Origin of the sequence: Deinococcus sp. Marseille-Q6407 (genome assembly GCF_946848805.1) — a bacterium.
Taxonomy (GTDB): Bacteria; Deinococcota; Deinococci; order Deinococcales; family Deinococcaceae; genus Deinococcus.
The window spans coordinates 85,001-141,036 of record NZ_CAMPFU010000001.1 but is presented as its reverse complement, the minus strand read 5'-3'; the positions used below and the strand labels follow the sequence as shown (position 1 = coordinate 141,036).

At 66.5% G+C, this 56,036-nt stretch carries 49 protein-coding genes, 2 tRNA genes and 2 pseudogenes (2 of these 53 running past the window's edge); 22 read left to right on the top strand and 31 right to left on the bottom strand.

Features of this window, described 5'->3' with window-relative positions; genetic code table 11:
* The 7 genes and pseudogenes from OCI36_RS00665 to OCI36_RS00640 all read right to left on the bottom strand — a co-directional run.
* Nucleotides 1-2,753 carry the 5' portion of a DUF11 domain-containing protein gene (locus OCI36_RS00665; protein ID WP_261663144.1) on the bottom strand. 1,420 nt of this gene lie to the left of the window's left edge, so only the first 2,753 of its 4,173 coding nucleotides appear in the window; its start codon is at nt 2,751-2,753; the stop codon falls past the left edge of the window.
* Nucleotides 2,750-4,459: a hypothetical protein gene (locus tag OCI36_RS13395; protein ID WP_409996709.1), complete on the bottom strand. Its 1,710-nt coding sequence runs from the start codon at nt 4,457-4,459 to the stop codon at nt 2,750-2,752. The genes OCI36_RS00665 and OCI36_RS13395 overlap by 4 nt, the downstream gene beginning before the upstream one ends.
* A 234-nt stretch (nt 4,460-4,693) precedes the next feature.
* A pseudogene (locus OCI36_RS13390) lies at nt 4,694-4,942 on the bottom strand (DUF11 domain-containing protein); the annotation flags it as partial.
* A gap of 835 nt (nt 4,943-5,777) precedes the next feature.
* Nucleotides 5,778-7,823 (bottom strand): hypothetical protein, encoded by a 2,046-nt coding sequence (locus tag OCI36_RS00655; RefSeq protein ID WP_261663142.1) that lies wholly within the window; start codon nt 7,821-7,823, stop codon nt 5,778-5,780.
* A 479-nt stretch (nt 7,824-8,302) separates the two neighbouring features.
* Nucleotides 8,303-9,487: a glutamine-hydrolyzing carbamoyl-phosphate synthase small subunit gene (gene carA, locus OCI36_RS00650; protein WP_261663404.1), complete on the bottom strand. Its 1,185-nt coding sequence runs from the start codon at nt 9,485-9,487 to the stop codon at nt 8,303-8,305.
* A gap of 124 nt (nt 9,488-9,611) precedes the next feature.
* A complete protein-coding gene (locus OCI36_RS00645) occupies nt 9,612-9,830 on the bottom strand; it encodes a hypothetical protein (RefSeq protein WP_261663141.1) in 219 nt (72 codons plus the stop codon).
* A 346-nt stretch (nt 9,831-10,176) separates the two neighbouring features.
* Nucleotides 10,177-10,614: a hypothetical protein gene (locus OCI36_RS00640; protein WP_261663140.1), complete on the bottom strand. Its 438-nt coding sequence runs from the start codon at nt 10,612-10,614 to the stop codon at nt 10,177-10,179.
* A 148-nt stretch (nt 10,615-10,762) separates the two neighbouring features.
* Between OCI36_RS00640 and OCI36_RS00635 the strand changes: the two genes are divergently transcribed.
* From OCI36_RS00635 to rlmB, 4 genes are all read left to right on the top strand, one after another.
* Nucleotides 10,763-11,467, top strand: a complete 705-nt coding sequence (locus OCI36_RS00635) for a S4 domain-containing protein (protein WP_261663139.1) — start codon at nt 10,763-10,765, stop codon at nt 11,465-11,467.
* On the top strand, nt 11,467-12,522 hold the full coding sequence (gene zapE, locus OCI36_RS00630; RefSeq protein ID WP_261663138.1) for a cell division protein ZapE: 1,056 nt from the start codon (nt 11,467-11,469) through the stop codon (nt 12,520-12,522). The genes OCI36_RS00635 and zapE overlap by 1 nt, the downstream gene beginning before the upstream one ends.
* A gap of 263 nt (nt 12,523-12,785) precedes the next feature.
* A complete protein-coding gene (locus tag OCI36_RS00625; RefSeq protein WP_261663137.1) occupies nt 12,786-15,539 on the top strand; it encodes an EAL domain-containing protein in 2,754 nt (917 codons plus the stop codon).
* A gap of 63 nt (nt 15,540-15,602) precedes the next feature.
* Entirely contained in the window at nt 15,603-16,322 is a 720-nt protein-coding gene (gene rlmB, locus OCI36_RS00620) for a 23S rRNA (guanosine(2251)-2'-O)-methyltransferase RlmB (protein ID WP_261663136.1), read from the top strand.
* Between the two features lie 87 nt (nt 16,323-16,409).
* Here the strand turns inward: rlmB and OCI36_RS00615 are convergent, their stop codons facing one another.
* Together OCI36_RS00615 and OCI36_RS00610 are read right to left on the bottom strand one after the other, a co-directional pair.
* Nucleotides 16,410-16,622, bottom strand: a complete 213-nt coding sequence (locus tag OCI36_RS00615; protein WP_261663135.1) for a hypothetical protein — start codon at nt 16,620-16,622, stop codon at nt 16,410-16,412.
* 94 nt (nt 16,623-16,716) lie between these two features.
* Complete coding sequence (locus tag OCI36_RS00610) at nt 16,717-17,892, bottom strand: S1C family serine protease (RefSeq protein ID WP_261663134.1); 1,176 nt, start codon at nt 17,890-17,892, stop codon at nt 16,717-16,719.
* Between the two features lie 138 nt (nt 17,893-18,030).
* Between OCI36_RS00610 and OCI36_RS00605 the strand changes: the two genes are divergently transcribed.
* Complete coding sequence (locus OCI36_RS00605) at nt 18,031-19,269, top strand: MFS transporter (protein ID WP_261663133.1); 1,239 nt, start codon at nt 18,031-18,033, stop codon at nt 19,267-19,269.
* 55 nt (nt 19,270-19,324) lie between these two features.
* Here OCI36_RS00605 and OCI36_RS00600 read toward each other — a convergent pair whose 3' ends face one another.
* The 10 genes from OCI36_RS00600 to purC form a co-directional block, all read right to left on the bottom strand.
* Nucleotides 19,325-20,749, bottom strand: coding sequence for a S41 family peptidase (locus OCI36_RS00600; RefSeq protein ID WP_261663132.1), 1,425 nt, complete (start codon nt 20,747-20,749; stop codon nt 19,325-19,327).
* 74 nt (nt 20,750-20,823) lie between these two features.
* Nucleotides 20,824-21,042: a YwbE family protein gene (locus OCI36_RS00595; protein WP_261663131.1), complete on the bottom strand. Its 219-nt coding sequence runs from the start codon at nt 21,040-21,042 to the stop codon at nt 20,824-20,826.
* Nucleotides 21,043-21,067: 25 nt separating this feature from the next.
* Nucleotides 21,068-21,361 carry a Rho termination factor N-terminal domain-containing protein gene (locus OCI36_RS00590; RefSeq protein ID WP_261663130.1) on the bottom strand — a complete coding sequence of 98 codons (294 nt, stop codon included), beginning with the start codon at nt 21,359-21,361 and terminating at the stop codon, nt 21,068-21,070.
* Between the two features lie 158 nt (nt 21,362-21,519).
* Nucleotides 21,520-21,732: a hypothetical protein gene (locus OCI36_RS00585; RefSeq protein ID WP_261663129.1), complete on the bottom strand. Its 213-nt coding sequence runs from the start codon at nt 21,730-21,732 to the stop codon at nt 21,520-21,522.
* A gap of 160 nt (nt 21,733-21,892) precedes the next feature.
* Entirely contained in the window at nt 21,893-22,591 is a 699-nt protein-coding gene (locus tag OCI36_RS00580) for a histidine phosphatase family protein (RefSeq protein WP_261663128.1), read from the bottom strand.
* Between the two features lie 10 nt (nt 22,592-22,601).
* The gene (gene purF / locus OCI36_RS00575) at nt 22,602-24,020 is read right to left on the bottom strand and encodes an amidophosphoribosyltransferase (RefSeq protein WP_261663127.1); all 1,419 of its coding nucleotides are present in this window, start codon (nt 24,018-24,020) and stop codon (nt 22,602-22,604) included.
* Between the two features lie 159 nt (nt 24,021-24,179).
* Complete coding sequence (purL, locus tag OCI36_RS00570) at nt 24,180-26,429, bottom strand: phosphoribosylformylglycinamidine synthase subunit PurL (protein ID WP_261663126.1); 2,250 nt, start codon at nt 26,427-26,429, stop codon at nt 24,180-24,182.
* Nucleotides 26,430-26,610: 181 nt separating this feature from the next.
* Nucleotides 26,611-27,270, bottom strand: a complete 660-nt coding sequence (gene purQ, locus OCI36_RS00565; RefSeq protein WP_261663125.1) for a phosphoribosylformylglycinamidine synthase subunit PurQ — start codon at nt 27,268-27,270, stop codon at nt 26,611-26,613.
* Nucleotides 27,267-27,521, bottom strand: a complete 255-nt coding sequence (purS, locus tag OCI36_RS00560) for a phosphoribosylformylglycinamidine synthase subunit PurS (protein WP_261663124.1) — start codon at nt 27,519-27,521, stop codon at nt 27,267-27,269. The genes purQ and purS overlap by 4 nt, the downstream gene beginning before the upstream one ends.
* Nucleotides 27,522-27,658: 137 nt before the next feature.
* Entirely contained in the window at nt 27,659-28,372 is a 714-nt protein-coding gene (purC, locus tag OCI36_RS00555) for a phosphoribosylaminoimidazolesuccinocarboxamide synthase (RefSeq protein WP_261663123.1), read from the bottom strand.
* Nucleotides 28,373-28,599: 227 nt separating this feature from the next.
* Between purC and OCI36_RS00550 the strand changes: the two genes are divergently transcribed.
* Both OCI36_RS00550 and OCI36_RS00545 read left to right on the top strand, forming a co-directional pair.
* A complete protein-coding gene (locus OCI36_RS00550; RefSeq protein WP_261663122.1) occupies nt 28,600-29,379 on the top strand; it encodes a TatD family hydrolase in 780 nt (259 codons plus the stop codon).
* 274 nt (nt 29,380-29,653) lie between these two features.
* Complete coding sequence (locus OCI36_RS00545) at nt 29,654-30,028, top strand: hypothetical protein (RefSeq protein WP_261663121.1); 375 nt, start codon at nt 29,654-29,656, stop codon at nt 30,026-30,028.
* On the opposite strand, the gene OCI36_RS00540 is transcribed toward OCI36_RS00545, so the two are convergent.
* The 4 genes from OCI36_RS00540 to OCI36_RS00525 form a co-directional block, all read right to left on the bottom strand.
* Nucleotides 29,976-30,989: an asparaginase gene (locus OCI36_RS00540; RefSeq protein ID WP_261663120.1), complete on the bottom strand. Its 1,014-nt coding sequence runs from the start codon at nt 30,987-30,989 to the stop codon at nt 29,976-29,978. The genes OCI36_RS00545 and OCI36_RS00540 overlap by 53 nt on opposite strands.
* A 250-nt stretch (nt 30,990-31,239) precedes the next feature.
* The gene (gene hemC, locus OCI36_RS00535) at nt 31,240-32,172 is read right to left on the bottom strand and encodes a hydroxymethylbilane synthase (RefSeq protein WP_261663119.1); all 933 of its coding nucleotides are present in this window, start codon (nt 32,170-32,172) and stop codon (nt 31,240-31,242) included.
* 5 nt (nt 32,173-32,177) lie between these two features.
* Nucleotides 32,178-32,702 carry a DinB family protein gene (locus OCI36_RS00530; protein WP_315941224.1) on the bottom strand — a complete coding sequence of 175 codons (525 nt, stop codon included), beginning with the start codon at nt 32,700-32,702 and terminating at the stop codon, nt 32,178-32,180.
* A gap of 132 nt (nt 32,703-32,834) precedes the next feature.
* The gene (locus tag OCI36_RS00525; RefSeq protein WP_261663118.1) at nt 32,835-33,341 is read right to left on the bottom strand and encodes a DinB family protein; all 507 of its coding nucleotides are present in this window, start codon (nt 33,339-33,341) and stop codon (nt 32,835-32,837) included.
* Nucleotides 33,342-33,413: 72 nt separating this feature from the next.
* On the opposite strand from OCI36_RS00525, the gene OCI36_RS00520 reads away from it, so the two are divergent.
* Both OCI36_RS00520 and OCI36_RS00515 read left to right on the top strand, forming a co-directional pair.
* Nucleotides 33,414-34,394, top strand: coding sequence for a helix-turn-helix transcriptional regulator (locus OCI36_RS00520; protein ID WP_261663117.1), 981 nt, complete (start codon nt 33,414-33,416; stop codon nt 34,392-34,394).
* Entirely contained in the window at nt 34,370-34,717 is a 348-nt protein-coding gene (locus OCI36_RS00515; protein WP_261663116.1) for a DsrE family protein, read from the top strand. Before OCI36_RS00520 ends, OCI36_RS00515 begins: the two co-directional genes overlap by 25 nt.
* Before the next feature lie 30 nt (nt 34,718-34,747).
* On the opposite strand, the gene OCI36_RS00510 is transcribed toward OCI36_RS00515, so the two are convergent.
* The gene (locus OCI36_RS00510) at nt 34,748-35,650 is read right to left on the bottom strand and encodes a tRNA dihydrouridine synthase (protein WP_409996708.1); all 903 of its coding nucleotides are present in this window, start codon (nt 35,648-35,650) and stop codon (nt 34,748-34,750) included.
* 295 nt (nt 35,651-35,945) lie between these two features.
* On the opposite strand from OCI36_RS00510, the gene OCI36_RS00505 reads away from it, so the two are divergent.
* Nucleotides 35,946-36,482, top strand: coding sequence for a GNAT family N-acetyltransferase (locus tag OCI36_RS00505; RefSeq protein ID WP_261663114.1), 537 nt, complete (start codon nt 35,946-35,948; stop codon nt 36,480-36,482).
* 154 nt (nt 36,483-36,636) lie between these two features.
* Here OCI36_RS00505 and OCI36_RS00500 read toward each other — a convergent pair whose 3' ends face one another.
* Nucleotides 36,637-38,628: an N-acetylmuramoyl-L-alanine amidase gene (locus OCI36_RS00500; protein WP_261663113.1), complete on the bottom strand. Its 1,992-nt coding sequence runs from the start codon at nt 38,626-38,628 to the stop codon at nt 36,637-36,639.
* Between the two features lie 294 nt (nt 38,629-38,922).
* Between OCI36_RS00500 and OCI36_RS00495 the strand changes: the two genes are divergently transcribed.
* The 6 genes from OCI36_RS00495 (at nt 38,923) to OCI36_RS00470 (ending at nt 44,688) form a co-directional block, all read left to right on the top strand.
* Complete coding sequence (locus OCI36_RS00495; RefSeq protein ID WP_261663112.1) at nt 38,923-39,588, top strand: glycosyltransferase family 2 protein; 666 nt, start codon at nt 38,923-38,925, stop codon at nt 39,586-39,588.
* An 84-nt stretch (nt 39,589-39,672) separates the two neighbouring features.
* Nucleotides 39,673-41,490, top strand: coding sequence for an HRDC domain-containing protein (locus tag OCI36_RS00490; protein WP_261663111.1), 1,818 nt, complete (start codon nt 39,673-39,675; stop codon nt 41,488-41,490).
* 123 nt (nt 41,491-41,613) lie between these two features.
* Nucleotides 41,614-42,108: a redoxin domain-containing protein gene (locus tag OCI36_RS00485; RefSeq protein WP_261663110.1), complete on the top strand. Its 495-nt coding sequence runs from the start codon at nt 41,614-41,616 to the stop codon at nt 42,106-42,108.
* A gap of 144 nt (nt 42,109-42,252) precedes the next feature.
* The gene (locus tag OCI36_RS00480; RefSeq protein ID WP_261663109.1) at nt 42,253-43,314 is read left to right on the top strand and encodes an Mrp/NBP35 family ATP-binding protein; all 1,062 of its coding nucleotides are present in this window, start codon (nt 42,253-42,255) and stop codon (nt 43,312-43,314) included.
* Nucleotides 43,315-43,333: 19 nt separating this feature from the next.
* Complete coding sequence (locus OCI36_RS00475) at nt 43,334-44,035, top strand: helix-turn-helix transcriptional regulator (protein ID WP_261663108.1); 702 nt, start codon at nt 43,334-43,336, stop codon at nt 44,033-44,035.
* An 11-nt stretch (nt 44,036-44,046) separates the two neighbouring features.
* Nucleotides 44,047-44,688: a 2'-5' RNA ligase family protein gene (locus OCI36_RS00470; RefSeq protein WP_261663107.1), complete on the top strand. Its 642-nt coding sequence runs from the start codon at nt 44,047-44,049 to the stop codon at nt 44,686-44,688.
* A 33-nt stretch (nt 44,689-44,721) separates the two neighbouring features.
* Here the strand turns inward: OCI36_RS00470 and OCI36_RS00465 are convergent, their stop codons facing one another.
* Together OCI36_RS00465 and glp are read right to left on the bottom strand one after the other, a co-directional pair.
* Nucleotides 44,722-45,813: a bifunctional 3-deoxy-7-phosphoheptulonate synthase/chorismate mutase gene (locus OCI36_RS00465; protein ID WP_261663106.1), complete on the bottom strand. Its 1,092-nt coding sequence runs from the start codon at nt 45,811-45,813 to the stop codon at nt 44,722-44,724.
* 110 nt (nt 45,814-45,923) lie between these two features.
* Complete coding sequence (gene glp, locus OCI36_RS00460) at nt 45,924-47,126, bottom strand: gephyrin-like molybdotransferase Glp (RefSeq protein WP_261663105.1); 1,203 nt, start codon at nt 47,124-47,126, stop codon at nt 45,924-45,926.
* Between the two features lie 180 nt (nt 47,127-47,306).
* Here glp and OCI36_RS00455 point away from each other — a divergent pair, with 180 nt between their 5' ends.
* The 5 genes from OCI36_RS00455 (at nt 47,307) to hflX (ending at nt 51,924) form a co-directional block, all read left to right on the top strand.
* Nucleotides 47,307-47,801, top strand: coding sequence for a peptidylprolyl isomerase (locus tag OCI36_RS00455; protein ID WP_261663104.1), 495 nt, complete (start codon nt 47,307-47,309; stop codon nt 47,799-47,801).
* 154 nt (nt 47,802-47,955) lie between these two features.
* On the top strand, nt 47,956-49,449 hold the full coding sequence (locus OCI36_RS00450) for a UDP-N-acetylmuramoyl-L-alanyl-D-glutamate--2,6-diaminopimelate ligase (RefSeq protein ID WP_261663103.1): 1,494 nt from the start codon (nt 47,956-47,958) through the stop codon (nt 49,447-49,449).
* 127 nt (nt 49,450-49,576) lie between these two features.
* A tRNA-Lys gene (locus tag OCI36_RS00445) sits at nt 49,577-49,652 on the top strand.
* 154 nt (nt 49,653-49,806) lie between these two features.
* Nucleotides 49,807-49,897: transfer RNA gene (locus OCI36_RS00440), tRNA-Ser, on the top strand.
* 302 nt (nt 49,898-50,199) lie between these two features.
* Nucleotides 50,200-51,924, top strand: a complete 1,725-nt coding sequence (gene hflX, locus OCI36_RS00435) for a GTPase HflX (protein WP_261663403.1) — start codon at nt 50,200-50,202, stop codon at nt 51,922-51,924.
* 101 nt (nt 51,925-52,025) lie between these two features.
* Here hflX and pdxT read toward each other — a convergent pair whose 3' ends face one another.
* The 4 genes and pseudogenes from pdxT to pdxS all read right to left on the bottom strand — a co-directional run bounded on the left by pdxT (nt 52,026) and on the right by pdxS (nt 54,629).
* Nucleotides 52,026-52,547, bottom strand: coding sequence for a pyridoxal 5'-phosphate synthase glutaminase subunit PdxT (gene pdxT / locus OCI36_RS00430; protein ID WP_409996702.1), 522 nt, complete (start codon nt 52,545-52,547; stop codon nt 52,026-52,028).
* Nucleotides 52,433-53,438, bottom strand: a protein-coding gene (locus OCI36_RS00425) for an IS630 family transposase (protein WP_261663102.1) whose coding sequence is annotated in 2 segments (ribosomal slippage) — nt 52,433-52,969 and nt 52,971-53,438 — 1,005 coding nt in all. Because the reading frame shifts where the segments join, the coding sequence is not laid out codon by codon here. The genes pdxT and OCI36_RS00425 overlap by 115 nt, the downstream gene beginning before the upstream one ends.
* A gap of 53 nt (nt 53,439-53,491) precedes the next feature.
* Nucleotides 53,492-53,671 (bottom strand): annotated as a pseudogene (locus OCI36_RS00420) (pyridoxal 5'-phosphate synthase glutaminase subunit PdxT); the annotation flags it as partial.
* 40 nt (nt 53,672-53,711) lie between these two features.
* Nucleotides 53,712-54,629 (bottom strand): pyridoxal 5'-phosphate synthase lyase subunit PdxS, encoded by a 918-nt coding sequence (gene pdxS, locus OCI36_RS00415; RefSeq protein WP_261663101.1) that lies wholly within the window; start codon nt 54,627-54,629, stop codon nt 53,712-53,714.
* A gap of 66 nt (nt 54,630-54,695) precedes the next feature.
* On the opposite strand from pdxS, the gene OCI36_RS00410 reads away from it, so the two are divergent.
* On the top strand, nt 54,696-56,036 hold the 5' portion of the coding sequence (locus OCI36_RS00410; RefSeq protein WP_261663100.1) for a PLP-dependent aminotransferase family protein. 75 nt of this gene lie beyond the right edge of the window; 1,341 of the gene's 1,416 nt are visible here — the first part of the coding sequence; it begins with the start codon at nt 54,696-54,698; the stop codon falls past the right edge of the window.

The window sequence follows — 56,036 nt, the reverse complement described above, 5'->3', positions numbered from 1 at the left end:
AGCTGCACCGCCGCCACGCCGGCTGTCCAGAACCGGCCCTGCGCCGAAGCCTCGGCGCCGTAAGCCCACTCGCGGTTTTGCAGGGGGTTGTCCAGCCGGTAGCTGGCCTCAACGCGCACGTCGTTGAAGTCCTCATCCAGCGGCTGAAGCTCGCGGTCCAGGGTGATCACGCCGGTGCTGTAGTCAATGGAATAGTCGCCATAACGCACCAGCGGTTCGCGGCGCAGTTCCAGACCGGTGCCGCGTTCCAGCACCACCAGTTCCAGCGATTCGCTGCCGCGGCTGATGGCCGTATCGGGCAGACGCAAAATCCGCAGGCCGTCGGGCACCAGGGCCTCGGCGCCGCGCAGCCGCACCTGATCGCTGGGCACGTAGGCGGCAAAAGCCTTGAAGCTGGGGTTGCTGCGGGTTTCCAGGGTGGCTGCCGTCAGGGTTTCGCCCAGCGGCAGCGCCGTAATGGGCAGCGCGGTGCGGCGGTAACCGACCCGGAAGCGCGGATGGTCGTACACGGCCGCCACGGGGTCGATGCCCTGCAGCGGCACACTGTGCACCGAGGCGTCGCCCGCCATCGGAAAGCGCTCGAAAGGATCGAGGTCGTAGGGCAGGGCGTCACGGTCGGCGGCCACAAACAGCTTGCCTTCTCCGACCGGACCTTCAAAGTAGCCACGGCCAGTCCAGAGAAGGTCTTTCTGAGGCGAGAAGGTCTGCGGATTCAGCCCCACAGTCGCCGTGACCAGCCCCACACCGAAACGTCGCTGGTCGGGCCGGACCTGAAAGCGCTGGGTCTGAACCTGCCCGCCCACATCCAGCTCCAGCTGCAGTTCGCTGGGCACCGTCTGGGGCCGCAGTTCCAGCACGCCAACCCCTTCTTTCAGCCGCAGCTGATAGCCGGTGACGGCAGCGCTGGCATCCGGCACCAGCGGTTCAAGGTTGGAGTTGAGGGTCAGGGTGGGCTGACTGGTAGGCGTGCCGAACTGGTCCAGCGCCATGATGCGCACCCGCAATGGCGTGCTGCCGTCGGCCAGCAGTTGCAGGGGCTCCACCTTGACCTGGGCGGTCTGGGAGGCCAGCACCACGGTGACCTCATCGTCGCCCTGGCGTAGAACGTTGGGGCCGGGGCGCAGCTGCACACCCACATAGGTCAGGCGCTGAATCCGGCGGATACCGTCCTGAGTGTTGGTGCCGATCTGATCGTCAGGCACCGTTTCACTGTTGATCAGAAGTGGGCGGTTGTCTCCCTGCGGCTTTTCCACCGTGACCGAGATCTTGTCACGGGTGCGGTAGACGGTGCCGGCCAGCGGCAGACGCACCGCGCCGCTGTTTTCCTGGGCTGCCTCCTGCGCCTGCAGCGGGCGGGCATCACGGAAATCCTCGGCCCCGAACTGGCCTTCCAGAATTTCGCGGCGGTCGCCAGGGTAGCGCGCTACCAAGCTGGCGGGGGCCAGCGCCGGCAGGGCTCCCTGATGGCTGACGGTGTAGCTCAGCTGCCCACGGGTGCTGGCCGGAATGTCCCAGTACAGCAGACCGCTGGCGCCGGCCAGAGGGTCAGCCAGCGGCTGGCCGTTCAAGCGGGCGCTGCCAGGCTGGTAAGTGGCGCCTTCCGGCAGGCGGTGAGACACAATCAGGCTTTGGGCCTGCGCCGGAGCGGTGAAAGGCAGCTGCACTTCACTGGTGCGGGTCAGGGGGACCTCCGGCGCCGGAGCGGGTTGCTCCTGGACAGCCTGTTCCTGGGCTGGCTGTGTCTGATCTGGCTGTTCCTGAACCGGAACCGGCTGCGCCTGAACCGTTGGTGTTGGTTCCTGAACGGTCGCCTGTGGCTGAGGCGCGGCCGGCGGCTGTGGAGCACGGACCTTCAGAGGCGTGCTGGACGTCTGGCTCACCGCACAGCTGCCGGCGGTCAGGCGGCCGGTAATCTGGCCTGTTTGGCCGCCGGTCCCAGAGGCCAGTGCCCGCACGCGGTAACTCAATTCGCGGGTTTCACCGGGTGCCAGCTGACCCTGGAAAGTGCCGCTGTCCAGCAGTTCCAGCCCGCTGGCCTCTTCCGATAGGTCATAGCTGGTCGCAGCTGGGCTGCGGTTGGTCAGCAGCACCCGCACGGTGCTTTCCTGACCGGCTTCCAGGTCCTGCGGCACCTCGCGGCGCATCTGCACGCCGGTTTCAGCGGCCAGCACCTGCACCTGCCGGGTCACCGTCTGGTTCCAGCGGGGCGAAGTCAGGGTCACGGCATAGGTGCCGGGCTGTGTAGCCAGAGCTTCCAGCGATAGCCAGGCCGGCTGCGCCGCGCTGACCTGTCCGGTCAGGCTGCCCTGGCCACTCAACTGAAGTCCGGGGGCCTGCACCTGCAGGTCCAGCGGCAGGGCCTCCTGAGAAGCGGTCAGACCCTGGGCTTGCACTTTAACCACATCGCCCACGCAGACCTGCGGTTTGTCGAGGTCCAGGCTCAGGCCGACCTGGGGCTGCGCGGCGGCCGGAGCCGTAGTTGTGCTGCTGGCAGTTGCGGGCACCACGATGGGTGAGACTTTGACTTCACTGCCTGAAGGCGCGGCCTCAACCGGCAGCTGAAGTGGTGGCCTGTAGCCACCGCCGGTCACGGTGGTCAGGCTGGCCAGGATATCTGGATGTTCGGGATGGCCCGCTGCGTCAGCCGGGCGGGGAGTCGCCGGCTGGCCCACGCCGGACGGCTGCTGCGCCTGAGCGGGCGCGGCCAGCAAGGCGGTCAGCGCCAGCAGGGCGCCGGTTCGTTTGATTGTCATGGCTGCCTCCATTGCACCTGCGGATCGGTCACTGCGGTCCGGGGCTCGCCGCTATAGCGAAAAGTGTAGTTGATCAGCCGCTCACCGGCCGGCAGGTCGCCCTCGAAACCGGGCGTGCCGCCGGTCAGTTCGGCGCCTTCGGGCAGGGGGTCGGTCAGTTGCAGACCGGTCACCGGCTGCCCGGTATTGAGCTTAAGCTGCACGTTGTAGCCGTCTGGCGTGCGGAACACCGACTTCTGCACCGTCAATGGGCCGGCCGTCAGGGCCGTGCGGCGCAGCACGTCGATTTCGCCGGCCAGCGGGGCCAGCGGGAAATCGGCCGTGGTCAGCCCACGCACATGCACCGTCTGGGTGCCGTTTAGGCCGCCTTCACGGGCGCTCACCAGCGCCGGGTACGGCGTGGTGCCGGGGTCCAGCCGCAGTGCATGGCTGCCCAGCGGCACATTCAGGAAAGAGTAGCGCCCATTGGCATCGGTCAGGGAGATCCGGCCGCCGGCCAGCACCACCCGGGCGCGGTTCACCGGCGTGTCGGTGCCCTTATCAAAGATTCCGTTGCGGTTGCGGTCCACATAGACGGTGCCCAGCACGTCGCCCAGCGGCCGGAACAGCTGCAGGTTCACCACGATTTCCTCTTCGGAGGTGTCCTCGGCGATGTCGGTGGCGCCGCTGGGGCCCGCACCGCTGACCAGCACGTAGTTTTTCAGGCTGGGCTGCTGCGCGGCGCTGGCCTGTACCCGCATGTCGTAGGTCAGGGTGGCGGTCTGGCCGGCCTTCAGGGTAGGCAGGGTCCAGCGCATCACCTCATCCACCCGGTCACCGGCGCGGTGGTTGCCCAGGTCACGGTCCAACACCTCGGCCGCAATGGCTGGATCTGCCAGCGGGGCAGCTTCACCATTGCCGGAACGCAGGGCGGCGCTGCCGGGAATGTAATCCAGCGACGACGGGTCGGCCAGCACATCCACAATCTCAACCGGCGTCAGGTCAGCCACTGGCGAGGGGTTAGTCACGGTCAGGGTAAAGGTCACCCGGTCGCCCACCGTGACCTGCTGGGTGCTGGCCCGCTTGGTCACCTGAATCTGCACCGGCACCTGCACGGTGGCCGGAGGGCTGCTGACCGGGGGCACACCGTCTACCACCGGCAACTCGCCCGACACCAGGCTAAAATCATTGACGATACTCTCCCCCATCCGGGCGCGGTCACTGACGCGGGTGGTCAGTTCCAGCACCTTGGTCTCTCCCGGCGCGAAGGTGGCGAAGTCCCAGTTCACCACCTGCTGGCCGGGCACGCCCTGCACCTGTCCGCCCGGCTGCGAGGACACGTAGTCCACCGCCGCCGGCAGGGGGTCGCTGATCCGCACGTCCTTCAACGCGGTGCCGTAAATATTGGTGACCCGCAGCTGATAGGTCACCTGCTGGCCCGGCTGCACCGTGCTGGAATCCTGGGGATCCACCACCGTCTTGACCAGCTGCGGCAGGGGCCGCAGGTAATCGGTGGTGCTGTTGGAACTGCCACGCTCACCCGTCGCCGTGATCAGCGCCGTGATCGGCTGCTGGTTGTTGGCAATGGTGTAACAGACCTGCACCAGCGTCTTCTGTTTGGGCTCCAGCGCAACCGGCAGGGCCAGCGGCTGGCGATTTTCACCGTACAGCACTGCCTGAGCGCGGCCGGCCGGATAATTCACCGTGACTGTGAAGAGGTCGGCCACGTCGCCAGTGTTGCGCAGGGTGTGGTCGAAACAGACCTCCTGGCCTGCGCGGGCAAAAGCCTTGGTCTGGCTGTCCGCCGCGCTGCCTTCTTCGGCAGTGGACTGCCCCACCGGGCCGAGAGCCACCGCCGGGTTGTAACGCACGTTGAGTGTGGCGCTGGCACTGGCTTCGCGGCCGCTGGACCGCACCGTGGCAACATTCAGGAAAGCGCGGCCATCGGCCACCTCACGGGCCCGCAGTTTGAAAGTCAGGTCAAGCTGGGTGCCGGGCGCCAGGCCACCGTCAGCCACAGCCCGCAGGCCCCGCACCTGAGCCGGGGGCTCGCTCTGCCACAGGTCACCGTCGAAATATTCGATCCGGCCGCCGGCGCTGCTGGCGCTGCCCGGCATAAATTCCAGGCCCTGCGACAGCTGATCGGTCAGCAGGTCGGTCAGCTGCACCTGCTTCGAGTCGCGGGCACCGGCATTGGTTGCCGTCAGGCGCACTTTGGTCTCCTGGCCGGGCACGATCACCTGTGGCTCGAAGGTCTTGGTGACACGCATTTCAGGTGGAACGCCCACGGTCAGGAGCGAAACATTGTCATCGTCGAACTGCCCTTCGTTGGCGCAGCTGGCAATCAAGTTGACCGCAGCGGTCCCGGAAGGGGTGGCAGAGGTCACCTCGGCGCGCAGCAGTACGGCCGCCGCCTCACCGGCCTTCAGACTCACCTCCTGCACCGCCGGCTCGCCCGCGTCAATCTGGCCATTGCGGTTCTGGTCCAGGTAAGCGCTCAGTACGGGCTGCAGCTGGCTGCCGGCTTCCAGCCGGGTCTGCAGCGCAAATGTCCCGGTCACATTGCCGGTGTTGGTCACGGTATAGGGAAACACGGCCGTTTCGCCCGGCAGCGCCTCGCGCGTCATGGCCGGAGCGCCGGCAGTACCGTTGGGCAGCACGCTGACGCCGCAGATGTCCTGTACGGTGGTCACCACAGTATTGGAATAGACCACGGGCGCCGGCTGTCCCTGCGCGTCATCGAACTGCGCGCTGGCCCGGTTGGTGATTTGCGTCCCCGAAGGCGTCAGCTGCGCCGAAGCCAGACCGGACAGGACACCGGGCAGCAGGGTGAAAAGAGCAAGTTTGCGGAACATGGTTCCTCCTCTGGAGACCAGAATAACGGCGTGACAAGCATAAAAAAGAACTGTTCTGATGTTAGGGCGTCTGTATTGGCAGGTTAAAAATGCAGAGAAAACGCGGCAGCGTGGAAAAAGTGCGCCCGCCCATCACAGGCTGGGCGCACTCCGCGCGGGGTCCGGCGCAGCTGGGGCTGCCGGGAGGGGCTCAGTTCACGCGGACCTTGAAGTCCACCCGCAGAGTGGCACCGGCAGCCAGGGTCCGGTCGGCAGGAGCCACGCACACTTCACCGCCCTGAGCGGTGGGCGTACCGGCCGCCAGCGACTTTGGTGCTGCAGCACTCCAGGAGCTGCCACCGTTGGTGCTGTAGAGGGCACCGCCGCTTACACCCACAAAGCTGGTGTTGGCCGGCACACGGTCACACACGAAGAAGTTGCTGACCGGGGCGTTGAAATTGTTCTTGGCCACAATCGCGTAGTTGAGGTCGGCGCCGGGCAGGGCCTCATTGCTGGTGGTGTAGCCTTCCGGCGCAGTGATGCCGGCGTAGCTGGTGCTGCCATTCCCGCCCTGCACGAACTTGGCCAGCGCCACACCGCTCTTCTGATCACCGAGGTTGGTCGGGTTCACGGTGATGGTGTTGTTGCCGTCGGTGGCGGTCAGGCCGCTGCTGCTGGTCACCGTCTGGGTGATGGAGCCGGTGGTGCCGGCCAGCGCGTTTTCAGGCACCTTCACAGTCGCCACGAAGCAGCCACGGGCGCCGGGTTGCAGGGTCAGGGTATTGCCGGTACCGTCGGGGGTGCCGTCACAGTTGGTGTCGGGGGCATATTCCACCGGCACGGTTATGGTGCCGCCGCCCACCACCGGGAAGGTCACGCTGGTCTGTCCGGCCGTGTAGGTGTCGGGAGCACCGCCAGTGTTCACGATTTCCATCGGGAAGGTCACCGTGGCGCCGGGCCGCACAGTGGGATTAGGGTTGGCGCCGGGGTTGGGCGGCGTGCCGGCGTCGGTGCGGTCACCGAACTGCAGGCCCGGGTCCTGGATGATGTTGGTGGTCGTGTCCCTGCGCTCGGGGTTGTTGGCGCTGACCACCGTCAGGGTGGTGCGCTGGAGGTCCGAAGCACCGGGCGTCACGTCCGTAAAGGGAATGGTATTGCGGAAAGAAGCGCTGTCACCGGGACGCAGACCAGTGATCACCATAGTGTTGCCCGAGAGCGTGTAGGTCACGTCGTAGGCCGTGCCGCCGCCGGCCGGAGTCACACTGACCGTGGTAGGCGCCGTGGTGATCTGCGCGCCGGTCGGGGTCAGGAAGACAGTACCCGGGGTGCTGGACGACACAGTAAAGTTGTCGTTCGCCTGGCCACTGTTCTGCACCGTGTTGGTAAAGGTTACCGAAGTCACGCCTGCGCGGATATTGGCCTTCTGCGTGTCGTCGGCCGCAGGGGTCACCGTGTTGCCGGCGCCATCATTGTAGGCCGGGGTCACTGGGCCGCCCTTGCCGTCGGCGTCGTCCTTAGGCCCAATCTGGGCACCCGAATCCTGCACGTTGACCCGGTTGTACTGGAAGAACAGGTTGGTGGCCGTTTCGGTGACATTGACGTTGGTGCCGGCCGCGCTGTCGTACTGCTGGCCACTGCCGATAGGCGTCGCGCCGATGGTCGTGCGGGGAGCAGCGCCCACGGTGTACACCATGAAGAAGTTGGTTTCGCCGGTATTGTTCTCAATGGCCGGGGTGGTGGTGTTGTCGCCGGACGGGTCCACCTGCACGCTGGTAATCGGGGAAGAGGCGGCGATTTCTTCGGCCGAGAGGCTGCCGTCGTTGTTGGTATCGGCCGCCTTGGGGAAGAAGCGCACGTTGCTGACCGCTCCACTCACTTCGCTGGTCAGGGCAATGGTCTGGACCGTGTTCCCGGTGTTGACCGCCACATATTCAAAGGACACAACGGTGCCGGGCAGGGCGTCGCGCTGATAGCCGGCCGGCGCACCCGTAGGAGCATTGGTGCTCGCGGTGTCACCACCACCCTTGTAGGTGATGTTGAAGCCGGCGCGGGGCAGCACGGTGGTGGTCACGGTGTTGGACTGCGTGGTGTCCGTGTTATTGGTGGCGGGGTTGGTAAAGGACGCACTAGCAGTGTTGCTGATGGTGGTGCCGGCCGTGGTGGTGGGCGCGGGCGCCAGTGGGGCAGCCTGAGCCTGAGACGCAGCGGCACCCAGGGTTAGGGCAGCCAGGATAGTCAGGAATTTCTGATTGGACATGTTTTTCTCTCCTTGGGACGGGGTCATAAGCGGGACCGTGGTCAGCTGAACTCCAGCCAGTGGGCCGGGACCGGCGACCAGACGGGTCCCCAGGACAGCTACCACGATAAGACAGGCGTTCTTACCGCCCACTTACCCTTTTTGGCCTGGAATCGCATTCCAGCTGTGTAGCAGCATGTGAACCTGCCTTGGTTCTCCCAAAGCGGTGGTGCATTTCAAACCTGTCTTCTCTAGAAGCTGTCCCCAACAAGCTTCCAGGGCCCTCTTCCATTTCCAGTCACCTGTTGAGAACCTGCCAGGTAACCCGTATTTCGTCTCTTCTCACAAACTTGTGACAGAAGTTTAATCTTCTGGGACTAAGGGTAAAGAAAACCCCATCAAGAAGATTTTCGCTGACCCAGGCAAAACAGACCCAAAAAAGAAAACCCCGGGCGGGCCGGGGGCAAAAAATGGGTGAAAGGAGGGGTAGCCGGGTGGGTTCAGAGACCTAGGCGGCCAGTGCTGCTGCGGTCTACCGGCAGGCCGCTGGCGCCTTCAAAGGCGTTGATCTCCTCAATAAAGCGGTCGAAAAGGTAGCGGCTGTCGTGGGGGCCGGGGGCCGATTCGGGGTGATACTGCACGCTGAAGACGGGGTAGCGGCTGTGCGCCATGCCTTCGAGGGTCTGGTCGTTGAGGTTGATGTGGGTAGGCACGAACTGGCCCGACGGGATGGAATCAATGTCCACCGCGTAGCCGTGGTTCTGCGAGGTGATTTCCACATTCCCGGTCAGCAGGTTCTTGACCGGCTGGTTGCCGCCACGGTGCCCGAACTTCATCTTGAAGGTCTGGCCGCCGGCGCCCAGCGCCAGAATCTGGTGGCCCAGGCAGATACCGAAGGTAGGCAGCAGGCCCATCAGTTCCCAGGCAGTGCGGTGGGCGTAGGTCAGCGCGGCGGGGTCGCCCGGGCCGTTGCTGAGAAAAAGGCCGTGCGGGCTGAGTTCCATGATCTCGGCGGCGGTGGTGCGGGCCGGCACCACGATAGGTTCAATGCCCACTTCGGCCAGCCGCTTGATAATGGTGTGCTTGATACCAAAATCTACCAGCACCACCCGCTTGCCTTCGCGCAGGGTGGGGTAGGCATAGGGCAGCTCGGTGGTCACCTCGGCAGCCATATCCAATCCGTCACGGTCGCGGTGATCACGGGCGCGGGCCACCAGCGCCGCTTCCTCCTCGGGCGAGAACTCGCCGTAAGGGTCGGCCGAGTTGGTAAAGGAGCGGTGCGCAATCACGCCCTTGACCACCCCACCCGAGCGGAGCCGGCGCACCAGCGCGCGGGTATCGATGCCCTGAATGCTGACAACGCCGTAGCGCTGCATGAACTCTTCTAGGCCCTGTTCGGCACGGTAACTGGAGTAGTCGTGCGAGAACTCACGGCCAATAAAACCGCGTACGTATGGGCGGTTGGATTCCATATCGTAAATCGCCACACCGTAATTGCCCACATGTGGGTAGGTCATGGTGACGATCTGCCCAGCGTAACTGGGGTCGGTCAGGATTTCCTGATAACCGGTCATGGACGTGTTGAATACCACTTCGCCCACGGTTTCCCCGCGGTGACCGAAAGCGTAGCCACGGTAAACTGTGCCGTCGGCCAGGGCCAGCAGGGCACGTTCTTTTTTAATCATGCTCATACGAACCTCCATTCGCGCCTCGCTGGACGCAATTCATGGTGGAACAGACCCAGAACAAGGCCTGCAACTCTTTTTTCAGCTTAGCACCCCGGCTCAGGCAGGAAAGCACCCGGGCCCATTATTTTGGCAGCATGCTTTTCCAGGCCAGCGAGTCGGCCAGCCAGCCGGTTTCCAGGGCGCTGCGGACCTGTGGCGTCTGGGGCAGCCGCTGGGCCAGTTCTTCCGGTGCCACCCGCTGGTAGCCCTGATGCAGCCAGAACGCCCCCTCATCTGCCGAGAAAAGAAAGACTTCCCGGTCGCCGCGCTCCCGCAGCACAGCGTAGGCAGCTTCCAGCATGGTCTGCTCTGCGACCAGCCACGGCCACGAAAGCTGGGCGCCACGGTAAAAGACCGCAGCAGCGAGGCGTCCTGGCCGTGCTCCAGGCCCAGGACCGCTGCGGCTTGCCCCTGTACCTCGCCCAGCAGATAGGTCACAGGGCCATTCAGGCTCACTGAACTGGTGTACAGCCCTGAACCTTCCAGCAGGGACAGCACGGTGGGCAGATCGCCGGGGTCGGCGCGGCGAATGGACAGAACAGCAGAAGTCATGAGGCGCAGTGTAACGGGCATGGCCTAAGCGGCGAGGCTGGCGCAGCAACAAAAAAAACCAGCCGGGTGGCTGGCTTTTTCAACTGAGGCTGGTCTTACTTCAGGCGGAAGTTCACGCCCACGTTACCGTGCAGGCCCAGACCGGACTGACCATTGTTATTCAGGCTGAACTGAGGGCCAACCTGTCCAAACACACGGGCATTCTGGTTCACCACGAAGTCGGTACCCACGAAAGCGCGGGGAGCCACCGACACGCCGCCGGAGAAGTCCACGCCCACACCAGCGCCGTAGTAAGGCACGAAGCCGTTGCCCACGGGGTTGCGGTCAAAGCGATTTAGGTAGTCGACACTAGCACCGATACCTTTACCGTTTTCGAAGCCCACACCCACGCGGTAAGCGCTGTTGGCATCGATGTCAGTCTGGTAGTGCACGCCTACGCCAGTACCAGCGTGAACGCCACCGTAGTTGGCGGCAGAAGCGTTGGTGGCAAAAGCGCCACCCAGAATGGTCAGAGCAATCAAGGTCTTCTTCATGAGAGCTATGCTACTCCGCCAAACTGACGGGGATATTTAGACGGACTCCAATTGCCCTTCAGAAGGGCTTTAGAGAAATTTGCCACTTGCGGCCTTCTGGCTGTCAGGACTCCGTCAGGGCGCAGGAACAGGCGCTATGCTGCCCGCCATGACCATGACGAACAAGGAGTTGCAGGGCCTGGTCGCCAAGGCCCGGGGTGGCCGGGTGGTGCGGACCGGTTTCGTGGACGGCGGTAGCTTGGACCGCCGCCTGCTGGATGACCCGGAGATCGGCTACCGTCTCTCAGGCGGCTTTCCCGACGCCCGGCAGATGGTGCTGACCCTTTATCCGGCCCATATCCCGGAAGTGGACAGCGGCGTGCAGGTCATTGGGCTGACCCAGCAGGGCGGCATTCCCTGGGACGAGCAGGACCTGCGGGTGCAGCTGGGCCGCCTGGACCTGGAAGAAGGCTCGTTGGGCGACATCCGCGAGGTGCGCGGCAGCTTTCAGGTGGCTGCCGATGCCAAAGCAGCCGCTGCCCTGCTGGCACTGACCTCGCTGGGCGGGCAGGACGTGAGCGTGGAAGAAATTGGAGAAACTTCCGGCAAGGGCAGCCGGGTGCGCGAAGTGGTGGTGCCGTCTATGCGCGCCGACGTGGTGGGCGCCAAAGGCTTCGGGGTCAGCCGGGCCTATTTTCAGCAGGGCATTGACGGCGGCAAGGTGCGGCTGAACGGCCAGCCGGTGCGGGCCGGCAGCGAGGTGCACGAGGGCGACAGCCTCAGTGCCGAGGGCCTGGGCCGCATCGATTTCCGGCGGGTACTGAACGAAACCCGGCGCGGCAACTACAAGGTGGAACTGGAAGTGCACCGCTGATGACCGGCCCGGTTGCTGCGGGCGCAGGCGGTGGCATCAACCTGCTGAGCCGCCAGCCTTCACTGGACCGCAGCCGGCTGCTGGAGACGCTGGTGCCCAGCGCCCGCTTTGCGGAAACCCGCTTTGAAAACTACCGGCCCAATCCGGCTTTCCCGTCACAGGAGGCGGCCCGGCAGAGCCTGCAGCGATTCCTGGAGCCGCAGCCGGCCAGGAAGACCGGCATCTGGCCTTTTCAGCGCGTGGTGGCGCCGGAAGGCCGCGGCCTTTATCTAGACGGCGGCTTCGGGGTGGGCAAGACCCACCTGCTGGCCAGCACCTATTACGCCGCCAAGGAACGTAACCCCGGCAGCCGGGTGGCCTTGATGAGCTTTCAGGACCTGATGTACCTGATCGGGGCGCTGAAAATGCCCCAGGCGATCGAGGCGTTCCGTGACTACGACCTGCTGCTGATCGACGAGTTCGAGCTGGACGATCCCGGCAACACCCACATGGCCAACACCCTGCTCGAAGCGCTGATGCCGGCTGGCGTGAATGTGGTCGCCACCTCCAACACGGCTCCCGGCGCGCTGGGCGAGGGCCGCTTTTCCACCCGTGACTTCCAGCGGCAGATCGAGGCAATTGCAGGGCATTTTCAGTCACAGCGGGTGGACGGCCCCGACTACCGCCAGCGCGGCACCACGCCGCAGCAACCGCTGAACGAGGCCGAGTTCCAGCGCTGGCTGGCCCAGCAAAACTCGCAGACCCTCAGTGTGGTGGCGGCAAGCGACCTGGACCGGCACCTGCTGTCGGTGCATCCCAGCCAGTTTCCAGCGCTGCTCTCAGGCGTGGAGGCGGTGGCGGTGACAGGCCTGCACCCGCTGCCCGACCAGAACCAAGCGCTGCGGCTGGTGCACTTTATTGACAAGGTGTACGACATGGGACTGCACGCCGCTTTTACCGGCGCCCCCTTAGAAACCCTGTTTGACGAGAGCTACCGCTCGGGCGCCTTTGCCAAGAAGTACAGCCGCTGCCTCTCGCGGCTTTCTGAAATGCTCAGTGAGGCGCGGCAGGGCTAAAGCGCCGAGCCTGGGAGAGCAGTTTCGCTTGCAGCCCGGGCATGGCCGATGCCGCTGTAGCTGCTGGCGCGGCGGCATCGCTGGGCCGGCACCGGCGCAGGTGTACGAACGCGGTAAGACCTGCCCGCGCATAATGAAGCTACAGTGAACATGATGGTCAGTGCAGTCCAGGCAGAGTTTGCGCGGGCTCCCAGACCATCCGGAGGCTGCTCGGGCGGCTTCCTTTTCCCCCGACCTCCATCTTCCCCTGTTCCGGTGATCACATGACATTTTCCGCTTCCAAGCTTCAGTCCGGTCCGCTGTGGCCCCAGGTCGTTCAGGACCTGCTGGGCCTGTATGCGCCCCAAGCCTCCTTTCTGGGCCTGCTGGACGGCCGCTACCTGCGAATCAGCACCCAGAGCATCGAGCCGCAGGCCCAGCAGGCGCTGGAGCCTCCCGGCGAGTGGCTGGATCAGGGCGTGCTGGACTGGGTCAGCGCGGAAGGCCACCTGCTGGGCCTGCTGTGGTCCCCTGAGGGCATCGGGCCCGAGGTCGGCGAGCTGTTCAACCGGCTGCTGGCCGCCCAGGGCAGCGGGGCAGCCGCCGCAGATTTCAGCCTGCTGCTGACCCAGCTGCCCCAGCCGACCGTCTGGCTGGATATGGAACTGAAGGTGCTGGAAGTCAGCCACAGTTTTCTGGAACTGTTCGCGCTGGAACGCGGCGCCACCGTAGGCCAGAACGTCCGGCAGCTGAACCTGCCGCTGGACCTGCGGCCGCTGGAGACGGCGACGCAGGGTCGCCAGCCCGAGTGGCCTGATCAGGAAGCCGAGGACCCACGGCAGCCGGGCCGCACCATCTGGCTGCGTCCCGGCGTGCGGCCCTTTTTTACCGGGCAGCAGTCGGGTGTGCTATGGACGGTGGAAAATGTGACCGAGGAACGCCAGAAAGGCGAGTGGCTGCGCACCCTGCTGGGGGGGCTGGGCGTGCCGGCCGCCGTGATTGACCTGAGTGGTGAAATCCGCCAGGCCAATCAGGCCCTGAGCGAACTGAGCGGCCTGGACAGCCTGGGCAGCGAGAAATTGCAGGACCTGCCTCTGTTCAGCGAGGCCGGCAAACACACCGTGCAGGGCCTGATTGCCCTGGCCGCCGAGGGGGGCGCGGCGCTTGCCCACCCCGAGCGGCGCCGGGGCCAGCCGATTACCCTGGAACTGCGGCGCTCGCCCACCCGCCCCGACCTGCTGGTGGCCCAGCTGAGCGAAGGCCGCGCTACCGGCGCCGTCAAGACCGGCACAGCCGGCGAGGACCAGGCCCTGCTCCAGGAGGTGCTGAACCAGCAGCACACCGCCACGCTGCTGGTGGACCGCAGCGGCGCCCTGCGTCTGATCAATGATCAGGCGGCGCAGCTGACCGGCACCGACGCGGCCCGGCTGCTGGGCAAGAACCTGCGCCGGCAGCTGGAACTGCTGGGCATCAACCTGCTGACCCCCGAGGGCGAGCCGTTCCGCTTCAACCCCTGGAACGAGGCCTTGCCACACAGCGCCGAACTGGTCGTGGAGTCGCCGGCCCAGGGCCGCCGGCCGGTGGCGCTGACGGTGGGACCGGCGGGCGGCGCCGGTGGAACAGAAGGCCACGGCAGCGCCGCCGACCTGCTGCTGGTCACCCTGCGCGACCTGAGCGACCTGAAGCGGGCGCAGGCGCAGGCCACCTACGGCGCTTACCATGACCAGCTGACCGGGCTGTACAACCGGGCCGGGCTGCGGCGCTTTCTGGCCGAGCCGGGCACCGCCGCCCAGAGTGGCGTGGCTGTAGTGGTGGAACTGGACGAATACGCCGCCATGACCACCGCCACCGAACCCACCGCCATCAACCACCTGCTGATGCAGCTGGCGGCCAGTTTCCGTGGGCTGGCGGCCACCCATCAGGGCGAAGCGGCGCGGCTGGGCGACGGCACCTTTGCGCTGTGGTTGCCGGAGATGTCGCTGAAACGTGCCCAGCTGGCCACCGAGCAGGTAACGCAGGGCACCTTCCGGGTTGGTCAGGCCGTCACGGCGCTGACTTTCGCCACCGGTCTGGCCGAGGCAGGCGGGGGCCAAACGCCCGACGCAGCGCTGGGCAACGCCGAGATTGCCGCGCAGTATGCTCGCCGCCGTGGCCGCGGCCAGGTGACGCCCTACCACGACGAACTGCGTACCCAGCTGGCCGAAACTTTCCGGCTGGAACAGTCGCTGCGCGACTCGGTGAGCAGCGGCCAGTTGAAGCTGCACTATCAGCCCACCCTGAATCTGCGCAGCGGCCAACTGTCGGGCGCCGAGGCGCTGCTGCGCTGGGAAAGAATCAGCGCCCGGCTCTCGCCGCACGAACTGCTGGACCTGGCCGCCCGGCTGCGGCTGCTGCAACCGCTGAGCGACTGGGTGATGCGCGAAGCCTTGCAGCAGCAGCGCTCCTGGAACGAACTGTGGCCCGACTTCCGGGTGGGCATCAACGTCAGCCTGGAAGAACTGCGGCAGCCGGCAGCGCTGGGTGCCCTCTGGCCACTGCTCGAACAGCTGGAAGAGCAGGGCAGTCCTTTGCCCAACATAGAAATCAGCGCCGCCAGCATGGTGGATTTCCATGCGCAGGACGATGTGATCCTGCAGCAACTGCACGAAGCAGGGGCCGCGCTGTGGCTGGACCATTTCGGCGAAGGCACCATGAGCCTGACCTCGCTGACCGAGTTCCCACTGACCGGCCTCAAACTGCACCCTCATATGATTACCGGGCTGGAAAGCGGCGGGCGCGGCCCCGATCTGGTGGCCGCCACGCTGGACCTAGCCCGGCGGCTGGACCTGCAGGTCACGGCCGTGGGGGTAGAAACAGCCGGGCAGCTGAAAACCCTGCGGGAGCTGGGCTGTGATCAGGCGCAGGGCTACGCCATCTCGCCGCCGCTGCGGGCTTCCGCACTGGGCGACTGGCTGCGGGACCATCCTGCCGGCACGCCCGGGGTCCCTGCGCCGGAGGTGCCCGCACTGAGCGCAGCAGAAGGCCGCAGCGGCGACTGAGGAACCGGGAGTAAGGCGCTGGGCCCTGACCGGGGGGCGGGGCATTGCTCTAGACTGCCAGCCATGCTGATTTACGGACGCAACCCGGTCACCGAAGCCCTCAGGGAAGGGCGCGTGGAGGAAGTACTGCTGGCACACGGAGTCGAAGAAGCTTTTGCCCGGCAGCTGCGCGCTCTGGCCGAGCAGGCCGGCGTGCGGGTGCGTCAGGCGCCCCGGATTGAGCTGGATCAGCTGGCCGGCACCACCGCGCACCAGGGCGTGCTGGCCGAGGCGGAAGAACTGCGCTGGTCGGACCCCCAGGCCGTCTGGGATCTGGCCGAGTCACGCGGCGACGCCCCGCTGCTGGTGCTGCTGGACGGCATCACCGATCCCCGCAATTTCGGGGCCATCGTGCGCTCGGCCGAGGTGCTGGGCGCCCACGGCGTGGTGGTGGAAGAACGCCGCAGCGCGCCGCTGAGCGCGGTGGTCGCCAAAACCGCCGCCGGCGCCACTGCCTACCTGCCGCTGGTACAGGTCAAGAACCTGCCGCGCTTTATCGAGGACATCAAGGCCCAGGGCGTCTGGGTGTACGGCGCAGCCGGCGAGGCGGCGCAGCCGGTCGAACAGCTGGACCTCAGCGGCCCGGTGGCACTGGTGATCGGCTCGGAAGGTGACGGACTGCGGCGGCTGGTACGCGAGCGCTGTGACGGCCTGGTCAGCATTCCGGTGCGCGGTCAGGTGCAGAGCCTCAACGCCAGCGTGGCAGCCGGCATCCTGATTTACGAGGCCGCCCGCCGCCGCTGAGGCAGAGCGCACCAGCGCCGCCCCGGCAGCAAAAAAGCCACCTGCTGGGGCGGCTGAACTATAGGGAAACCTGCGGAAATATCGGTGTCAGACGCAGGCCAGCAGGACGCCGGCCCAGTCACGCAGCTCCAGGTGAGGGCGGCGCACGTCCGACATCCAGCGCAGCACCTTCAGCAGATCATCGGCCTGAAAGACCACCTCGCGGTGGCCGGAACCCGGCAGCACCACCTGATAGCGGCACTGTTCGGCCGGCGGTTCCCAGGCACTGCCAGCTTCTTCTTTGACAAATGCTCGCGACATGTTTTCAGTCTAGGAGCGCCGAATGCCGGCCAGTCAAGCGGGCAGTAAACGTGGCTTTACACTTCCTGCCCGTTTCTGCCCACCGAGGGAGGAGCTACAGGTCGGACATGGACCGCTTGGGCACCATCTTGAGCTGCGCCGTGTATTCCTTGCCGCCGCGCAGGTAGCGCACCGTCACCGTCTCCCCCACCCCGTAACGCTGCAACTCGCGCACCACCTCGTTGGCGTTGCGGGTGCGGACGCCCTGCACACTGATGATGATGTCCCCGAAGCTCACCAACTGCTCGGTTTTGGGGTCGCGGGCAGCACCCCGCAACCCGGCCTTCTCGGCGGGGCTGCCATGGGCCACCCGCGAAACCACCCCGCCGGGCGTTTCGGTCAGGCCGTCGTGGTAGATGTCGAACACCAGCCCCACCACGCCGCGGTCTTTTTGCTGCCCGCCCCTCAGGGCCGTGATCAGGGCGTTGCCTTCCACGGTGGGCACCGCGTAGGACGTTTCAGTGGCGCCAGCCTCATCTACGCGGATATAACTGACCACCCCGATCACCTGCCCCAGTCCGTTGATGATGGGCCCGCCGCTGTCGCCGGGCGCCAGGCGGGCGTCCATTTCCAGGGTGCCCTGCGGAAAATCGGGCCGGCCCGACGCCGCTTCCAGCCGCAGCAGCCGGCCTTCACGCGGTTGCAGGAAATCCCCACCGCTGTTGCCGATCGCCAGCACCGGCTCGCCCACCTGTGGCGGGCGCGGCGAGAGGCCCAGGTAAGGAAAAGGGCCTTTGGCCTCGACCTGCAGCAACGCCACGTCGGCAGCCGCATCGAAGCCCACCAGCCGCGCCGGGTAGCGCTGCCCCGCCAGGGTCTGCACCTGAAACAGCCGGCCCTCGCTGACCACGTGATAGGCGGTCAGCAGCTGACCGGTAGGCGAGATGAAAAAGCCGGTGCCCAGGCCCATGGTCATGGCGCCGGGGTCCAGGCTGCCCAGGCGCACCACCGCCGGACGCGACCGCTCGAACAGCCGCAGGGTTTCGGCCGGGAGGGTGGGCAGCGGGGCCGGTGTAGTGGCCGCCTGACTGCCGCCGGCAGGTGGCCTGGCACCCGGTGACGCGCCTCCCGGCTGGCGCTGGGGCAAGCTGACGGCCGGTCCACTGCCGGTCTGGCCCTGGGCACTCAGTCCGCCCAGCCCACTCAGCCCACTGCCGGGCGCCGGCAACACATAGGCCAGCAGCGCCAGCAGCAGCAGGGCCGGAAGGCGGAACCAGGGCAGCGGACTCACAGATCTCAGTGTAGCGAGTCGGGCCTCCCGGCCAGAGCCCTTCAGAACAATCCGTAAAACCGGCCCGGGCCCCCTGCCCACTTTTCTCCGCCTCCCACTTGCTTTCTCGCATGCAGAGCAGAGTAGGCTAGAACACTGATGTCTGCTGCCCCCGACTCTGGTACCCTCGCCTCTGACGCCCCCGTTCCTTTTTCCCTGCGCCTGGTCAGCCCGGCGCAGTGGGGCCTGCTGACCGTCACTTTCCTGATGTGGGCCGGGTTCTTCCTGATTATTCCGTTGGTAACGGTGCATTTTGTGGGCAACCTGGGCTGGGCGGCCAGCGCAGTGGGCACGGTGCTGGGGGTGCGGCAACTGGCACAGCAGGGCCTGACCGTGTTCGGCGGGGCCTGGGCCGACCGGGTGGGCCCCCGGCAACTGATTCTGTGGGGCTGCGTGCTGCGTGCGGTGGGCTTTGCCGGCATGGCTTTTTCGGAGACTTTCGTGGCCCTGCTGCTTTCGGGGCTGGTAGCCGGGGCCGGTGGTGCCTTATTCGACGCGCCCAAAAGTGCCGCGCTGACCGCCCTGACCCGGCCGGAACACCGCACCCAGCTGTTCAGCCTGCTGAGCATCTCCGGCAACCTGGGCATGGTGCTGGGGCCGCTGATGGGTGCCGCCATGATCGGGCTGGGCTTTACTGCGTCCGCCCTGATCAGCGCCAGCGCATATCTGGTGTGCTGGCTGATCTTGCAGCTGACTCTGCCCGCAGTGCAGCCGGCCCAGGAGGGTGGCGGCGGGTTCAGCGGCCTGCGCCGCGCCGTGCAGGACCGGCGCTTCGTGAACCTCACGCTGGCCCTCATCGGTTACTTTCTGCTGAGCAGCCAGCTGAATGTGGCCGTGACCCTCAAGGCGGTGGACCTGGCCGGCACCGGCGCCACCGGCCCGCTTTATGCGCTGAATGCTGGGCTGGCCGTGGCGCTGCAGTACCCGCTGCTGCGCTGGGCCGAAACCCGCTTCCGCGCCCGCACCATCCTGACCGCCGCCGTGACGCTGGTGGCCGTGTCATTGGGGCTGATGGGCTTCGCTCATTCCTTCCCACTCTTGCTGGGCTGCACCGCGCTGTACTCACTGGGCACCATGCTGGTGTTCCCCACCCAGCAGACGCTGGTGTCGCGGCTGGCCCCGCCGGAACTGCTGGGCAGCTATTTCGGGTTCAGCGCCATCAGCCTGGGGGTGGGCGGCGCGCTGGGCAACGTGCTGGGCGGCAGCCTGGTGGATTTCGGCGCGGCGCTGGGCCAGCCACAGCTGCCCTGGCTGCTGCTGATGGCCACCGGCTTTCTGACCGTGTTCGCACTGCGCTGGGCACTGAAGGAAGTGCCCCGCGCCGACCCACAGCGCTGACCTGCGCTGGCCGCTGACCGGCCTGCCGGACGAGGGCAAACGGGGAGAAAAGCGTTTACTCAGCCGGGCGCAGGGTGCCATGGGCAAGGCTCTGGCGGCGCAGCGCCTGGAGGCCAGCTTCCAGAGCCAGGTCGCGGCCCTGTGCCAGCGCCCGCAGGAACGCTTCGCCGCTTTCTACCTTCAGGTCCGGCTGCACCTGCAAGGGGTAAGGCTGCCCGCCCGGCTTGGAGTAGTGCAGCACGGTCAGCTGCAACCCGGCGCCCCCGGTCAGGGGAAAGACGCGGGTGGCAGTATTACCCACCCCAGACGTCGGGGCCCCGACCACCACGCCGGCCCCAGCCCGCTGAATCTCGTAGGCGAAGAACTCGGCGCAGGAGGCGCTGCCTTCATCCACCAGCACGGTCAGGGGACCGCGCCACAGCTGCGGGCGGCTGATCCGGCCGGCCAGCACGCCGTCGTCCCAGCGACTGCCGCCCGCCACCCGGGTCTGGGTTTCGCGCCCGGCGCTGTGGGCCACACGGCGAAATTCCGGCACAAAAGCGCTGGCGGCCAGGTCGCACTCCAGCAGGCTGCCGCCCGCATTGCCGCGCAGGTCCACCACGATACCGCCCGCGCCCCTGGCCCTGGCCTGGCCCACTTCCTCGTGGACCCGGGCGGCCACCTCGCCGGCCGAGAGAAAGGTGGGAATCCGGATCACGGCGGTGCGGTGGGCAGCCTTTTCCGGCCCCACCCAGCTCAGGCGCGGTGGGTCGGCGGCAGCGGTGCGGGCAGCTGTCAGCGTGACGCTGAGGCGACGGCCCTGGCGGTCCAGGTCCAGCAGCAGTGTGGCCGGCCGGCCAGCCACGCGGGCCGCAGTCAGGTCATCGTAGCGGTAGGGTTGGCCGTTCAGCCGCTGCACCACGTCACCGCGCCGCAGGCCGGCCCGGTCGGCCGCGCTGCCGGGCACCACCTCGGTGATCAGCCGGCGCTCACCATCCAGCTCGGCCAGCTTGAAGCCGAATTGCAATCGCTCGCCGCCCACGGCGCTGCTCACGAAATCCTGGTACTCGTCGGGCCACTGCAAGAAGGTGTGGGCGTCGCCCAGCGCGGTCAGCTGCGCCTCGATCACCGGATAGGCGGTTTCGGCGGGGCAGTTCAGCGCCTGGCTCTGGCACACGGCCAGCAGCCGCCCCTGATACTCCTGAATCAGCGCGGCGCGGTCCACCGCCGAGAGCCCGGCATAGTCATCACGCAGCCGCCCGGCCACCTGATCGAACGTCTGCTGAGCCGGAGACGCGGGCGTATTCCCGGTTTCCGGCACCGCCAACGGGGGCAGGCTCAGGGGCGGCGCGGCCGGCACCGCTGTGCCCAGAGGCCGCGCTGGAATGTTGTCCACCGCCACGGGTGCCGTCTGCGCCAGGGCCGGCGCACTGCCGGCAGCCAGCAGCGCACTCAGCCCTGCCGTCAGCAGTGAGGTCCAGAGGGAGAAGCGGCCTTGCATGGGGGCAGTATGCCGCAGCCACCGCCGGGCAAATGCAAACCCGGTCTGCGGCCGGGGTGCCCGGTCAGGCGGGTTCAGGAGCCGACCTGAGGACTGTCTGCGGGCGTCACCACCGCCTGTACCCGGCCCACCTGCCCGCTCGTCAGGCGCACCTTGATGCCGTGCGGGTGCGAGGGCGAGCGGGTCAGCAACTGCGCCACCACGCCGCGGGTCAGCTTGCCGGTGGGCTGATCCTGCTTCTGCACGATGTCGACGGTCAGGCCGGGGTGAATCTGGGAACGCAGCGGGGGCATAGCGGCAGTGTACCCGGCAGGCAACCTATTTTTTGAGCGCCTGAATCAGTTCGTCTTTGGACATTCGGCTGCGGCCGGCGATGTTCTGCTCCTTGGCGCGGTTGTACAGTTCGTCGCGGGTCAGGTCGGCCAGCGGGCGGTCTGGGTTGCCGGTGCCCTGGGTGCGCTGGTTGGGCGTGCGGCCTTCCTCGCGGCGCTGCTTGTTGACGGTCCGCGCCGCGATTTCCTCGGCCCGGTCCTCGGAGCGGCCGCGTTTCTCTTCGCTGTCCTTGACGTGCTGGTACTGACGTTCGTCCTTGTTGCTCCAGGCTTTGGGCATGGTGATTTCCTCCTGCCACCAGTCTGAGCTGCCGGGCGGCTCCTGCAGATGGGAGGAGGCTCAAGCCCTGTTGGGGAGCCGCCGCCAAGACGGCCCGGTGCAGCAAAAACCCCCACCGACCGTGGCGGGGGCAGTGGGGGGCAGCAGGAAACTCCGGCTCAGCTTTCCCAGTCGAGGCTGGTGGTGCTGTGGCCGCGCACTTCGCGGTCCTCGGCGGCCTTGCCCAGGATGAAGAAGGTGGGGGCCCAGTCGCCCATAAACAGCGCGTCGCGCTCGTCGCTGCTCTTTTCGGTGCTGAAGTAACGATAGGCGCTTACAGCGATAGAGGCGTAGCCCAGGGCATACATCAGAACAGAAGCTTTCAGTTTCATAGGGTCTCCCAGAGCCGGAGTGAATTTCGGGGCAGGTTGTGTGGCTCTGCCCCGAGTATGCGCCGCGCCCCTGAGGGCAAACCCTCCCCCCACATTAACCTATCGCTTAGGCTTGTGGCCCGCGTGGTCTCCCCTCTCCCGCTGACTGGCTTTCCCCCATTTACTGGCTCACCTGCTCCGGGCGCAGGTGGTCGAAGCGGTTCACCCAGTCCACCAGCGGCCCCCAACCCTCAGGCGCGTCCGGTCCCGGCAGGGTGAGCAGGGTGGTCGCGGTGTTCACCACCCGGAAATAGGCGTTGCCGTGGGCAATGAACTGCCGCAGCAGAAACTGGGTGAAGTGTCCGTGCGTGACAAGCGCTACCGTGTCGGCTTCCCCGTGCGCGGCCCGCAGCACCTCCACCACCTGCGCCGCCCGCGCTTCCAGCACGCCCGGTTCCTCGTAAGCTTCAAAGCCGCCGGCCCAGGGCTCAGCGGCCGGCAGGTCGGCGGGCCAGAGCAGCGCGGGGTTATCGGCCAGCAATTCGGCGTGCGAGAGGCCCGGCACCGCGTAGGGCGTGCGGTCCTCCTGCCGCTCGAACAGGCCGCCCGCCTCGTAGGCTTGCGCCAGCCCCTGCGCCGGCAACCCCAGCGCCTGCGCCAGCGGGGCTGCCGTCTGCACCGCCCGGCGGGCCAGGCTGCAATACAGGTGCGTGACCCCCTGCCAGGTGGCGTCAGTGCGGGCAAAGTCGGCCAGCGCCTGTGCCTGGGCAAACCCCAGCTCGGTCAGGGACGGGTCGGCGTGGCGGCCTTCGCTGCTGCCGGTTTGCGCGTAGAGGAGGTTGTTGGCGGACTGGGCGTGACGGACGAGGAGAAGGTTCATAGTCTGCGACTCACCCCTCCAGCGCCAGCTTATCCACGTCGTTCAGGATGGGCACGCCGGCCGGGTAGTCGCCGGTAAAGCAGGCCCCGCACAGGCCCTGGCCCCTGATGGCTTCGCGCAGGCCCTGGTCGCTGATAAAGGCCAGGGTGTCGGCGCCGATCAGGTCGCGGATTTCGTCCACGCTGTGGGTGGAGGCGACCAGTTCCTTGCGGGCGGCGGTGTCGATGCCGTAAAAGCACGGGTGGGTAATCGGCGGGCTGCTCACCCGGAAATGCACCTCGGCAGCGCCGGCGTCGCGCAGCAGGTTCACGATCTGGCGGCTGGTGGTGCCGCGCACGATGGAATCGTCGATCAAGACCACCCGCTTGCCCCGGATGGCCGAGGTGGGGCTCAGCTTCATCTTGACCTTCAGCTCGCGGGCTTCCTGGGTGGGGGCGATGAAGGTGCGGCCGGCGTAGGGGTTCTTGTACAGACCGTAGTCGAAGGGAATGCCGCTCTCGCGGGCGTAGCCGATGGCGGCGCCAATGCCGGAATCCGGCACCGGGACCACCACGTCGGCGTCTACCGGCTTCTCGCGGGCCAATTGCTCGCCCATTCGCACGCGGCTTTCGTGGACATCCACGCCGTCCAGCAGGCTGTCGGAGCGGGCAAAATAAATCCACTCGAACGAGCATGGGGTGGGTTGGGCCTGCTCCACCATCAGCGAGTGCAGGCCGTTTTCATCAATGCTGACCAGTTCGCCGGGTTGCACATCGCGGATCAGCCGGGCACCCACGGCGTACAGCGCGCAGGGTTCAGACGCCAGCACGTAGGCGCCGTCCTCGCGCTGCCCCAGCACCAGCGGGCGCACGCCGTTGGGGTCACGGAACCCGATCAGCTGGGTGCGGCTCATCAGCACGCAGGCGTAGCCGCCCTTGAGCCGCTGCATGGCGTGGGCGGTGGCTTCGATCAGGTCCTTGCCGCTCTCGCGGGCGATCAGGTTCAGCATCACTTCGGAGTCGTTGGTGGTCTGAAACAGCGCGCCCTCGTCCAGCATTTCGGCGCGCACTTCCAGCGCATTCACGAAGTTGCCGTTGTGTGCAAAGCCCAGAATGCCCTTGTTGGTGCGGGTGTTCAGCGGCTGGGCGTTGAAGCGCAGATTGGAGCCGGTGGTGGAGTAGCGCACGTGCCCGATGCCCACGTGGGCGTCCGGCAGGCTGAACGACGCCAGCCGCTCGGGGGTGAACACCTGCGACACCAGGCCCAGGTCCTTGTCCACATGCAGCTTCTCGCCGTTGCTGACGCAGATGCCGGCCGCTTCCTGGCCGCGGTGCTGCAGGGCGAACAGCCCCAGGTAGGTGATCCAGGCCAGGTCCTGCGCCTGGGGAGAATAGATGCCGAATACGCCGCACTCGTCTTGGGGTTTGTCGGTGGTGGAATCAAAAATCATGCTGGGGCTCCTGCCTGGGGCCTGCCGGCAGAGGAAAAGCGGCAGGCCGGGTCGGTTGGTTCGCGGGGCGGCTGGACTGGAAAGGGGGTAGCAGCGCAGAGAAGGGTGGGAGAGGCGGGCGGAGGTAAGGGGCGCCAGTGCCCGCCAGGGCCCGGAACTTCAGGCCAGGATGTCCCGCAGCGGTTGGCTGTGGGCTTCTTTCAAGGCGGCAAGGCTGACGCTGAAGTTTAGGCCATGCTGCGGCAGCGCGAAGGTGAGGCGTTCGCCGCTTTCGCCGCTGGCGGTGCCCAGCAGCTGGCAGGGCACGCCCAGTTCAGCCAGGCGGGTTTCGGCGGACGTTTCTTGGCCCAGCGGCACTGCCACCACCACGCTGGAGTGGGTTTCCCCGAACAGCAGCGCGTCGGCGCGGACACTGGTGGGGGCGTCCAGGGTAATCTCGGCGCCCTGCCCTGCCGCGCCCAGCAGCATCTCGGCCAGAGCCACGCTCAGGCCACCTTCGGCCGCGTCGTGGGCGGCGGCGACCAGACCCTCGCGGATCAGGGCCAGGGTGCCGTCAATGACTTTCTGGTGCAGCTCCAGGTCCAGCGCGGGCACCTGACCGGCTTCCAGGCCATGCACCGTTTCGAGGTACTGGCTGGCGCCGATGCTCTGGCCCAGTTCGCCCAGCAGGTACAGGCTGTGCGCGCCGGCGGGAATGTGCATGCCCACATGCCGGGTCACGTCCGGCAGCACGCCCACCATGCCGATGGTCGGGGTGGGGTGAATCGCCACTTTCTCGTCGCCTTCCACATACTGGTTGTAGAGGCTCACGTTGCCGCCGGTCACTGGGGTGTTCAGCGCACGGCAGGCGTCCGCGATGCCCTGGACCGACTGCTGCAACTGGTAGTACACGCCCAGGTCGTGCGGGTTGCCGAAGTTGAGGTTGTCGGTGATCGCCAGCGGGGTCGCGCCCACACAGGCCAGGTTGCGGGCCGCTTCGGCCACGGCGGCAGCCGCCCCGGTATAGGGGTCCAGATACACGAAACGGGGGTTGCAGTCGCTGGTGGCTGCCACGCCGATGCCGGTGCCGCGCACCCGCATCACGGCGGCGTCGGCAGCGCCGGGCACCACCACGGTGTTGGTCATCACCTGATGGTCGTAGCGCTCGAAGATGGGCCGCTTGCTGGCAATGGTGGGGTGCGAGAGCAGCGCCGTCAGCACCGCGCCGAGGTCGGCCGGCATCTCGGTGCCGCTGAGGTCCATCTCGCGCCGGGCGGTAATCATGGGGTTCTCCACGCCCTCGCGGGTGTACTTGGGGGCCTCGTTCAGCAGGTCCACCGGCAGGTCACACACCACTTCGCCGTCCCAGAGCAGGCGGTAGTTCTGGTGGCCCTCCACCTGCCCGATGTTCACCACGTCCAGTTCCCACTTGGCCAGCAGGTCGTAGAGTTCCTGCTCCTTGCCCGGCACCGGCACCAGAATCATCCGCTCCTGCGACTCGCTCAGGCACAGCTCCATCGGCACCATGCCCGACTCGCGGGTAGGCACGGCGTTCAGGTCCATGCTGATGCCTAGGCCGGCGCGGTAAGCCATCTCGCAGGTGCTGGACACCAGCCCGGCGGCGCCCATGTCCTGCACGCCCGCCACCAGCCCGGCCTGAATGGCTGCCAGGGTCGCTTCCAGCAGCAGTTTCTCCATGAAGGGGTCGCCCACCTGCACGGCGGGGCGGTCCGCCTGCGAAGCCGCGCTAAGGTCGGCGCTGGAGAACACGGCCCCGCCCAGCCCGTCGCGGCCGGTCTTGGAGCCGACGTAAATAATCTGGTTGCCCACCTCGCCCATGGTGCCGGTCGCCAGGTCCTCGTGCCGCAGCAGGCCCAGCGCCATCACGTTCACCAGCGGGTTTTCCTGGTAGCTGGGGTGGAAGATGGTTTCGCCGCCCACGGTAGGCACGCCAATCGCGTTGCCGTAGTGCGAGATACCGTCCACCACGCCGTTCAGCAGAAAGCGGGTACGGGGGTTTTCGGGGTCGCCAAAGCGCAGGCTGTCCAGCACCGCAAAAGGCCGCGCGCCCATCGCAAAGATGTCGCGCAGGATGCCGCCCACGCCGGTCGCCGCGCCCTGCACCGGCTCCACGGCAGAGGGGTGATTGTGCGATTCCATCTTGAAGGCCACGCCGTAGCCTTCACCAATATCAATCACGCCAGCATTCTCGCCGGGGCCTTGCAGCACCTGCGGGCCTTCGGTGGGAAATGCCTTAAAGAGCGGGCGGCTGTTCTTGTAGCCACAGTGCTCGGACCACATCGCGCCCACGATGGCGGCTTCCAGGGCGTTGGGGTCACGCCCGATGCGCTCGACGAGAATGTCGTATTCGGATTCGGACAGGCCAAAGGTGGCGGCCTGGGAACGGAGGGAGGGGGTTGCTTGGGTCATGAGAACTCCTTGGGGCCTCGAAAGCCGGAGAAACGAAAGAAGCGTGCTGCAGCCGGCTCAGGGCTGCCAGCAGCGCCAAGCGGGAAGAAACGCGGCAGCGAGGGACCAGCGCCAGCGCAAAAAAAGCACTTCTAAAGTCCCTGGGCCGCTGCTCAAGCGCCGTCTTCCCCGCTCCAGCACTTCACTGCTGCTTGAGCGACTCGAACACCCCTCTGCCGTCTTCGCTGCCCAGCAGCAGCTCCACGGCGCGTTCGGGGTGGGGCATCATGCCCAGCACGTTGCCGCCTTCGTTCACGATGCCGGCAATGTCGTTGAGGCTGCCATTGGGGTTGTCCTGATAGCGGAAGACCACCCGGCCTTCGGTTTCCAGGCGGCCAATCGTCTCGGCGTCGGCGTAGTAGTTGCCCTCGCCGTGCGCGATGGGGATTTCAATAACCTGCCCCTTGCTGTAAGCGCGGCTGAAGGCGGTGTCGGCGTTCTCCACCGTTAGGTGAACCGGGGCGCAGTGAAAGTGCAGTTCGCGGTTGCGGCTCAGTGCGCCCGGCAGCAGGCCAGCTTCGGTCAGTACCTGAAAGCCGTTGCACACGCCCAGGACAAAGCCGCCTGCTTCGGCGTGGGCTTTCACTGCCTTCATAATCGGGCTGCGGGCGGCAATCGCGCCGCTGCGCAGGTGGTCGCCGTAGCTGAAGCCGCCGGGGATAAACACCAGCTCGGTGCCTTCCGGCAGAGCGCTTTCGGTGTGCCAGACGAACTGGGCACCGTCGTCCAGCAGCAGCCGGGCGGCTTCCAGGGCGTCCGTATCGCAGTTGGAACCGGGAAACTGAATAACAGCGGTTTTCATTGCGCTTCGGCCAGCTCCCAGCGGGCATCTTCCATGATGGGGTTGCTCAGGACATTTTCCACGATGTCTTTCAGCTGCGCTTCCACTTCGGAGCGCTCGCCCGACAGGTTCAGCTCAATGTATTTGCCGATACGCACGCCGCCCACATTGGCGTGGTTCAGGTGCGCGAGGGCCCGCTCCACCGTGCGGCCCTGCGGGTCAAGGATAGAAGGCTTGAGGGTCACATAGATTTTGGCTTGGTAGTTGGACATGGTTAAAGGCTCCTCGGGCCGGGGCCGCGCGTCCTCTGCGGGAGGAAGGCCCCGGCGCATGCTTGCGTTGTGAATCGTCCCGGCTTGGGAGGCTCTCTCTGCGGGCTGCGGGAAAAGCCCGCCTGCCCGCTGCGGTCTTAAACCTCTTGTGTGACCCGTTTCAGCATCTCGGCGTAGGCTTCGGCCTCGCCGCCCAGGTCGCGGCGGAAGCGGTCCTTGTCCAGCCGTTCGCCGGTCGCCATGTCCCAGAAGCGGCAGGTATCGGGGCTGATTTCGTCGGCCAGCACGATTTCGCCGTCCGGGAGTTTGCCGAATTCCAGCTTGAAATCCACCAGGGTCACGCCGCGCTGCTGAAAATACGGCACCAAGAAATCGCGCACCTGCAGCGCCAGCTCGCGGATGCGGGCCAGGTCCGCCTCGCTGGCCCAGCCCAGGGCCACGGCGGTGTCGGTGTTGATCAGGGGGTCGCCCAACGCGTCGGACTTGTAGCAGTACTCCACCACCGGCCGCTCCAGCGCGGCACCTTCATCCACGCCCAGGCGCTTGGAAAAGCTGCCGGCCGCCAGGTTCCGCACGATGACTTCCACCGGCACGATCTTGACGGCCTTGACCCGCTGCTCGGTCTCGGAAAGCCGCTCGATGAAATGGGTGGGAATCCCGGCCCCTTCCAGCAAGGGATAGAGGTGCGCGGTAATGGCGTTGTTGGTGGCGCCCTTGCCGGCCCACTGCCCACGCTTCTGCGCGTTGAAGGCGGTGGCATCGTCCTTGTACTGCACGACGTATTCGGCGGGGTTCTCGGTGGCAAAGACCTTTTTGGCCTTGCCTTCGTAAAGTGGGGCTGCTTGGTTCATAAAGCCTCCATCGCCGTCTCTCGGACGGACTTACCGCCCCGGCCTCTCATGCACATGCAGGAAAAAGCGGGCGGGGCATCTCGCAGGATGCGGACAGAACGAATTGGGGTGCTCCCGTAGGTGGTTGCAAATCAGACTAGCATTTCCTCAGGAGCAGCTGGCCAGAATTCACGGCCAGCCGGCCCGGCTTACGGCGCCGGGAGCCCGGCGGGATTAGCCTGAGCAGCATGATTGATACCCACTGCCACCTCGACTACCTCGACGATCCGGCCTCGGCCCGCGGCGAACTGGGCCTGGACGCCATGGTCTGCATTGGCGCCGGGTTGGAACATGCCCGCAGCGCCGTGGCGCTGGCCGAGCAGTTTCCGGATGTCTGGGCCACCGTGGGCATCCACCCGACCGAAACAGAAGACGACACCCCCGAGCACCGCGCCGAACTGGAGCAGCTGGCCCGGCACCCACGGGTGGTAGGCATCGGTGAAACGGGCCTAGACGACTACTGGGACGCGGAGCAGCGCCCGCAGCAGCGAGCAGCGCTGGAGTGGCAGCTGGACCTGGCCCGGCGCGCCGGCAAGCCGCTGGTGATTCACGTGCGCGACAAAAAAGGCGAGGACAGCGCGCACCGTGGCCTGCTGGAGGTGCTGCCCGGCTGGGAGGATATCCCGCTGATTCTGCACTGCTTTGCCGGCAACCGTGACCTGCTGGCCTACGGGCTGGAGCGGGGAGCCTATTTCGGGTTCGCGGGCAACGTGACTTTCAAGAACGCCCCTGAAATCCAGGCGGCGGCCCGTGAGGTGCCACTTGACCGGCTGCTGCTGGAAACCGACGCTCCTTTCCTGGCCCCGGTGCCCCGGCGTGGCAAGCCCAACCGCCCCGGCTACGTGCGGCACACCCTGGAGTTCGTGGCTGCTCTGCGCGGCCTAGAAGCCACCGCACTAGAACAGCAGACCGACCGCAATGCCGAGCGGATTTACGGCATCCGGCTGCCTGAAGTGGCGGGAAACTGAGCAGAAGCAGCCCAGGCAGCCGCCAGAAATCTGTCAGAGCAGACGGTAAAAACCAAGAGCAAGTTTGGAAATGTTTGGAACGAATCACCCGAACCTATGTTTTGTCGTTTAGATTGCATAAAGATACGGCCTATATTCTGTATTCTTAAAGCCCAGATAAAGGGAGAGGTAAGAAAACCATCTGGCACAGGTGCTTCAGCCGTAAATTTTGGAAATATTCCAGTTACGGGGTCTGATCTGACAGGTTTCTCCCGCCACATGAAGGAGGCTTCATATGACCCTAGTCGGTAACTTCCAGCACCAGAACTTCTCCGAGGCCCTGTCCAACGTCAAAGCTCAGACCGGCATCCTGGCCTTTACCAACTTGGCCAGCCGCGCCCGGCTGTGTGTGCACCTCAGCGAATCGCGCGTTCAGGCTGTGTTCGTCAATGGCCGCCCGCTGCGCTGCGGCGAAGAAGCCCACCGCCTGCTCTGCCGGCAGTTCAGCGAGCGGGCCGGCGGGTTCTGGTTCGAGCAAGCCCTCCCGGAAGACCTGCGCCGGGGCCTGAACATCTCGCTGGATCAGCTGCTTTCCGAAGCCCCCGCCGAGAACCGGCCTACAGGTTTCCTGCAGAAAATACAGCAGCTATTTGGTCGCGCGAGCGCTTAAAGCTCAGCATCACCAGCAGCTGAATCCGCGCCTTGTGCGCGTTGAGGAAACTGGCGGGAATGGCCCCGGCAGCCTGGAGGGTCGCCCCACCGCCGGCGTACCCATACGCCGGAATCACGGCGCCCGCGTCGGTGCGGGTGGCAATCACGATGGGTTTGCCGGTGGCCTGCGCCTGCTCGATCAGGGGAAGCAGCTCGGCCGGCAGGTTTCCGGCCCCCAGCGCCGCAATCACCAGACCGTCGGCGCGGGCCAGAGCTTCGGCAAAGCCCTCCCCCTCCCAGCCGGCGTAGGCGTACAGAATCTCGACCCGGGCGTCTAAGGCTTCCGGCCGGTACACCGGGCGCTCCTCGGGGCGGGCAAAGTAACGCACGTAGCTGCGGCCCTCCAGCCGGTCAATGCGGCCGATAGGGCCCGGGTAGCCGCCAAAAGCGTCTATGGCGGTGGAATGCACCTTGGTCACAGTGCGGGCGTCAAAAATGTCGCCGCCAAAAGCCACCAGCGGCCCGCGCCCCCGGGTCTGGGGGTCCAGCGCCACGCCGGCCGCGTCCAGCAGATTGCCGGGGCCGTCCCAGGACGCTTCTTCCATGTGCCGCATTGAGCCGGTCAGCACCACCGGCACCGGGGTGTCTACCAGCAGGTGCAGTGCGTAGGCAGTTTCCTCGAGGGTGTCGGTGCCGTGGGTGACCACGATGCCGTCCGATTCGGGCGCGACCCGCTCAATCAGCCGGGCCAGTTCCAGCATGTGGTGCGGCTTGATGTGCGGGCTGGGCAGGGTAAACGGCATCAGGTCCCGCACCTCGGTGCCGCGCAGCTCCGGCAAGCTGGGCGCTCCCTGCGGCGTGACCCCCGGCCGGTGATCAGCCTGCGGGCGGCTGGCAATGGTCCCGCCGGTATGAATCACGGTCAGGCGCCGGGCAGGCGGCTCGGATGCGGCGGGGCCAGAAGGTTGGGCGGAGGGCATGGCCGCAGTCTAGAGCAGCTCTCCGAATGACGCGTGCGTCGGCACAGCACTGCTACCTGCTCCATTCTCTGCTCCGCAGCTTTGCAAGCTCGTCCTGCTCCCTGTTTTACACTCGCTCTCTGCGAGCTGTAACAGTCCGCTCGCCAAAAAGCTGTGCCATCTCTTTGTCAAATGCTCTAGGCGAAGCTGGCAAGGGGCATCCGAAAAAAGAGCGCTGAATAGCGCTCCTCTCTCCCCTTCACCCACCTATTTATTCCGCAGAAGCCTGCTCGATCAGCTCGGCGGCGCCCTGACCGAGCATGTCCTCAGCCAGTTCGGCGCCCAGGTCGGCGCACTCGCTGGCGTCACCGCTGGTGGTCGCCTTGATGACCTTGGAGCCGTCCACGGCACCCACCCAGCCTTCCAGGGTCAGCAGGTCACCCTTGACGGTGGCAAAGGCCCCCACCGGCGCCAAGCAGCCGGCCCCCAGCCCCGCCAGGAACTCGCGCTCGGCAGTGATGCGGTCATCGGTCACGGCGTCGTTGATGGCGTAGGCCACCTCCGCGATCAGGTCGTCGTCGGCGCGCACTTCCAGTGCCAGGGCGCCCTGACCGGGAGCCGGCAGCAGGATTTCAGGCGAGATGAATTCATCGGCCCGGTGGCGCTGATCGGTGCGGATCAGCCCGGCGCCGGCCAGAATCACGGCGTCGTAATCGTCGGTGGCCACGGCCGCCATGCGGGTTTCGATGTTGCCACGCACCGGAATCACCTGTAGGTCAGGCCGAAACGCTTTGAGGAAAGCGCGGCGGCGCACCGAGCTGGTGCCCACCCGGGCGCCTTCGGGCAGCTCGGCCAGCACCTTGAAGCCTTCGGCGCCCACCAGAACGTCGCGGGCGTCGGCACGCTTGGGAATGGCGGCGATGTCGAGACCTTCGGTCTGCTCGGTGGGCAGGTCCTTGAGCGAGTGCACAGCGATGTCGATGCTTTTTGCCAGCAGCGCGTCCTGAATCTCCTTGATCCAAAAGCCCTTGTCGCCGGCCCTGGCCATGCTCTGCAAACTGGCACGGTTCTTGTCGCCCTTGGTGGTGATGGTCTGAATTCTGAATTCGGTCTCGGGCCACTGCTCCTTGAGCCGTTCTACTGCCCAGCGGGTCTGGGAAAGAGCCAGCGTGCTGCCACGAGTTCCGACGGTCACCGTACGCATAACCCTCAGTATAGAGGCAGCTTCTGCCCGCCCGCAGGCCTACTCGCGCCAGATGGCCCAGTGCCCGTCCAACGCATCCATTTCCTCGGCGCTGCGCCCCGGTGGTGGCTGTCGTGGACGATGATGTGCTGGAGGAAGTGAGCCGGGTTGGACTGATAACTGCCTTCGCCATGCGGGTCGGGAAAGGTCCGGCCCTCACTCAGTGCAGCCTCCACAGCTTTCAGAGCGGCGGCGTCACCCAGCCGAAAGGCTTCGGCCAGCTTCGCGGGGTCACGCTCGGAGAGGGAAAACTTCTGCCAACTTTCGCCCTCGATGACTTCGGGCAGCCCCTGCGCGTCGGCAGGCGAAAGCATGCTCAGCCAGGCGGGGCGAAAGTGAACGAGGTGGCCGAGATGCTGGCTTACCGTCCAACCACCACGCCCGTCGCTCAGGTCAAGATCGGCGGAGGTGATGGCTTGAAGCAGCATGTTATTGACACGGACATTGCGGCGGAAGGATTCCAGCAGCAGGTCAGGAAGAGGCAAAGTCATGGTTTTCTCCTTGGTATGTAAGGCTGGTGCAGGGCAGTTTGCCAGTTCTGCGGGGCAGCTCTGGTGAAGTCACTCAGGAATATTTGGGAGAAGATTGCCGGTCAGGCTACCATGCCCGGCAATCTCTCCGATTTACTCCTCAGTCACGTCGCTGCGCTCATAGAAGCTGGGAGGTTCGGTCCCCAGTTCGCGCAAGTACACGTAGCCCTGGGCGCGGTGGTGAATCTCGTTCTCAATCAGGTATTCCACGCTCTTGTAAGCCGACATCCTGCCCCAGCCGGTATCCACAGGAGTCAACCACAGCTCAGTGCTGACTGTAGGCCAGACCTGCGCCAGCTCAGCGGTCTGTTCGTCCCAGCGCCTGAGTATCTCGGCACGGCTGGGCAGCTGCTGGCCGGGTTGAGCCCCGTCCCACTGGGGCTGGCCGCTACGCAACCACTTCAGCTGATGGTCCATCATGCCCAGAATTTCCAGTGTCATCTCCTGAAAAGAGCGCATGCCAGACGCGTGATGTTGCTCGAAGCCCTCCTCTGAAAATGCCTCGATGGTGCGGCGGGTCAGGTCACGGTGGCCCTGCCAGTGAGTCAGCAGCCGAGCAGCTGTCAGCAGGGGTGTTTCCAAGCTGGTCATTTGGTTCATATTTCCTCCTTGAAGTTATGTTATGGGCATAACCCGTCAGAACCTGTCGCTCTTCCCCGCTAGCCTGGAACCATGACCTACGACCCCACCATGCGCCTGCTGACGGTGCTTAACCTGCTGCACCTGCGCGGCGAGCTGAGTGCTGCCGAACTGGGCCGCCGGCTGGAAGTCAGCCCGCGCACCGTGCAACGCTATGTGGCGCGGCTGCAGGACATGGGCTTTCCGGTGACCAGCACACGGGGGCGCGGCGCTGCTTACCGCCTGCACACGGCCGAGCTACCGCCGCTGGCACTGTGCGCCGAGGAAGCCCTGGCATTGGGTGCAGGTCTGGGCGCCCTCAACATGCTGGGGCTGGGAGCACTGGCTCCAGCCGCCGCCTCGGCGCGGGCCAAGCTGGAGCGGGTGCTACCGTCGGAAGTGGGTCAGCAGCTGGCGGCGCTGGAGCGGCATGTGGGGGTGGGCAGCGGCGACTGGACCGTGCAACTGGGCGGCAGCGTCTGGGCGGCGCTGATAGAGGCGCTGGGCACCGGGCGGGTGCTGGAGACGGTGTACTGCAAAACCGACGGCCCCGAAACCTGCCGCAAGTTGCAGCCCTACGGCACAGCCTTTTACGAGGAGCGCTGGTATCTGGTGGGCTGGTGCCTGCTGCGCGGCGAGCTGCGCTGTTTCCGGGTAGACCGTATTGCGGCGGCGGCTGTGACACCGGAAACCTTCGAACCGCCGGCCGGCTTCGACGCTCTGGCCTACCTTCAGGCTACCCTGCCGCATCTGCCGGCTCCTTTTGAGGTCAGCGTGTGGCTGAGCCTGCCCCCGGCTGAGGTCAGACAGGCCAGTGAACTGGGCTGGCGCACCGAGCTGTCACCAGAAGGGGATGGGACTCGCCTGCGCTGCCAACGTTCTGGACGCCATGACCTGTGCCTGCTGGCCGCCAGTTTGCTCACACTGGACGCCGAGATCAGGCTCGACAGCCCCCTGGAATTGCAGGAAGAAATTGCGGCAGCAGCGCAGCGGGCGGCTAAACTGGCCGCATGTCCTCCTCCGAAGCTGCCCTGAAAGTAGTGCTGCACGTCAGCGACCCGGCCAACCTGAACCACGCCCTGGCCAACGCCGAGAATCTGTGGGCGGCCCGCCCCGGCGCTGCCGCGCGCCTGGTTCTGAATGGACAGGCGGTCACAGCGCTGCAGGGCCACAACAAAGTGACGGCACGGCTGGCCGCAGCCACCCGCCAGGGCCTGGAAGTTCAGGCCTGCCACAACGCGCTAGAAGCCTATGAGATAGACCAGGCCAGTCTGCCCAGCGGCGTGACTGTGGTGCCAGCCGGGGTGGTGGCCCTGGCTGAAGCGCAGGCGGCCGGTTTCGCCTACATCCGGGTCTGAAAGCGGGAGCCAGGGCGCTCCAGGCCGCTGTTAAGCTTCTTCGGTCCCTTCCAGGAGCGGCGCCAGCACCCGGGCCACGTCGTCCACCGTCAGCACCTGCACCAGGTCGTCGCGCAGCTCGGGGTGATCGGGCAGGTACTTGGGCAGCACCTTGCGCAGCGGTTTGACCGAGCGCACCCCGAAACGGTCCTCGCCGTAGAACTCGGCCTGCAATTCGGCGTGGCGCAGCGCCGTGCGGGCGCGGGCCGCCGCGCTGGGGTACAGTCCGTCCCCGCTGGCCAGGGCCTGAAAAAGCCAGGGGTTGCCCACCGCGCCCCGGCCGATCATCACGGCGGCCACGCCGCTGCTCTGCCGCCGCTGGGCCACTTCCAGAGTGGTGACATCGCCCGAGCCAATCACCGGCACATCCACGCTCTGGGCCACCCGGGCAATCGCGTCCCAGTCGGCTTCGCCGGTGTAGCGCTGCTTGGAGGTGCGCCCGTGCACCGTGATGATGGCCGCGCCAGCTTCAGCCAGCCCCTGGGCCACTTCCACGCTGCGGTCCTCATCCCAGCCCAGACGAATCTTGGCGCTCACGTCCAGGTCGGTCGCGCTTTTCATGGCGCGAATCAGGTCATAGGCCACTTCCGGAGTTTGCAGCAGGCAGGCACCGCCCTTGCCGTGCACCTTGGGCACCGGGCAGCCCATGTTCAGGTCAATGGCGGCCGGCGCAAACCATTCCTCGGTGCGCTGCACGGCGGCCGCCAGATACTCAGGCATGGCCCCGAACAGCTGCACCACTCGCCCCGTTTCGCCGGGGTAGGGCCGGCCCAGGGTCAGGTCGGGGCCGTCGTGTTCCATCAGGCCACGGGCGCTGATCATCTCGCTGACGGTCCACAGCGCCCCCTGCTCGGCGGCCAGCTGGCGCATGGGGGCGTCGCTGTAACCGGCCATCGGGGCCAGTACCGCGCCGGGGCGACTTAGACGGGAAGCGTAAAACCCACTCACGTTCCGTACCCTAATGCATTTGCGGCACGGCAAATGAAATGGCCGCGTCTCAGCCGGTGTCTGCCTTGTCGCCAGGCTTCAGCAAAGCAGTCCCGAACGTGGGGCCCCTTTCCTTCAGGCTTTAGGAAAAGCCCAGCTTCGTCAGGGGTTTGACAGGGGCGCGGCGGGTATCCTGAAGCTGTTCCCGCCCGCTGCGGCAAACGGTTCAGCGCCGTATGGGCCGGGGTCAAGGAGGCTTATTTTGAACATCAAAACGGCCCACCTGGGTGATGCACAGGCCCTGTACACCACCTACCGGAATTCGCCCGACTATTTCCGGATGCTGGGCACCGCAATTCCCACCGCCAGCGAAGTTGAGCTGGAACTGGGGCTGGCACTGATGGACCGGCGCCGCCACGTCGAGCTGATCGAACACGAAGGCGAAATCGTGGGCGTGCTGGACTGGAAGGAAGCCTATCCCGAGCCGCAGGACGTGACCGTCAATCTGCTGCTGCTGAACCCGGCGCAGCGCGGCGCCGGCCTGGGCAGCCGCGTGATGTGGGACCTCGAAAGCCGCCTGTCGGCCGGCACCAGCCGCCTGATGGCCTCGGTGCTGGGCGAGAATCCCGCTGGCGCCCGTTTCTGGGAGCGACTGGGCTATCACTTCGCCATTGACGCCCGCCCGGTGATGACCTGGTATGCCAAGCCGCTGGAAGAAAGCGCGGCGCGGCCGGCCCTGCCGGGAGGCCGCCCAGCACGAAGAGCGCAGGCACTGCCGCAGCGCGTCGGGCAGTTCTGAACAGTCCTCTCTATCTGAACCTCTTCTGAATTTTTTCGGGGTCGCTGCATCCCGTGACAACAATCAACCGCCGCCACGCCATAACTCTCGCGTGGCGGCGGTTGGTTCTGTCTTACTGTGTAGTCTCTAGCCCAACGTGCAGCCAGCCCGGTGCTCAGTCGGCCGGGTTGCCCGGCAGCTGACCCACCGCTTCTGAGGAGTCGGCGCGGACGCCGGTCCGCAGCGATTCGTGAATGCCCTTGGCGATGCCCAGAGCAACACGGTCAAGGTAGTTCTGGTCGGTCAGGTTGATCGAATCCACTGGATGGCTCACGAAGCCGACTTCCACCAGCACCGCCGGCACCCGGTTGTTGCGCAGCACGGCCAGCGACTGATAGTTCTTGATGCCACGCGAGAACGCGCCGCTGGTGTCCACGACGTTTTTCTGCATGATGGTGGCCAGCGCCGGCGAGAGGCGGTGGTTGCCGTTGTACCAGGTTTCCACCCCGTATCCCTTCAGAGCGCTCTGGGTGGGCATGGCGTTGGCGTGAATGCTGACAAAAGCGTTGCCCGAAGCCCCCATGTTGCCGCGCATCCGCAGGTCGGTGACCTTGCTGGGGTTCAGTTCCATATCGCGGTCACGGGTCATGATCACGTCGATGCCGGCGGCCTGGAGGAACTGCCGGGTGCGCAGCGCCACGTCCAGCACCAGCTTCTTCTCCTGCACGCTGCCCATGGCGCCGGGGTCGCTGCCGCCGTGACCGGGGTCCAGCACCACGCGCGGCTTGACAGCGCTGGCATAGGCCAGGCCGCCGGCAGCAGGCAGCGACGCCATGGTGCTCAGGCGGCGCTCCTGGGCCGGCAGGGGCCGCAGGTTGGCCAGCGCCGGCGAGACGTCGATGGCCAGGCGGTAGCGGTCGGTGCCGCCATCTACCGGCGGCAGGAAAAAAGCACGCCAGCCACGCGAAGAGGTGGTGGGGCTGCCGGTTTGCAGGCTAAGGTTCACGGCGTTGCCACCGGGCCGGTAAGCCCAGGCTGCCAGCTCGGGGCTGACGCCCGAAGCGCCGCCGCCCTGCGACCGCACGCCGCTGATGGCCACGCTCAGGCCGTCACCCTGCGGGGTGATCTTGTAGGAAGACCCCGGCGGCAGGTCCACGACCACCCGGGTGATGCCGGGATTCTTGCCGATACGCGGTTCGGTCAGGGTGCCACTGCCGGCCGAGCCGGGCACTCGCCCACTCAGGTCTCCGTTGGCGGTGTAGCCGGGAGCGTCGGCCAGTTCGGGCGGCAGCGGCTGCGGCTTGGACACCACGACCTGGTCTCCCGGCGCGGTGCCGCCCGGAGCCGCCGGGATGGCAGCTGGAGCCGCCGCCGGCCGGGGTGCGGGGACAGGGGGCGTGTAGGTCGGCGTGACCACCAGGGGAGCGGGAGCGGGCTGCACCGGTACCTGCGCCAGCTGGTAGGGGTTATCACTGCGGTCCAGCGAGGAACGGGCCAGCGGCATGGCGCTCAGCGAAAGCGTGGTACTGGACAGCGCCGAGTTGCCGTAGCTGGCCGCTGAAGCATTCGCTGCAGCGCGGGCGGGCGCAGCAGCCGGCGCCGCGCTGCCACCCACCATGGCCCGCAGGCCGCCGCCGCTCACGCCGCCCTGCACCGATTCACCGATTTCCAGAATCAGCACCCGGTTGCCCGAGGCGATGGTGGCCTCGCTGGCCCGCCAGCCGCTGGCCGGACCCAGGGGAAAAGGCGTGCTCAGGACGGCCTGACGGCCACCTGCCTGATAGCCGGTCACGGCCGGGCCCACCGCTCCGCGCGTTTCCGGCTGCACCGGAGCACCCTCCACACGCACAGTCAGACCGATCTCGGCCGGGCTGAGGACATAGTGTGCGCCGGCCGGCAGGTCGAACACCACTTTGGTGATGCCGTCCGGCGAGCTGAAGCGGGGCGACCCGAAAACGTTGCTGGCAGGCCGTGCCTGGGCCACCGTCTGCGCGGCGGCCGGCTGCGCTTGCGCTTGTGACTGGCCGCCAGCTCCGAAGGCAGCGGCATTGCCGGCGAACGCCGGATAATCCGTGGAGGGGCCAGTGCGCTGGAAAGGATCGGTCTGCGCCGAAGCCCATCCGGCGCTGCCGACCAGCATGGAAAGAAACAGGGCACGCGACTTCATGATTGTTATACTGTCGCCAGTTTCCATGAGAAACGCAAACACATTTGAGCAAAAGCAGGGTTTCTTGCCTGCTGGCAGCTCACCATGTAGCAGCAGGAGCCGGGAAATTCCGTCCTGCACGTCCGCCTGTTTCAGGGCCAGGTCAGCTCTTATTTATGAGAAAATGAAAAGTAGGCTTCATGAGATGAGAGAAGACAGCTGGTCTGGCCGCTGCCGGTTGAAAGTCCTCCAGTTTATAAGCCTGCCTGCGCCCGGCACGGGAGCCCGGGCAGCGCAGTTGCTAGACTGACGGCGATGAGCCAGCCCACGCAGCCACGGTCCTTCGCCCCAGCCCAGGTGGCCGTGATTATCCCTGCCTTCAACGAGGAAGCCACGGTGGCCGAGGTGGCCCGGGTGGCCCTGAACTTCACGCCCGAGGTGGTGGTGGTGTCTGACGGCAGCCGTGACCTGACCGTCCCTGCAGCGCAGGCCACCGGCGCCCGGGTGCTGGACCTGCAGCCCAATGCCGGCAAAGGCGCCGCGCTCTACGCTGGGCTGCAAGCGGCGCAGGCCGAGTGGGTCATCATGCTGGACGCCGACCTGATCGGTCTTACCCCGCAGCATCTGGAGACGCTGGTCCAGCCGGTACTCAGCGGCGAGCTGGACATGACCATCGGGGTCTTTGAGGGCGGCAAATTCATGTCGGAGTGGGGCAACCGCCTGACCCCACAGCTGAGCGGCCAGCGGGCCTGCAGCCGCGAATGGCTGCTGAGTGTGCCGCGGCTGCAGCAGGAGCGCTGGCCCGAGCCGGCCATCACCGAACATCTGGAACACACCGGCCTGCGCTGGGATTACGTGGAGCTGCCCGAAATGGGACAGGTCCTCAAGGAGAAAAAACGCGGCCTGGTCAAAGGCGTGATGTACCGCACCCGCATGTATGCCGACCTGCTGACCTACCGGGTGCGGCGCCGGCGCGAGTAAGCCCTGCCCTTTCGCGCCTGATTTAGAGATTCAGAGCGTCCGCCCCTCTCCGCAGGGGCCGCGCCATGCGGCACAATAGGACGCATGACCCATCAACCTTCCGGTTCTTCTTTTCCTGCACCTGCGGCGGCAGGGCCGGGCACTGCCGGTGAGCCGCAGCGCCCCGACACCCGCCTGACTTCTCTGCACACCGAGCGCGGTGACGCCCACGGCCGCCTGGAAAGCGCGTTGGCCGCCCTTGAGGGTGCCCGCTGGGGCCTGACCCTGGCCGGCGAGGCCGCGCTGGCTCAGCAGCTGCGTGCCCTGCTGGGCGCCGGTGTGCTGCGGCTGGACCCCCACCTGCCACTGCGGCGCGACCTGCTGGCCGAGGCTGGCCTGGCTGCGGCCAGCCTGGAAGGCGACTGGCGCGGCGCGGTGGCCGTCTGGCTGCTGGAACCCAGCGACGAGGAACTGCAGCGGGCCGCCCGGGCCGGCGTGCCGGTGATCGTGGACGCCACACTGGCGCCCGGCTCCCACTGGCTGGCGGCTGGCGCCCGCTACGTGACCTACCACCACGGCGCGGCCCTGACCGGCTTTGCGGACGGCAGCAGTGGCGGTGCGCTGGCCTTGCTGTTTGGCAGCAGCGAGCGCCCGGAGCCGGCTGCCCCGGCGGCCGCCGACCTGGCCGTCGCACTGGCCCTGCGTGACGTGGCGACCCTGCCGCTGCGCCTGGCCCGCGCCGCACAGACCGCCGCTGCCCTGGCCAATCAGCTGACCGGGCGGGCACTGCCGCTGGGCCCCACTGCCCTGTTGCTGCCCCCCGAAGCGGCGGCCGCCACCCCTGCGCCGCTGGGCGGCGTGTTGCCGGCAGTCCAGCCGGTGCAGGGCGGCATGCTTCTGACGCCGGGTCTGGCCGACGCCCGTCAGGTTCGCTCGCTGCTGCACGGAGTGGATCGCCCGGCCGAACCGGCCGAAACAGTCGCCAGTACTGAGCAACCCGGCCAAGGCAGCGCGGCAACCGTGACTCAGCCGGCAGACACTCGCCCTGAGCGCCGCTACGAAGCGCAGGAAGACAACACCCGTTCGGCCCAGCCGGCACGTGAGGAGCAGTTGGAAGGGCAGGCCGCCGAAGTGAACCCCAACCCGGCCCCCGAACGTGAGCGGGAGCCGCGTTTCTCCAAGCATCGCCCGCACGAACGCCGTGAGCAAAAACGTGAAGACCGCCGCGATTCGCGGGAGCGCGGGAATGGTCAGCAGGGAAACCGCCGCTTCGAGCGTAGCGAGCGTTTTGCTGGCGGCAGCCGTCCCGAGCGCCAGCAGGGCGAACTGGACCGTTTCGTGTTTGAAGCACCTCAGCCTGAGGCAAACACCGCGCCCCAGGCACCGGAAACTCCGGCGCCACAGCAGGGAGACATGCCGCAGCCAGAGCAGGAGCAGACCACCGGCACTGCGCCGGCTGATCAGCCGGAACAGACGCCTGCTCCAGCCGCCGAGCCGCGCCAGGAACGTCAGGACCAGCGCCGCTCGCAGGACCGCCGCAGCGGCCGCCAGCAGCAAGACCGTCAGCCGGGCCGGCACCGCCCGGCGCCTGCGGGAGAGCGCCAGGGACCGGCAGAAGATGCCGTTCTGCTGCCGCCCGACCTGCCGGTGGCGCAGGCCGGCAGCGGCAAGCCCGATCCCACCGCCGACCTGACCGAGGAGCAGAGCGCCGTGTTCGCCCGGCTGCGCGACTGGCGCAACGCCGAGGCGAGCCGGCAGGAAATCAGCCGCTTTATCGTGGCCAGCAACGCCACCCTGGCCGAAATCGCCCGGCAGGTGCCCTACACCATCGAGGACCTGCGCAGCGTCAAAGGCATGGGCCCAGCCCGAGTCAGCAAGTACGGTGAAGCTATCGTGCATGTGGTGCGCGGCACCCGCAGCTGAGCACGCATCTTTTTGACAGTCCCCCGCAGGCGTTCCGGCCCCCGCGGGGGTTTTTCTGTATTGGAAGGCTAAACAGCACATCTGCCCCGGCCCAGCCAAGAAGCGTGTGCTTGAATGGCGGGCGTGAGTGTTTCTGCCCAGGCCCTGCTGAATCAGCCCGCCCCCGACTTCACCCTGAATGCGGTGCAGCCGGGTGGGGCGTGGCAACCGGTGACCCTCAGCAGCTACGCCGCAGCCGGGCGGGCGGCCGTGCTGGTGTTTTACCCGCTGGATTTCAGCCCGGCCTGCACCGCACAGGTCCCCGACTACAGCCGCCGGGCCGCGGAGTTCGATGCTGCCGGCGCCGACGTGCTGTGCATCAGCCGTGATTCGGTCTATACCCACCGGGCCTGGTCACGCGAACTGCGGCTGCAGGTGCCGCTGCTGGCCGATCTGACCCTGGCGGTGGCCGCACAGTATGGCGTGGCCGCGCCGGAACAGGGCTGCGCCCGGCGCGCGGTCTTCGTGGTGGGGCGGGACGGCCGGGTCCACTGGCTCCATCTGGAAGAGGACCCGGCCGCCGTGACCCTCAGCGCCGCCGAAGTCCTGCAGCACGTGCCCGGTCCGGCCGGTCGGTAAGTTCAGACGGCAGGAGCAGCCGTGCGGAAAGCTCTGAGGCCCGTCCTGGCGGGACTTTTTCAGGAAAGAGGCCCATATCCGGCAAAACTTTACTGTAACGCTGCCCCTTGCCAGCTCCGTTAACTCTGCGCTAAAGAAGAGGTTATGCAAGAAGCAGTCATGGCCGCTCTATCGGCCGTTAACGATCCCGAGCTGCACCAGGACCTGGTCAGCCTCGGCATGATCGAACGCGTCGTCGTAGAAGGCGGCGTGGCGGCCATCAAGGTGCAGCTGACCACGCCGGCCTGCCCACTGAAAGCCACCATCGAAAACGATGTCCGCCGCGCCGTGTTGCAGGTGCCGGGCATCGAGGAAGTGCAGGTGACTTTCGGCGCGCAGGTGCGGGCGCCGCAGCAGCCCCCGCTGCCGGGGGTCAAGCACGTGCTGCTGGTAGGCAGCGGCAAGGGCGGCGTGGGCAAGAGCAACGTGGCGGTGAATGTCGCAGCGGCGCTGGCGCAGGACGGCGCCCGCGTGGGTCTGCTGGACGCCGACGTGTACGGCCCCAGCGTGGCGCACATGCTGGGCCAGGGCGAGGCGCGCATCACCGCCAACGAACAGCGCCAGATGATGCCCATTGAGGCACACGGGGTGCGGTTCATTTCGATGGCGAACCTGACCCGCGCCGGACAGGCGCTGGTGTGGCGCGGCCCGATGCTGCACAGCGCCATTCAGCAGTTTCTGAAAGATGCCGACTGGGGCAAGTTGGACTACCTGATTATTGACCTGCCGCCGGGCACCGGCGACGTGCAGCTGTCCATCACCCAGTCGGTGAAGGTGACCGGCGCCCTGATCGTGACCACCCCGCAGGACGTGGCCCTGTTGGACGCCAGCCGCGCGGTGGACATGTTCCGCAAAGCCAGCGTGCCGGTGCTGGGCGTGGTCGAGAACATGAGCTATTTCGTGGCCCCCGACACCGGCCACACCTACGACATCTTTGGCCGGGGCGGAGCCCACAAGCTGGGCGGCCTGACGGTGCTGGGCGAAGTGCCGCTGGACCCCGAAGTGCGCCAGGACGCCGACCGGGGCGTGCCGGCCGTGGTGGCTCACCCACGCTCGGCTGCTGCGCAGGCTCTGCGTGAGGTGGCCCGCAGTCTGGCCGGCCAGATCAGCGTGGAAACCCTGAGTGATTTCTCGGCGGACAACCTCGAGCCGCTCCCGGTGCTCTAACCCGATGTCCTCTCAGCCGATGCCTGCCGGAGCCAAACCGGCCGAGCGCACCAGTGACCGCCTGCTGGCCCTGCTCAAGCAGCAGGGCGCGCAGTGCGCCGGGCAACTCAGCGAACGCCTGGGTCTGACCGAACAGGGGGTTCGCCGGCACCTCAGCCGCCTGACGGCCGACGGCCTGATTGAAGCCCGCACCGAGCGGCCACTAGGCCGGGGCCGCCCGCAGCAGGTTTATCTGCTGACCGAACAGGGCGAAGCCCGCTTTCCCAAAAGCTACCCCTCGCTGTGCGTGGATATCCTCAGTCACCTGCAGGTGGAGTACGGCGCCGAGGCGGTCGAGCGGGTCATGAACTCGCGGGCGCGCACCGCCATCCAAAAGCTGCGGGCCGACTGGGACCCTGGACTGACGCTGGAGCAGCGGCTGGAACAGCTGACCCAGCAGTTTCAGAACGCCGGCTACGGCTCGGTCAAGGCCGACGAGGGCGACGCCTATACCCTGACGCACTGCAACTGCCCACACCTGGCGGTGGCGCGCGAATTCAACGAAGTGTGTCTGGCCGAGCAGGTCATGATCGCCGATGCCCTGGAAACCGAAGTGACCTGCGAGAGCCGCGCTTCCAGCGGAGGCTGCCAGTGCCGCTACCGCATCAGCAAAAGCGGCCCCGCTGAGGCAGCTTCCCGCCCGGATTCGGCCACCACGGCCGGCCGCCCCGAACGTTTCTGAGGTCCCTGCCTGTGTCTTTTTCTCCCCCGCCCGAATTCGCTGCCGAAGGTCTGCCGCTGGTGCCTCAGCCCGGCCCAGCTGCCGCACAGACCGCCAACTCGGGCATCACCGACGGAGCCTACAGCCTGGTGGCCTGGCCCCCGCCCAAACTGGACGCCTGGCTGCGCCGCATGCAGATCAAGCTGGATGTCAGCGGCTTTGGCGTGCCGCACATCAATATCCGCGCGCCTTTTCAGACCGAGCTGAGCCGATCTGAGCTGATCGCCCAGTTCCGCGACGTGCTAGAAGGCGCCGGGTCGTTCGAGGTGACACTCAAGGGCTTCAAGCGCTACAAGAGCGTCATCTTTCTGGAGTGCGAGGCCAGCGCCCGGCTGCTGTATCTGCATCTGATGGCGCTCAGCGTGGGTCCCTCCACCCGTGGCCCTTACGACGGCGAAGCCTACGCTCCACACCTGACGGTGGCGCTGGGGGTACTGCCCTGGGCCGAGGACGAGCTCTGGGCACAGGTGGAGGCGATGGAGCTGCCGGTCACCCGCTTCCGGGTCTCGGTCCTGAGCCTGACCATCGAGGAAAAGGGCGAGGTGATTGAGCTGCACACCTTTCCGCTGACCGACCCCGAGGAAGAAACGGCCCCGGCCCAGCCCGAAGGCTGAGTGGCGGGGCGCCAGCACCAGTGGCAGACAGGCTCAGATCTTCAGGTCGGCCACGAACTGCCGGAACTGATCGAAATCCAGCTGCTGTTCGTTGTCGCTCATGGCGGTGGCAGGCTGCGGGTGCACCTCCACGTGGATACCGTCGGCGCCCACGGCCAGCGCAGCCTTGGCCAGCGGCAGCAGCAGGTCGCGGCGGCCAGCGGCGTGGGTCACGTCCACCACCACCGGCAGGTGGCTTTCCTGCTTGACCAACGCCACGGCGCTCAGGTCCAGGGTGTTGCGGGTCCACTTCTCGAAGGTGCGGATGCCGCGTTCACACATGATCACATCCTCATTGCCGCCCGAGAGGATGTACTCGGCGGCGTAGAGCCATTCTTCGATGGTGGCGCTCAGGCCGCGCTTGAGCAGGGCCGGCCGGCGGGTGGCGCCCACCTCGCGCAGCAGGCTGAAGTTGTGCATGTTGCGGGCGCCGATTTGCAGGATGTCGGCGTACTCACTGACCACTTCCACGTCGCGGGTGTCCATCACCTCGGTCATGAACTGCAGGCCGTAGCGGTCGGCAATCTGCCGGCCCAGCTTTAGGCCTTCTACGCCCATGCCCTGAAAGCCGTAGGGGCTGGTGCGCGGCTTGTAGGCCCCGCCGCGCAGAATCTTGCCGCCCAGTTCGGCCACCAGCTGCGCCGTGCGGTCCATCTGCTGCTCGGATTCGATGGCGCAGGGCCCGGCAATCAGCACCGGGGCCTCCTGCCCGCCGATTTTCACGTCGCCGATGGTCAGCACGGTGTCTTCGGGGTGCTTCTTGCGGCTGACCAGCAACTTGCGCTGTTCGCGGTGTTCTTCCAGGGCCAGGCTGGCCTTGAAAATCTCCTTGAACATGGCGCTGACGGCGGCGTCGGTAAAGGGGCCCTTGTTGGCCTGGCGCACCAGCCGCAGCTGATCTTCCTCGCGCTTGGGGTCGTAAAACTTGGTGCCACCCTCGCTGGACTTGATCCGGCCGATCTCGGCGACCAGTTCACCGCGGTGCGAGAGCAAATCAAGCAGCTGATTGTTCAGCTGGTCCACCTGATCGCGCAGTTCTTGCAGGGTGTCTTCGGGCTGCGGGCTTTGGGGAGTCAGGTCGGTCATGCCGCAGCCTAGCGGAGCCGCTGCATCCTGTAAACCTCCCGGGTGTTTCTGCGCCGGAGACGTCAGGCCAGCGGGCCAGCGGGCCGCCCGATTGACAGCCTGGCCCAGTTCTAGTCCAGCCACAGCACCTCGACCTCATCACCGGCGGCCACCGGCTGCCCCGGACCGACCCGCACCAGCACCCGCGCGTCACTCAGCGAACGCAGCACCCCGCTGCTCTGCTTGGGGTAAGGCACCACCTCGCTGCCGCGCAGCTCGCCGCGCCAGAAGGCGGTCTTCTGCCCCGCTGTCCCGAAAGGTGCTCCGGCCCGCAGCCGGGTGACGCGCAGGCCCTGGCCGGTCAGCGCCGGGCGCACCAGCAGCTCAAAGACCACCAGGCTGCTCACCGGATTGCCCGGCAGCCCCAGCACGCTCAGGCCGTTCCAGCGCCCCAGCAGCGTGGGGCCGCCGGGCCGCAGCCGGATTTTCCAGAAGGTGACCTCGCCGCGTTCTATCAGCAAATCGCGCATAAAGTCGTAGCGGCCCATGCTGACGCCGCCGCTGGTCAGCAGCAAGTCGGCGCCGCCCACCGCGCTCAGCCGGGCGGCCAGCTCATCCACATCGTCGGGAGCGTGGCCCAGGTCCAGCACCTCGGCGCCGCATTCCAGCAGCAGGCCGTGCAGCCCGTAGCGGTTCGAGTCGTACACTTCGCCGGGCTTGAGGGCTGTGCCAGGCGCGCGCACCTCGTCACCGGTGCTGAGCAGCGCCACCCGCCAGCGCCGCAGCACCGGCAGCCGGTCATGTCCGCCTGCCACCGCCAGCGCCACCCGCGCCGGCGTCAGGCGGGCCCCGGCCGGCAGCAGCTCATCGCCGGGGGCGAAATCGTCCCCGAAGTGCCGCACGTCCTGCGGGCGGGCCGGGGTCAGCAGACGCACGCTGCCTCCATCAGACGCGAATTCCAGCTGCTCAACCGGGCAGATGGCATCGGTGCCGGGTGGCAGCGGTGCGCCGGTGTAGATACGCACACACTCGCCGGCATTTACCTCGCCTGCGTAAGGCTCACCGGCGCGGCTCTCGCCCACCACCTGCAGCGTGACCGGGCTGCCGGCAGCGGCGGCCAGGGTGTCGGCCTCGCGGGCGGCGATGCCGTCCAGCGAGCTTTCGGTGGCGCTGGGGTGGGCCACCTGCGCCGGTAGCGCCTGCGCCAGCCGGCGGCCGAACGCCGCCTCAGGGGCCACCCACTCGGTTGCCGGCTGTGGGAGGGCCGAGCGCACGGCAGCCTGAGCCTCTTCCAGAGAGACGAAGCGGGCAAAATCAGATGAAGCATGGGTCATCAACGTTAGGCTAACTCCCCGCGTGCCCCCCCGGGGCAGGCAGGCCGCTAAACTGAAGCGCTGCCCCGGCCACAAAGCCACAGCGTGAAGGCGGGTTCAGGCGGCAGCCCGAGCAAACAATTTCCCTTTTCTTCTCATCTCAGTGCCGCCCGCGAGGCCGGGGGCCAGAAGGAGCATCACATGCAAATTGCCAAAGATAAAGTGGCCGAAATCGATTACATTCTGCGCGTGGAGGGTGAAATCGTTGACCGCAGCGAAGACGGCGAACCGCTGACCTACCTGCACGGCCACGGCAACATCATTCCGGGCCTGGAAAACGCCCTGGAAGGCAAAAGCGCCGGCGACCAGGTCAAGGTGACCGTCTCCCCCGAAGAAGGCTACGGCGTCTACGACGAAGAAAACACCGACCTGCTGGACCTGGCCGATTTTGATGACGACGTGGAAGTCGGCGCCACCTACTTCGGCGAAACCGACGACGGCCAGCTGGTGCCCTTTACCGTGCTGGGCCTGAACGACGGCAAGGTCGAAGTGGACTACAACCACATGCTGGCCGGCGAAACCCTGGACTTTGAAGTGACGGTGCGCGACGTGCGCGACGCCACCCCCGAAGAGCTGGAACACGGCCACGCCCACTTGGGCGGCATGGAAGAGGACGACGAAATCAGCGAGGACTGAGCCTCCTCTCTGCCTGTGCAGGCAGCGCCCGCTTTCCGGCTGGAGGCGGGCGCTGTTTTTCTTCTGAACGGGCCAGTGCTTGCCAGCAATCAGAGGCACCGGTGACTGGATGCTGGCAACCAGGGATGCGGGCAACTGCTCTACACTGCTGCCCATGAAGCTCGCTGCACTGGCTGCCGCCCTGAACCTTCCCGCGTCCTCCCAGAGTCCAGAAGTCCTAAGCCTTGAGGTGACGGACGTGACCCACAATGCCGCCTGGGCACAGCCGGGCAGCCTGTTCGTGGCGGTGCGGGGAGCGCGGGCCGACGGTCACAGCTTTATCCAGCAGGCAGAAGAACGCGGCGCCGTGGCGGTGGTCGGTGAAGGCCTGCCCGCAGGAGTCGGCACCCGGCTGCCCTACCTGCAGGTGCCCGACGCCCGCGCCGCGCTGGCCGACCTGGCCGCCGAGCTGCACGGACACCCCAGCCGTGAGCTGAAGGTGGTCGGCGTGACCGGCACCGACGGCAAGACCACCACCTCCTGGCTGACCCGGCATCTGCTGCGGGCGGCCGGCCTGCGCACCGGCCTGCTCAGCACCGCCGGCTACGAATTGTCCGACGGTCGGCTGCGGCAGTTCCCGGCCCACTTCACCACCCCCGAAGCGCCGCAGCTGCAAGGCATCCTGCAGGAGATGGTGCAGGAGGGCGCGCAGGCCGCCGTGCTGGAAGCCAGCAGTCATGCGCTGGCGCTGCACCGGGTGCGCGGCGTGGCCTGGGACGCCGCCATCTGGACCCACCTGACCCGCGAGCATCTGGATTTCCACGGCAGCGTGGAGCAGTATTTCGCTGACAAGCGCCGCCTGATTGAGGCGTCACCTTTCGCGGTCCTGAACGCCGACGATCCCTGGACCGAACGCCTGCGCGGCATTGCCCCTGCCGAGGTCACCTATTCCGCCGAAGGCCGCCCGGCCGACTGGCAGGCCAGCGGGGTGCAGGAAAGCGGGCAGGGCCTGCAGTTCCAGGTTCACTCGCCGCTGGGCGATTTCAGCGCGACCCTGCCGATGATTGGTGTGTTCAACGTCGCCAACGCGCTGGGCGCCATGGCTGCCGCCGCGCAGCTGGGCGCCACTGCCGAGCAGCTGCAAGCCGGACTGGCTTCCTTCGGGGGCGTGCCGGGCCGCATGCAGCTGGTGCGTGATCCTGACCTGCCCAGCGAACAGCAGCCCCGCGTCATCGTGGACTTTGCCCATACGCCGCCCAGCCTGGACAAGGCCCTGCACACCCTGCGCAGCACCACCGAAGGACAGCTGTGGGTGGTGCTGGGCTCGGCCGGCGGCAACCGTGATCCCCTCAAGCGGGCGCCGCTGGGCGAGGTGGCGGCCCGCTGCGCCGACCAGGCCATCTTTACCGAAGAAGACCACCGCCACACGCCCCTGCAGGACATTCTGGACGAGATGGAGCGCGGCGCCCACGAGGGCGGATTCAGCAACTACCGGTCCATCGGCAACCGGCAGGAAGCCATTCGCTTTGCCGTGGGGCAGGCCCAGCCCGGCGACACCGTACTGCTGGCCGGCAAAGGCCCCGAAGACACCCTGGAACGCGACACCGAAACGATTCCCTGGAACGAAACCGAGGAAGCTGAAGCAGCCCTGGCGCTGCGCCCCCGCTGAAGCTCCTCGCCAGAGCCGGATGGCAGAACAGCGGCAGGATGATGTGGCGTGGCTTACATAGTCCGTCACACGCCATGTTATCTTTGTTTTCGCTGTTTTCCGGCCTTCCCGGCTGGTCAAAAGACCTGGGTTGTTAGCTCAGTTGGCAGAGCAGCTGACTTTTAATCAGCGGGTCGTAGGTTCGAGCCCTACACAACCCACCACTATTTCCCCCGCCCTGTTGCGGGGGATTTTGCTGTGCCTATTCTGTCCGCTCTCCCTTCTACCCCTTTTTGCCAAGCGGGAACGGACCTGCTATACTTCGCAGCGCACTTGTGCCCAGATACCAGGTCAACCCGGGGGCCCGTGGTCCGGCGGGGGGAGGTGCCAGAGTGGTTGAATGGGGCGGTCTCGAAAACCGTTGTACGGTCCTGCCGTACCGTGGGTTCGAATCCCACCCTCTCCGCCAGAAGCACAAGTTGCCAGAGTCGCCCTTTTCTAGAAGAGGGCGGCTTTTTTATGTGCCTGACCCTGCCAGCACTGCTATTCCGGGCTGCCAGGTCCGCACCACTGACAAGCTCAAGCATGGGCACTGGCCCAACCCGCTGCTCACGTTCCCTGAAGCGGCGCCTGCGATAATAAAAGTCGGTGACGTCAACTTATTTTTCGCTTGTTTTTTCTGAACTGATCTCTGCCGGCTGGCCCCTGTGGGGCAGCGATGCCAAGCAGACCAAGCATTCACTGAGCAACCCGGAAAGAAGGTAAGCAACCATTACCAAGGTTCATGGAAACACCTCGGGCCTGAAAAAAGCCCAGCTGAAATCACTGGAAAATCTTTACCGCCGCCGCATCGAGCCTGGCCGCGTCGGCTCGCCTGAACTGGCCCGCAACCTGGCCGAACTGTCGGCCGATGTGCGCCGCGAGGTCAGCGTGCTGATTGACCGGCGTGGACGTGTCCTCAGCGTCAGCGTGGCCGACGCCAAGGGCGCCCAGCTGCCCGAAACCCGCCAGGGCGAGAACCGTCTGTCGGGCTATCATCTGCTGCACGCCCATCCGCGCGGCGGCGAACTGAGTAAGGGCGACCTCTCGACCCTGTTCATGAAGCGGCTGGACGCTGTCAGCGCCATTGAGGTCGAGGGCGACGGCCGGCCTGGGCGGGTGCATACCGCGCACCTGACCCCGCCTGGCAGCTCTATCGAGGAAGAGGACTGGCGCATCTTGCCGCCAGTGCCCAGCTACCAGATTGACGAGTTCGATCTGGGCGCGCAGGTCTCGGCGCTGGAAGAGGAAATTGCCCGCGCTACCCGCACCCGCGAGGCCGCCAAAGACAGCGAACAGGCCATTCTGGTGCAGATCGACACCGGCGAGGTGGATGCCGAGGAACGCCTGGAAGAGCTGGGCGAGCTGGCCCGCACCGCCGGGGCCACCGTGGTGTGGCGTGAGCTGGTGTTCCGCCGCAACCTCAAGGCCGGAACACTGGTGGGGGCCGGCAAGCTGGAAGAGCTGACCTCGCGCGCCTACCACCTGGACGCCGACCTGCTGATTTTCGGCCAGGAACTGGGCCCGGCCCAGGCCCGTGAAATTGAGGCAGCCACCGGCCTCAAGGTCATTGACCGCACCCAGCTGATTCTGGACATCTTCGCTCAGCATGCACAGGGCCAGGAATCGCGCCTGCAGGTGGAACTGGCGCAGCTGCGCTACATGAAACCACGGCTGCTGGGCGCTGGCGCGCAACTTTCGCGTATCGGAGCGTCGGGCGGCAGTGCGGCCAGCGGCGCCATCGGCACCCGTGGCCCCGGTGAAACCAAGCTGGAGCTGGACCGCCGCCGCATCAACGACCGGATTTCCTTTCTGGAAGCGCAGCTGCGCGAGGTGGCGGTGCGCCGCGAGGAACGCCGCAAGAGCCGCGCCCGCAACGACGTGCCGGTAGTAGGTATCGTGGGCTACACCAACGCCGGCAAGTCCACCCTGCTGAACGCCCTGACCCACGCCGCCGAGGAACCCCGGCGTGTGCTGGCCGAGAACAAGCTGTTCGCCACGCTGCGCCCGACCAGCCGCCAGGGTTACCTGGACGGCGTGGGCCAGGTGGTGCTGACCGACACCGTGGGCTTTATCCGCGACCTGCCGGCCGACCTGAGCCGCGCCTTTCGGGCCACCCTGGAAGAAATCGGCGACTCCGACGTGCTGGTGCATGTGCTGGATGCCAGCAGCGACGCTGCCGAGCTGCACTTTGAAGCTGTGATGCGCATTCTGGACGACCTGGACCTGGCCGATCTGCCGGCCGTGGTCGCGCTGAACAAGGCCGACCGGGCTCGCCCCGCCGAGCTGGCCCGGCTGCAGGAACGGTTGGAACAGGCCGGCGCGCAGACCGTGGTGATCAGCGCCGCCAAGCGTCAGGGCCTGGACGACCTGCGCAGCGCGGTGGCGGCCGTGCTGAACCGGCGTGGCTACCTGCAACCCGGCTACAGCACTGCCGCTGCACCCAGCCTGCTCTGAGGTCAGGAACCTAGCCAACCCACCCAGAGTTAAACAAGAGCGCCGCCGGAGGACTTCTTCCGGCGGCGCTTTGCTGTTCTGATGTTTGCTCTGGTCTGACCTTAGTCCTGTTTCGTCAGCAGGTCCAGAAACAGCCTATGCAGCCGGTCATCTCCGCTCAGCTCGGGGTGAAAGGTGCTGGCCAGCAGCCGGCCCTGCCGGACCAACACCGGCTGACCCCGGTATTCGGCCAGCACCTCGGCCGCCTCTCCCACCCGCGTGATAACGGGTGCCCGGATAAAGAAGGCTTCGAACGGAGTTTCCAGGCCCTGGACCTCCAGCGGGGCCGTGAAGGAATCCACCTGCCGGCCGTAAGCATTGCGCTGCACCGCGATATCCAGCATGCCCAGCGCCGGCGGCAGCCCCGGCACGTCCGAATCGCCGGCAATGTCGCGGGCCAGCAGGATGGCCCCGGCGCAGGTGCCCCACAGGGCGCCACCAGCCGCATGGAACTGCCCCAGAGCGTCGCCTATTGATAGCGGCGTAAGTTGGCGTCCATAAGCTGACGGGGCAGGTGAATATAGCGGACCCGCTGCCAGGCGGTGACAAGCCTCTTTTTCAGCGCTCTGATGGAGTGGGCACAAAAGTTCCCCAACACATTGCGCTTGACGTAGGCCCACACCAACTCGATCGGGTTCAACTCTGGAGCATACGGAGGCAGAAAGATCAGAGAGAGGCGTTCGTGGGAACCCACGAACGCCTGGGTCACTTTCGCGTGATGAATTCTCGCATTGTCCAGCACCACGACGATGTTCCCCTGAACTTGGCGCAGGATGTGCCCAAAGAATCGGATGACTTCTCCACTGCGGATCGCTCCGGATGTTGTGTGCTGGAAGAATCGTCCATCTGAAGTGATCGCCCCAATCGTCGAAAGCTTCTCCCAGTTCGCTCTGAGCGTGACCAGGGGCGTGACGCCCCTGGGTGACCACGTTCGCCTTCGCACGCCTTTCAACGAGAATCCGACCTCATCCAGATAGATGATTGTGGCTCCCCCAGCGACCTTTTTTTTCCAACTCCGGGAGCACCTGTTCCCGCCAGGATGCAATCCGAAGTTCGTTCCGCTCAGCAGCCCGCCCATCTGGCATCTGTGGGCTGAACCCCAACTTTCGTAGGATTTTACGGACGTGATCATGGTGGTACCACACCTCGAAGTGCCGCCCGATCAGCTCTGCCACGCGTTTTGTCGTCCAAGTTTCGTCAGGAAACCCATGCTGCAGAGCACCCTCCCGCAGGAGGGTGCGAAGCTGGTCGTGCTGAGACTCAGTCAGCCGAGCAGGACGACCAGAGCTGACCGTCGCTTGCAAGCTTCCCTTCTTTCTGAGCCGAGCACTCCAAGAAGTCACCGTGAGCACGGAGACGCCGAAGTGAGCAGCAATTTCGCGGTGTGTGTGGCTGCCTTGCTGCAGCCACTCGGTAGCAGCCAGACGCCGCTCCTCAAGTTGGGCACGAGAATATTGGTTCGGTTGCCATTCCACGGTCCCTAGAGTTTAGCAGCGCATACTTACGCCGTTATCAATAAATCAGTGGCGGCCAGCAGACGGCGCATGGTGGTGCTTTCGCCCCCAGGCATCACCACACCGCTCAGGCCGCTCAGGTCGGCCGGCAGCCGCACCTCCCGCACCCCAGCGCCCAGCCGGCCCAGGGCCTGGGCATGTTCGCGGAAGGCACCTTGCAAAGCCAGGACACCCACCGTTAGTGCGCCCGTCATGCCGGCGCTCCGGCGCGGCGGGACTTCCCCTGCCTTCCGCTTACCAACCGCGGGCCGCCAGCCGCTCTTCGGGCAGCAGTTCGTCAATGTTGATGCCGGTCATCGGGGCACCGAGGTCCTCGCTCAGCTCGGCCAGCAGTTCGGCGTTCTGGTAATGGGTTACGGCCTGCACGATGGCCTTGGCGCGGCGCTCGGGATTGTCGCTCTTGAAAATCCCGCTGCCCACAAACACGCCGTCCAGCCCCAGCTGCATCATCAGGGCCGCGTCGGCGGGGGTCGCCACGCCGCCGGCCGCAAAGTTCACCACCGGCAGCCGGCCATGTTCATGCACGTAGCGCACCAGGTCGTAGGGCGCGCTCAGGTCGCGGGCCACCGTCATCAGTTCTTCCACCGGGCGGGCCTGAATCTGGCGCATTTCGCCCAGCACGGTGCGGGCATGGCGTACCGCCTCGATGATGTTGCCGGTGCCGGCCTCGCCCTTGGTGCGGATCATGGCGGCCCCTTCGCCCACCCGGCGCAGCGCTTCGCCCAGGTTCTTGGCACCGCAGACGAACGGCACCTGGAAAGCGTGCTTGTCAATATGGAACTGGTCGTCGGCCGGGGTCAGCACCTCGGATTCATCGATAAAGTCCACGCCGATGGCCTGCAGAATCTGAGCTTCCACGATGTGCCCGATCCGGACCTTGGCCATCACCGGAATGCTGACCGCCTCAATGATCTCCTTGATCATCTTGGGGTCGCTCATGCGGGCCACGCCGCCGTCCCGGCGAATATCGGCCGGCACGCGTTCCAGCGCCATGACCGCAGTGGCCCCAGCTTCCTCGGCGATGCGGGCCTGATCGGCCGTCACCACGTCCATGATCACGCCGCCCTTGAACATCTCGGCAAAGCCGCGCTGCACTTTTTTCACGTCCTGCCCCTGGGGGTTCTGCTCGTTCGCTGCATTTTGGCTGGTCATGCCCGCCATGATGCCGGCCGGATTGGTCCAAGAACAGAGCCAATAGTTGAACGCTAGAGTAGACCAATGTCCTCGCTGACCTTGCTGGAACAGTTACAGCCCGACCGCAGCGCGGCGGTTCCACTGACCCGTCAACTGGCGGCGGGGCTGCGTAGTCTGAGCGCCAGCGGCCAGCTGCCGGCCGGCGCTCAGTTGCCTCCCACCCGGCAGCTGGCCGCTGCGCTGGGTATCTCGCGCGGCACCGTGACCGAGGTGTTTGAAACCCTGTGCGCCGAAGGCTATCTGGAAGCCCAGGTAGGGGCCGGCACCTTCGTCCGGGCGCTGCCAGCAGCTGGCCGGGACCGGGGCCGGCCCTCAGCCCGTGCACAGGCGCTGGCGCAGTTGCCGGTTCTGGCCTCCCCTTCCACTCAGGGCGGCCCACCACGCCCTCTGCGGCACTCTCAGCCAGATGCCCGGCTCTTTCCCTGGAAAACCTGGGCCCGGCTGGAAGCCCAGGCCAGTTGGGCGCCGGCGCGGCGTTCTTCGGCCGCCGGGTGGCCGCCGCTGCGCGAACAGGTGGCCGCCTATCTGCGCCGGGAGCGTGGGCTGGACTGCCAGCCGGAGCAGGTCATCATCACCACCGGCAGCCAGCAGGCGCTGGACCTGGCCGCCCGGACCCTGCTGGACCAGGAAGAACAGGTGGCGCTGGAATCTCCGGGTTACCCTGGCACCCGCGCGGCCATGCTGGGTGCCGGCCTGCGCCCACTGGCCCTGCCGGTGGATGAAGCTGGCCTGGACCCGGCAGCGCTGTGGCGGCAGCCACGGCTCAGAATGGTCGGGGTTACGCCGGCCCACCAGTTCCCCACCGGCGTGTCGCTCAGCCCCGGGCGGCGGCTGGAGCTGCTGCGCTGGGCCGAGGAGCAGGGCGGCTGGATTCTGGAAGACGACTACGATTCCGAATACCGCTACGCTGGTCCTCCCCTGACGCCGCTGCAAGCCCTCAGCGACCGGGTGATTCATCTGGGCACCTTCTCGGCTTTCCTCTTCTCGGGCCTGCGCCTGGGCTTTCTGGTGGTGCCGCTGCATCTGGCCGGCACCTTTACCGCTGTCAAGCAGGCAATGGACGGCGGCTCTTCCCTGCACGACAGCGCCACCCTGGCCCGCTTTATGGCCGAAGGTCACTTCACCCGCCACCTGGCCCGCACCCGGCGTATCTACGCGGCGCGGCACGACTTTCTGCTGGCACAGGTGCAGGCGTTGGGAGCAACTGTCCCAGCGCCGGGGCGTGGCCTGCACCTCACTGCCTACTGGCCGTCCAGGCAGCAAGCACAGGTGCTGCGCCAGGCGCCCGGGCTGGGGCTGGACCTCACCCCGGTGCAGGCTTTCCAGTGGGGCCGCCAGACCAACGTGCCAGGGCTTTTGCTGGGG

Excerpts from the sequence above, each read along its gene's own strand:
- OCI36_RS00500 (WP_261663113.1), bottom strand. The coding sequence starts at position 38,628 with ATGAAGTCGCGTGCCCTGTTTCTTTCCATGCTGGTCGGCAGCGCCGGA.
- OCI36_RS00640 (WP_261663140.1), bottom strand. The coding sequence starts at position 10,614 with ATGAAGAAGACCTTGATTGCTCTGACCATTCTGGGTGGCGCTTTTGCC.
- OCI36_RS00495 (WP_261663112.1), top strand. The coding sequence starts at position 38,923 with ATGAGCCAGCCCACGCAGCCACGGTCCTTCGCCCCAGCCCAGGTGGCC.
- rlmB (WP_261663136.1), top strand. The coding sequence starts at position 15,603 with ATGCTGATTTACGGACGCAACCCGGTCACCGAAGCCCTCAGGGAAGGG.
- OCI36_RS00520 (WP_261663117.1), top strand. The coding sequence starts at position 33,414 with ATGACCTACGACCCCACCATGCGCCTGCTGACGGTGCTTAACCTGCTG.
- purQ (WP_261663125.1), bottom strand. The coding sequence starts at position 27,270 with ATGAAAACCGCTGTTATTCAGTTTCCCGGTTCCAACTGCGATACGGAC.
- OCI36_RS00480 (WP_261663109.1), top strand. The coding sequence starts at position 42,253 with ATGCAAGAAGCAGTCATGGCCGCTCTATCGGCCGTTAACGATCCCGAG.
- OCI36_RS00600 (WP_261663132.1), bottom strand. The coding sequence starts at position 20,749 with ATGCAAGGCCGCTTCTCCCTCTGGACCTCACTGCTGACGGCAGGGCTG.
- OCI36_RS00515 (WP_261663116.1), top strand. The coding sequence starts at position 34,370 with ATGTCCTCCTCCGAAGCTGCCCTGAAAGTAGTGCTGCACGTCAGCGAC.
- OCI36_RS00655 (WP_261663142.1), bottom strand. The coding sequence starts at position 7,823 with ATGTCCAATCAGAAATTCCTGACTATCCTGGCTGCCCTAACCCTGGGT.
- OCI36_RS00580 (WP_261663128.1), bottom strand. The coding sequence starts at position 22,591 with ATGAACCTTCTCCTCGTCCGTCACGCCCAGTCCGCCAACAACCTCCTC.
- OCI36_RS00595 (WP_261663131.1), bottom strand. The coding sequence starts at position 21,042 with ATGCCCCCGCTGCGTTCCCAGATTCACCCCGGCCTGACCGTCGACATC.
- OCI36_RS00625 (WP_261663137.1), top strand. The coding sequence starts at position 12,786 with ATGACATTTTCCGCTTCCAAGCTTCAGTCCGGTCCGCTGTGGCCCCAG.
- purF (WP_261663127.1), bottom strand. The coding sequence starts at position 24,020 with ATGATTTTTGATTCCACCACCGACAAACCCCAAGACGAGTGCGGCGTA.
- OCI36_RS00635 (WP_261663139.1), top strand. The coding sequence starts at position 10,763 with ATGACCATGACGAACAAGGAGTTGCAGGGCCTGGTCGCCAAGGCCCGG.
- OCI36_RS00545 (WP_261663121.1), top strand. The coding sequence starts at position 29,654 with ATGACCCTAGTCGGTAACTTCCAGCACCAGAACTTCTCCGAGGCCCTG.
- pdxS (WP_261663101.1), bottom strand. The coding sequence starts at position 54,629 with ATGACCAGCCAAAATGCAGCGAACGAGCAGAACCCCCAGGGGCAGGAC.
- OCI36_RS00455 (WP_261663104.1), top strand. The coding sequence starts at position 47,307 with ATGCAAATTGCCAAAGATAAAGTGGCCGAAATCGATTACATTCTGCGC.
- purL (WP_261663126.1), bottom strand. The coding sequence starts at position 26,429 with ATGACCCAAGCAACCCCCTCCCTCCGTTCCCAGGCCGCCACCTTTGGC.
- OCI36_RS00490 (WP_261663111.1), top strand. The coding sequence starts at position 39,673 with ATGACCCATCAACCTTCCGGTTCTTCTTTTCCTGCACCTGCGGCGGCA.
- OCI36_RS00590 (WP_261663130.1), bottom strand. The coding sequence starts at position 21,361 with ATGCCCAAAGCCTGGAGCAACAAGGACGAACGTCAGTACCAGCACGTC.
- OCI36_RS00605 (WP_261663133.1), top strand. The coding sequence starts at position 18,031 with ATGTCTGCTGCCCCCGACTCTGGTACCCTCGCCTCTGACGCCCCCGTT.
- zapE (WP_261663138.1), top strand. The coding sequence starts at position 11,467 with ATGACCGGCCCGGTTGCTGCGGGCGCAGGCGGTGGCATCAACCTGCTG.
- OCI36_RS00450 (WP_261663103.1), top strand. The coding sequence starts at position 47,956 with ATGAAGCTCGCTGCACTGGCTGCCGCCCTGAACCTTCCCGCGTCCTCC.
- purC (WP_261663123.1), bottom strand. The coding sequence starts at position 28,372 with ATGAACCAAGCAGCCCCACTTTACGAAGGCAAGGCCAAAAAGGTCTTT.
- OCI36_RS00585 (WP_261663129.1), bottom strand. The coding sequence starts at position 21,732 with ATGAAACTGAAAGCTTCTGTTCTGATGTATGCCCTGGGCTACGCCTCT.
- OCI36_RS00615 (WP_261663135.1), bottom strand. The coding sequence starts at position 16,622 with ATGTCGCGAGCATTTGTCAAAGAAGAAGCTGGCAGTGCCTGGGAACCG.
- OCI36_RS00475 (WP_261663108.1), top strand. The coding sequence starts at position 43,334 with ATGCCTGCCGGAGCCAAACCGGCCGAGCGCACCAGTGACCGCCTGCTG.
- OCI36_RS00465 (WP_261663106.1), bottom strand. The coding sequence starts at position 45,813 with ATGACCGACCTGACTCCCCAAAGCCCGCAGCCCGAAGACACCCTGCAA.
- carA (WP_261663404.1), bottom strand. The coding sequence starts at position 9,487 with ATGATTAAAAAAGAACGTGCCCTGCTGGCCCTGGCCGACGGCACAGTT.
- glp (WP_261663105.1), bottom strand. The coding sequence starts at position 47,126 with ATGACCCATGCTTCATCTGATTTTGCCCGCTTCGTCTCTCTGGAAGAG.
- OCI36_RS00645 (WP_261663141.1), bottom strand. The coding sequence starts at position 9,830 with ATGCTGGAAGCTGCCTACGCTGTGCTGCGGGAGCGCGGCGACCGGGAA.
- OCI36_RS00530 (WP_315941224.1), bottom strand. The coding sequence starts at position 32,702 with ATGACTTTGCCTCTTCCTGACCTGCTGCTGGAATCCTTCCGCCGCAAT.
- purS (WP_261663124.1), bottom strand. The coding sequence starts at position 27,521 with ATGTCCAACTACCAAGCCAAAATCTATGTGACCCTCAAGCCTTCTATC.
- hemC (WP_261663119.1), bottom strand. The coding sequence starts at position 32,172 with ATGCGTACGGTGACCGTCGGAACTCGTGGCAGCACGCTGGCTCTTTCC.
- OCI36_RS00550 (WP_261663122.1), top strand. The coding sequence starts at position 28,600 with ATGATTGATACCCACTGCCACCTCGACTACCTCGACGATCCGGCCTCG.
- OCI36_RS00510 (WP_409996708.1), bottom strand. The coding sequence starts at position 35,650 with ATGGCCGGTTACAGCGACGCCCCCATGCGCCAGCTGGCCGCCGAGCAG.
- OCI36_RS00540 (WP_261663120.1), bottom strand. The coding sequence starts at position 30,989 with ATGCCCTCCGCCCAACCTTCTGGCCCCGCCGCATCCGAGCCGCCTGCC.
- OCI36_RS00525 (WP_261663118.1), bottom strand. The coding sequence starts at position 33,341 with ATGAACCAAATGACCAGCTTGGAAACACCCCTGCTGACAGCTGCTCGG.